Origin of the sequence: Aeromonas sp. 6P, from assembly GCF_051919525.1 — a bacterium.
GTDB lineage: Bacteria > Pseudomonadota > Gammaproteobacteria > Enterobacterales > Aeromonadaceae > Aeromonas > Aeromonas veronii.
The window spans coordinates 2,658,723-2,716,393 of sequence record NZ_JBQBEO010000002.1 but is presented as its reverse complement, the minus strand read 5'-3'; the positions used below and the strand labels follow the sequence as shown (position 1 = coordinate 2,716,393).

The window sequence follows — 57,671 nt, the reverse complement described above, 5'->3', positions numbered from 1 at the left end:
AGGCGGGGTAGCCGGGAAAGTGAGGGGAGAACTCCAGCACGCTAAAGCGCGTCACCCCGTGGGCAAAATTGAGGGCATCGTCGGAATCGAGGGACACCGGGAAGGCTAGCAGCCAGCTTAGCCAAGCTAGTTGCAGCAGGGCAAGCAGCCAAATGGTGATTGAGCAGGGGGAAGTCCAACGCCGATACGTTGCCTTCCCCCTCATCCCCAGCCCTTCTCCCGCCAGGGGCGAAGGGGGCAAACCGGCGTCCGGGTGCATTTATCGGCAGGCCGTGCGTAGGGTGGGTAGGGCGCAGCGAAACCCACCGTTTGTCACAGCGAGGTGGCGCAATGATTGGCAGGTTGCCATCAAAGCGGCGCCAGCACGGCCATCAGCGCTTTTTCCGCTGCGGCAAAGGCGGCGGCGTCGGCGGGCTTGGCGCCCACCCCGAATACCCCCGGGTTGCCGATGGCATCCAGCACCTTGGCCAGCGCCTGTTCGGCCGCCTTGCGATCCCCCTCGCTAAGGGATGGGAGGATCAGATCGAGGAAGCGCTTGCTCTTGACCACCAGCACCTTGGCGGTCTGGTAGTCGCCAAGATTCTGGCTGGCCCCTTCGAGGCGGCGCTCAATCTCCGCCTTGTAGGCACGGTTGAGCAGGGCGGCGGTGGCTGCGGCATCTTTGGCCTTGATGGCGGCGGCCAGCGGCCCTTGCAGCTCCACCTTGTGGTGCTGTTCCAGATAGGTCAGTTCGTCGGCAATCTCGCTCAAGGTGGCGCTGGCATCCTTGCCGCCAGTGGCGGCGCCAAGCAGCGCTTCGCGGGCGTCGATCAGCGGCTCCTTGCCGGCGGCGGCGTAGGAGTAAGCCTGCGCCTGCCCGCTCAGGGCCAGCAGCAGGGTGAGGGCGAGTAAACCCGGGCGGATGGTCATCCTGTTCTCCTTACTTATGCCAATGGCGCGGCCATCAGGCCACGCTCTGGGTTTCAATCACGGTGTTTTCGTTGCGATGGTTAAAGGTGTTGCGGCGTCTGTCTACCTGTTGGACACCGACAAGCCTCACGCCACGCTCTGGGTTTCGATCACTGTGTTTTCGTTGCGATGGTTAAAGATGGCGTGGCGTCTGTCCACCCCGTCGATCACCATGTCAGCGGCCATCATCCCCATCTCCATGGCGGTGTCGGTGAAGATGTAGCGGAATGTCCCCTGACGGCCGGTCATGATGAGGTTGCCTATCGGCATCAGCGCCTTGATGGCTTCGTTGCGGCGTGCCTGATAGCCGAGATCCATCAGCGGATAGGCGTATTCGCTACGCGCTTCAAAAGTTTCATCGCCAAGCTTGGCGGTATCGACACCGAGACTCGCGAGATCGGCGGTAACCCGACCGCGCAGATCAGAGAGCGGCGCCTGCCAGGTGGCATCCCCCGGATTGCAGGGGATCTCCAGCATCACCGAGGTCTGGCCCTGGGGTGCCATAAAGGGGCTACGGCGGCGCGGCTCCTGCAGGCGGGTCGCCAGAATATGGGGGTCGGAGAGGTACTGCCAGGTGTTGTCCGACAGGTTCTCCTGTTTGAGCGGCATATTGACGAAGCGAAGCGAGCGGTAATGCAGATCGCACGGCAAGCCCAGATGCTGGCAGGTGAGCGGCAGCGGCAGGGTAGAGATCACCTGATCAAAGTTCTCGCTCTGCTCAACGTTATCTTGTCTCCAATACACCCGTTCGATGCGGCCATCAGCCTGCTCAAGGCGGGTGATGGTGGCGCCGGTTTTGAGCTCAACGCCCTCGGCAACCAGCCGCTCCCCCAGAGTGGTGAAGATCTGGCCGAAGCCATATTTGGGGTAGCGATATTTGCGGGCATAGGTGCGCACCGAGATACTGCCGTTGCGTCTTGGCAGCAGGCGGCGCGCCACGTCTTTGAGATCGATGAGGCTGATGCGCTGACCGGCCCAGTCGGCGGAGAGCTTGTCCGGGTTGATGCCCCACAGCTTGCCGGTGTAGCCCTCGAAAAACTGACGGTAGAGGGTGCGGCCAAAGTGACTCTGGATCCACTCGGCAAAGCTCGCCTTGGCAAAATCATCCGGCTTCTTGCTAAAGGGCAACAGCAGCAAGTCTTTTACCGCACCGGCCATCAGGGCCAGCGGCGCCGTCTTGAGCAGGTTGGGCAGGTTCAAGGGGTAGTCATAGGTGCGTCCGCCAAAGCGGATCACGCTCTTGCGCTCGGCGTGGAGCAGGTCATCCCCCATCAGCTCGTCGATAAAGGCGAGCAGCTCGGGGTTTTTGGTGATAAAGCGGTGACCGCCGTAGTCAAAGCGATACTCTCCATCGCGCCCCTTGAAGGTCTGGGTGGCGCACATGCCGCCGACCACCGGCTCCTGCTCGAACAGGGTGACTGCAAAACCGGCGCGGCGCAGGCGCCAGGCAGCCATTAAACCGGCGGGGCCGGCGCCCAGCACCGCAATGCTTTTCTTGTTGTTATCGCTCATGACCTATTCCGAAACTGCTTGATAGATAAGGGAACCGCGCCAAGGCGCGGCTCCCGAATAGTGTTGTTACCCCGTGGCCTTGTTGCCACAGGGCGAGTTGGCTCAGCCCTTGCCAGTCGCGACGTTCACCTTAGGGCGATAGCTGCGCTGCCAGAGGGTAACGAAGATCGCCAGATAGAGGGCCCAGGTCAGCAGCTGCAAGCCAGCGGGTGAGGCATTGTAGCCAAACAGGGCGCGCAGGAAGGTACCAAATACCCCCTGATCGTCGAGAATGTGGCTGATGTCGAACACCGGCGTGGTCCAGAAGGTGATGATGTCTGCCGCTTGCAACATGTTGACGGCGGACGAGAGCAAGCCTGCGGCGATGATGATGATGAGCAGGCCGGTCCAGCGGAAGAAGGGGGCCAGCGCCACCTTGCGGGTGGAGCGCAGCAGCCCCCACACCAGCGCGATGGAGACCAGCAGCCCCGCCAGCGCGCCCATCAGGCCGGATTGCAGATCCACCCCTTGACCGGAGTAGAGCAGGGCGGAGAAGAAGAGCACGGTTTCAAACCCTTCGCGCATCACCGCCAGAAAGGCGAGCAGCACCAGACCAAACAGGTTGCCGCCATCGATGGCCGCATCGATGCGTGCCGTCATGGCTCCCACCTGAGATTTGGCCTGTTTTTGCATCCAGATCGCCATATAGGTGAGCACCAGAGTGGCAAACATCAGGATCCCCGCCATCAAGAGGTGGTTGTAACGCTCACTCTCGAACTGGCTCACCACCACCTGGAACAGGAAGGCGACGACAAGAGAGGCGATAAGGCCGAGCCCCACCCCCAGATAGATGAACTTGTTGTAGCGGCTCGCCCCCAGCTTGGCGAGGTAGGAGAGGCAGATGCCGACCAGCAGGAAGGCTTCCAGCCCCTCGCGCAGGGTAATGAGAAAACTTGCAAACATCAGGATTGAGGCTCCGTAGCGGGCGTGACGGGGAGAGGCTGCAGGGTAAGTTGCAACCGATTTAGCTGCACTATGGGTGGCTCCGGCAAGCTTGGCTCGGCGGTGCGCACCGCATCATTGACCCACTTGGGGTAGGTGCGGAAATTGAGTTTGATATCGGCCTTGAAGGGCCCTTGGGCTTCTGCGGGCAGCGACCAGACTTCATCGCGCCAGCCATCGGCCGGAATGCGGGTATCTTCCAGCAGTTTGGCGTAGCGCCAGAACTTGAGCCCCACCGGCTTGCCCTCGGCATCGCCGAATACTTTGCGAAACAGTCGCGCATCCTCAGGGACGGCACCATCCACCGGCTGGCCACTGGCAAGCACCACCTTGCCGCTGGCGTCTGTGACGGTCAGCTCCAGCCAGAGTTCACGAAAATCGGCTACCCCGGTGGGCAGGGCATGGCCTGCGCCGGTATTGGCGACCCGCACCACCAACTGCTGGCTATCGGCAGCCTGTTCGATACGGGCGGAGAGGGTAGCGCTGGAGCGCAGCAGGGCCAGACTCTCCTGTTCAAGTGCAGGATTGCGCAGCCCCACCAGCTGGTGCTGGCCGCCGGTAAAGTTGTGGCGATAGAGCCGCGCTTTCATGGTGCCGTTTTCGGTGGACTTGCCCGCCACCGGTGCGCCGCCGTTACCCGGCTCCGGGTTCATATGGCAGTCGATGCAGGTGCGCCGCTTGGCGGGATCCTTGGCCTTGGCGAAGCTGGATTTTTCCCACTCGTCCCAGGTGTTGACGATATTGGCGCCGGTGCCCGGGGCAAACTCGTTGTGGCACGACTTGCACAGGGCCGCGTCGCGGTAGAAATCCTTCTGATAGGAGGCTTTGTGGGCCGCCGGACGGGCGTTGATCTGCCGCTCGGCCAGCCAGTGCTTAAGGCTGCCACCGGCGGCATCCTCGAACACATAGCTCTCGCGGTCTTTCAAATTCACGGTAAAGGCGCTGTTGCCGCCCGCGTCTTCCACTTTGGTGATGCGATGGCAGAGCACGCAGCCGGTCCCTTCCTCAACCACAGGTTCGCCCGCCTTATGGGCGGCAATCAGCGAGGCGCCACCCTGCTCGAACATATGGGAGCCCTTGGGCAGATCCAGCTGGCCGGTCATCACCTGCTGGGGCATATGGCAGCCCTGACACCACTGGCCAAACGCTTCCCCTTCGGTTTCGCGGGCCAGCGCCTGCACCACCTTGTAGTAGGGGTGGGAGTTGCCCATCAGTCGGTGGTTGCTCTCGCTCCAATCCTTGAACGCTTGGCTGTGGCAGTTCTGGCAGGAGGCGGAGTTGAGCCACTCCTTGGGATGAGTGGTCGGCGCCTTGGCGGGATCCGTGCGCGGGGCATCGAGTCGCAGCCAGTTGGCGAGATAGGGGAGGTTGCCATCGGCGGTGACGAAGGCGTGCAGATCTTCCATCATCGCCTTCACCTCGGGCTGGGGCTTGGCGGGGTCAACTGCCTCGGCCCCATCGCGGGTGTCATGGCCCATGCCGCCCTGGGTCTGCTGGGTCATGCGCAGGTATTCGCCGACAAAATCCCCCGCCACCATGTTGGTGAGGTTGGCGTGGCCGTTGATGGCGTTGTCGCCGCTCTGCTGGCGATGGGCCGCCATCAGATAGCGGTTGGTGAAGTTGAACCCGTCCAGATGGCAGGAGTTGCAGCTCATCCAGTTGTCTCCCGCCATGGGGAAGCGTGAGTTGGCGCCGTTGTTGCCAAGCGTGTTACCAAGATGGAACAGCCGCTCGCCGCGCTGAAGCGGCTCGGGGCGCGGATCTGTCTCTACCAGCTTGGCGAAGTGGGGCACATCGACCGTGACTCGGGAAAACGGGCCGCTGCCGCCGCTATTGAGGCGGGTGAGATCCTGCCCCATGGCGTTGTGCACCAGAATATGGTCACCGTCGATCAGCAGATCCCGCGGATTCTGGCCCGGCAGGTGACGCAAGAGCTGGGTCGCCTTGGCGCCCCCCTGAAACTTCTTGCGGCGGTGACGGTTGTTGTTGGACTTGCCGCTGCGGGAGAGGTCAAACACCAGCAGATCTTCCGAGCCAGCCAGGGTCAGATAGACCCGCTTGCCGTCGGTGGCGAAGCGTGCTGCGAACGGGTTGGAGACGATCTGGCTGCGGTTGCCGACGCTTGGCAGGTTGATCTGCAAAAAGAGCTGTTTTCTTTCATCGACCCGCTCTTTCTCCTCATCCAGATCGATGATGGAGACCGCCGGAAAGACGGTGCTCTGAAACTGGAAGGGGTGGTCGAAACTCCACAGCACATGGGGCAGCCAGGCCTCGCTGCCATCGGGGGAGAGGGCGATGCCGTCGAGCAGGCGCGGCAAGCCCTGGGAGTCGCTCGGCGTGTCGCTATGGGTCTCGGCCAAGGTAATGAGTTTGGGCTTGGGAAGCGAAGATCCCTTGGCGCCGTGGCTAAGCTTGGCGAGATCATAGATGGCGAGCTGGCCTGTCATGGCGTGGGTGAGCAGCAGGCGATCATCGTCGGTCAGGGCCAGCCCGCGCGGGGTCTCGGCGGTTTCTGCATCCAGCTGGAGGTTGCCCGCGGTGTCGTAGGCTTGCAGGCGAGCGGATTCGAACAGCGTGACCCAGAACCACTGCCGCTTGGCATCGAAGATGACCCCATAGGGGCGGTGGCCGGTGGGGATCGTCTTTTCCAGATCGAGATCATCATCCAGCAGCAGCAGGCGATCGCCGCTGTAGTCGGTGACCAGCAGGGTGCCATCATCGGCGCGGGCCAGCTGGCGCAGATCGCCCCCCAGCTGCACCTCTTTGAGCCGCTTGCCGCTATCGCGCTCAAGCAGGGTGACGGAACCTGCGCTCAGGTTGGCGGTGACGAGGCGCGGGGCGCTTCCCTCCTCATAGGCAAGCATCCCTGAACCCATCTGTTGGGCCAACGCAAAGGGGCTGGCCAGCAGCAGGAGGAGGGCCAGCAGGGGTGACAAATATGCAGAGAACGATGACTTCAACATGGGATCAGGAGCGCCATTTCAAGATGGTCCAGCGCCAGGCGTGGCGCAGCACCAGAGGAGTTAACGCCAATGCGCTCAGCCAGTGGGCCCAGCTGGCGAGGTTGCCCGTGGCATCGCCCGGAGTGCCGTGCAGCACCAGCAGCAGGCCGCTGGCCAGACAGATCAGCAGCAGGGCTTCGATAATCCGCCCCGTGGTGCGCAAAAAAGGTTTGTTGCTGCGGTTCAACAAGCTGCGATGGGAGAGCCAGAAGGCGCCAAACAGCAGCGGGAACAGGGTGAGCGAGAGCATCACATGGAAAAACAGATTCCAGCGTGCCAGCGACCAGAGCGGAGTCAGCGGCTCCCACAGCAGCAGGCCGGAGAAGAACATCAGATAGAGGGTGCCCTCGGCGGCCTGATGGTGGTAGGCCAGCCATTGCCAGAATTGTCGGGGTGAGAGAGAAAGGCTTGTCATAAAGGCTCCAGCACCCGGGCGGGGCAGCCCGGAGGGAGCAAGTTTATAACGCAGTAAGAGTAATGAAAAGTGTTATCAATTGTATTGCTGGTGAATCAAGGCTGAACAAGCACAGTGATCAAACTCGACTATTTATGCTCCGCCATCCGCTCGGTCACCGCATAGATGAGCGCGGCCAGCGAGAAGGCGAGAAACACCACCACGGACCACTTCATATCGACTTCATTGATGATGCCATCTTCGAGAAACGCCTTGAGCACCTCTACTCCGGCAATAGTCACCAGCGAGTTGATGACGATGAGCTTGAGGGAGGCAAAGTTGATCTTGCTAAGCCAGTTGCTGCTAAGGGAGGCGCGCTGCTCTTCCGTCTGGATAAATTGCACATAGCCACAGATGGCGACCAGGATCAGCATCTGGGCCACCAGTATAAAGTCCACCAGAGTCAGCACGCCGGTAATGAGATCCAGATAGGGGATCTCGAAAATGTTTACAGAAAGCTGATAGAGCTGCATGGCAAACTTCACCATCAGCAATACCACGCAGATGAGAATGCCAATGTAGAAGGGGAACATCATCAATCTGCTGCCATTGAGCATGAAATTGAATCGACGCATGAGAACTCCGATGTTGGGAAAGTGAGTATGGCGCGAGCAGCCCGCAGCGTTGCAAGGCTGTGGGGGCTCATTATGCCGGGTCGCCCCCTGCTTGCGCTTATAAAAAAATAAAAAGCCATCATAAAAAATAAAACCGCATCCAGCTGTCTTATTTGTGATTTTTCCCTGCCGTAACATGCCGCTTCTCAATTCAGGGGGGCGACTGCCTCCCTCCTATTTATCAGGCTCGGCCCACTCTTGTGGCCGCTTGCCAGGAGTGTTGCGATGCGTATTGGTCTGCTGTTGAGTATGGGGATGCTGGTTGCAAGCGGGGTTCAGGGACAAGAGCTGGGGGCAATTCCCGGGGAGTCTGGTTTTTCCGGCAGTGTGCTGGCGGGGGCCAGCGTTGGCGAGACCAAGTCCAATTTTGCCACGGGGAGTGCAGGTAGCGAGCGTATTGACGCTTTGGGTGCTGCGGCGCAGCAGCGCCACCTTGATCCGGTGATCAACGGGGATCTGCGCTACACCTTTGCCTCCACCGGTAGCCAGCTGTTTCTGGGCAACCTCATTCAGGATGCCATTCGTGGCGACGGTACCCAGCAGTTCGGGCTGCGCCAGCAACTGGGGGACAAGGGGATCGTGACCGGTTCGCTGGTGTTCAATGCCACCCCGGCCAAGGTGTGGCGCGATCCCTTTGCGGTGGGGGTGGAACGCGAGCAGAGTGACGTGCGCTCCCACGGCGCCCGTCTGGCGTGGGACAACATCTGGGGCAGCGCGTTCAGTGGCAGTGTCACCAGCCGCGACGTCAAGGTGGATGGGGAGTCCAGCGGCGAGCAATATGGTCGCGCTGTGATGGGGATGCTGGATCGTAATGGCCGGGTCAACTTCGCCGAGCTCTCCTACCAGTTCCGGCTGGCAGACGATCAGTTCCTCGAGCCAGCAGTGCGCTATGAGAAGGCTGATCTGGCGGGCAGTGCCGAGTCTTATGTGAGCAAGGGGTTGCAGCTCACGTACGCCAAAACCTCGCCCCGCTGGTCATTTGTCAGCAACCTCTATCTGGGCAAGCGCGACTATGACGAGGCCAACCCGCTGTTTGGCCAGCGTGCCGACAGCCGCGACATGGCCATCGATGCCACCCTCTTCTGGCACCAGCTGTTTGGCATTGCGCCGCTCTCTGCACTCCTGAGCGCCAGCTACGCCACGGCAAACTCCGGGATCGACTTTTACGATATTCGCGCCACCAGCATCACCACGGGCCTGCTCTACCGCTTCTGATCCCGGCATCCGGCAGCGAGATGAGGTGCACACAAAGGGGCTGGTCAATCCAGCTCTTTGTTTATGGGATGGCGCTCAATAGACAATTCAAGCTGTATGCAGGTTGGTCATCACATGCAGACAAGAGACATTATGACAGAGGGCATATGAAGGGCGCGCGTGACAGGGAAGGAGGCGAACAGCAGATACGAAAAAGCCCAGCCAAAAGGCTGGGCTTTAGAATTTGGCTCCCTCGACAGGACTTGAACCTGTGACATACGGATTAACAGTCCGCCGTTCTACCGACTGAACTACGAGGGAAAAGTGGCTCCTCCTACTGGACTTGAACCAGTGACATACGGATTAACAGTCCGCCGTTCTACCGACTGAACTAAGGAGGAATTGCCTGTCTCGTTAAGACGGGGCGAATATTAATGACCAGGGCGGCGGGTGTCAACCCGCGAATTTCCTGAAAACCGGATTTTCGGACTGTTTGCCCAAAAGTTGCGCTTTGCGGTTTATTTTCAGCACAATCAGTCCCTTGCCATCGCTCCCCCAACCGGCCCAGGGGTTATTGGCTCGGTTCGCATCAACCTGATGATGCCAGTATGATGTCGCGAACGTGCTGGTAACACGGTGGGGCTTAAATGGTGATCTTTGTGGCTAAAAGGGGGAGAGCTGGAGTCAAGATCGGCGATTTGGCGGCAAATAAGCCAAATAATGGGTAAGGGCGAGTTTCATTGATCCTGCCCATCGAAAAAATGGCCCGTCTGGAGTAAGGTTACGCAGGATACCATCGCCGCGTCGACAGCCCTGCCGGCCCTTGATGATGATCGGGCGCCGGATCTCTCCGGCCTTTATCTCCCTCTTCTGGTATTACGATATACATGCACAAGCAAGCCTCTTTAAATAGCGTGAAGCTCGCCATAGCCTTACGCCAGTCCTGTATTGATGAACCCTATAGCATGGCCCGCTTCGGCCGTGATCTTATCGCCGGTGTGACGGTGGGCATCATCGCCATCCCGCTCGCCATGGCGCTGGCCATTGCCAGCGGTGTACCGCCGCAACACGGTCTCTATACCGCCATCATCGCCGGTATCGTGATCGCCGTGACCGGTGGTTCCCGTTACTCCATCTCCGGCCCGACCGCTGCCTTTGTAGTGATCCTCTATCCGGTCGCCCAGCAGTTCGGGGTCGGTGGGCTGTTGATGGCAACGCTCATCTCCGGCCTCTTTCTGGTGGCGATGGGGATGGCCCGTCTTGGCCGCCTTATCGAGTACATTCCCCCGTCAGTGACGCTGGGCTTTACCGGTGGTATCGCCATCGTGATCGCCACCTTGCAGATCAAGGACTTCTTCGGCCTGAGCGTGCCCGAGATGCCGGAAACCTATCTGGGCAAGGTCGAAGCGCTGGCCGCCGCCCTGCCAAGCTGGCAGTGGGGCGATACCCTGGTGGGGGTCGCAACACTGGCCGTGCTGCTGCTCTGGCCGCGCCTGCGTCTGCCTGTGCCCGGCCACTTGCCCGCGGTGCTGGTCGGGGTGGGTCTGGGTTTTGGCCTCCATTACTTTGGGGTGGATGTGGCCACCATCGGCAGCAAGTTCAGCTATACCCTGGCCGATGGCACTCAAGGGATGGGGATCCCGCCCATCGCGCCGACCCTGGTGATGCCCTGGGCCTTGCCCGGACCGGATGGCTTGCCAGTTGAATGGAACCTGGCGGCTGTTGAGCGGCTGCTGCCTGCCGCCTTCTCCATGGCGATGCTGGGGGCGATCGAATCGCTGCTCTGCGCCGTGGTGCTCGATGGCATGACCGGTCGCAAGCACAGCTCCAACGCCGAGCTGGTGGGGCAGGGGCTTGGCAATATCTTCGCCCCCTTCTTTGGCGGTATTACCGCTACCGCCGCCATCGCCCGCTCTGCCGCCAACGTGCGCGCCGGTGCTACGTCCCCCATCTCGGGGATCGTTCATGCGCTGGTGGTGCTGGCCGCCATTCTGGTGCTGGCCCCCTGGCTCTCCTGGTTGCCGCTCTCGGCCATGGCTGCCTTGCTGCTCATCGTGGCCTGGAACATGAGTGAAGCGCACAAGGTGGTGGAGCTGATCCGTCGCGCCCCCAAATCCGATGTGCTGGTGCTGCTGGTCTGCCTGTCGCTCACCGTCATTTTTGACATGGTCATCGCCATCACTTTCGGGGTGATCCTGGCTTCCCTGCTCTTTATGCGCGAAATCGCCAAGATGACCAAACTGCACGATTTGGCCGAGCACAAGCGCTATGCCCATGAGGTGCCGGACAACGGCCTGCTCTACAAGATCAACGGCCCGCTCTTCTTCGCAGCGGCCGAACGGGTCTTTGCCGAGCTGGAATCACAAGTGAAAGGACACAAGGTGCTGGTGTTGCAGATGGAGGCGGTTTCCATCCTCGATGCGGGCGGCCTGTCTGCCTTCCTCCACTTTGGCAAGCAGATGGCTAAAGCCGGTGTCGAGTTGCGGGTGGCCGAGTTGCAGTTCCAACCGCTCAAGACCCTGGCCCGTGCCAAGGTGCGGCCGCAGCCCGGCAAGCTGGAATTTTACGGCTCGCTGGAAGAGGCGCTCAAAGGTGAACATTTGCACGAAGCGGCAGTAAATTGATTGAAAGGGATACGAAACGGCATATTTTTGGTCACTTGGTTCGGATATTGAGCAAACGAACGCAAAAAGTAAAAAATTGCATTGACCAAAAGCCATCGTATCCCTTACATTACGCCCCGTCGCCGCGGCATGGTCCGCCAGCGAATGTGCAGCTCAAGCACATAAAGCAGTGAGCAAAAATTTGGTGAGGTGTCCGAGTGGCTGAAGGAGCACGCCTGGAAAGTGTGTATACGGCAACGTATCGAGGGTTCGAATCCCTCCCTCACCGCCAAATTGAGTGTGAATCAACCCCATGAATTTCATGGGGTTTTTTCGTTTCTGGAGGAGCGAAAAGGCCAGTGTCACTATGAGGTGTCACGATCATGCCGAGCTACCTGCTGAAAAACCGAAACGGAAACTACTATACCCGCATTCCGTTTCCCCAATCCCTCCGCCTGTTAGGCTGCCCCCTAGAGATCAGAGTCTCCCTGCTTACCAAGGATCGCAGTGAAGCCACGCTACGCAATCTGGTTGCAGCACATGGCATCAAGATAATGATGGGCAGATTACCCGCTCTCTTGAGGACTGACAGCCATCAGCCGACGACCCGTTTTCGAGACCTTATCGCGCCGGATCTGGCTCGCTTACGCCAACAACTGCTTTCCTCTGCTAACGGGCTTATTCAGTCGTCCCCACTTCCTTATAGTCAGCCCGATGACGTGTCAGCAGCATCCTGCTGCGACTCTCCAATGAGGGCATCGCAGTTACAGCCGTCTCTTGAGCCGATGCAGCACCTTGATCCGGTTACAGTGCCCAAGGCAATGGGCCAGTTGCAGGCTGAGTTTCTGGAGCGCAAATCGAATGAAAAAATCTCATCACGTTCGCTCCAGCAGCTCCAGACTCGTACAACAGCACTTATCAACGCTGTGGGTGGTGGCTTCTTCGTACAGGCTTTGAAATTCAGGCATGTAGATCAGTTTGTTCAGGAGCTGGCGACCAGTAAGGGACTGAAGACTGTGCGTGAATACAAGGCGGCCTGTACCCAGATGCTGAATTTTGCTGTGCAGATGGAATATACGGCCAAAAATCCATTTGATCAGGTCAAAATAAAATGTGCGCAGCCTACCCCACGACAGCGCTGGGAGCCCACCCAGCTCAGGGCATTGTTCAGCTCGGTAAACTTCACCCAGCACGCTTACAGCAACGTCGATGACTATTGGATACCCCTGGTACTACTACACACTGGCGCACGGCCTGCGGAGATCTGTCAGCTACGTGTCAGTGATGTGATGACCCAGGATAATATCGCTTGCCTCAACATTACCGACGAGGGAGAGGCGCAGTCGATCAAAAACGGCAACAGCAGGCGACTCGTACCCATCCACAGCAGGTTGATTGCGCTGGGATTCCTGCATTATGTCGAATTACGACGTAGGCAGGGCCATGTGCAGCTATTCAGTTGTACGGCTACAGGGGAGTTTGGCGAATGGACCAAAAATTTCGAGTGTCGCTTCTCCCGCTACCTGGGGAAACTGGGATTTGTGGCGGGGCAACGACCTACCGCCTATGGGTTCCGTCACACCGTTATTGATGAGCTGCAACAGCGTGATACACCCGAACATGCGGTCGCAGACCTGGCAGGACATAGCAAAATTGGTTTTACCTATCGCCATTATGGAAAAAAATCCACAGTGCAGCGTTTGCAGGCTGTAGTAGAACAATTAGATTTTTCTGATGCGCTTAAATTTGTTCTCCCTCACCGTCCAGAATAAGATTATCAAATAATATAAATAATTTCATCTGGACTATTTATATTGTTTTTTCTGGTGATGAATGACGCACATTAGGAATATCTAATAACCTGTCTTAAATTCCACTGAAATATTAGTAAAAATGGATATTGACAAGCCTGAAAAAATGTGATTTTGCATGTTGACATGTCGTTTTGATGCGGTTAGTCTCACCGCAAATGACATGAGGATGGAGTTAATGGCGTATAGAAAAAACAGGATGGCAATGACGATTGAAGTGGCACTAAAAAATAATGTTCTTATTATGAAGCCGGCATATGCGCCAGCTACATTTAAGGCTTTTCGTCGCAAATCTGAACAGCTGAATAAATGGATTGGTAGGCAGATTATCTCTGATGTGACCGCAACCGACATGGGCCTCTTTTTGGCTAGGTTGCATCAGGAATATAGTAACAAAACTGTAAATCACTATCTCTCAATCTTGCGGCAGATATTCACTCGGGCTGTGGACGATAGGCTGATTGCCATGAGTCCGATACAAAATATAAAAACGTGTAAAACATCTTCCAACGATCCCGATCCATTTTTACAGCATGAGATCCAGGCTCTGAGGAGTTGCGAGGAGCATTATCCGATTGAGGTGGCATTAATCACCCTGGGAATCGGTACTGGGCTGCGAATTAGCGAACTCATGGCTCTTACTGTCGAGTCAATTGATCTGAATAAGCAGCAGCTGTTTATCGATTTAGCGCTGGTGGATAAGGAATTTAAAATCCCAAAAACCAGGGAGTCAAAACGGGTCATTGAACTGTGTGGCTGGACTCTGAGCGCAGCCAAAACACTGGTTGAGTATGCCCATCAAAGACAACCTCAGTTAATTACTGTATTACAAGCGGACAATAAAAAATCTTTACAGATGTATAGAACCTTATTGGCGTATTCGCAGGAAGAAGATCGGCCCTATGTCTCTGTTGACGATTTTCGGGGGGCATTTTTTAGGCCCTATTGTGAACGAGTAGCTGTACGCTATCGAGGGCCTAGCCAATTCCGCCACACCTATGCGAGTCAGATGCTCACTGCGGGCGTCTCTGTAGAGCGGATTGCCCGTAAAATGGGGCTAACCAGTACCGCCATGATATATAGGCACTACGGGAAATGGATTGTAGAGGATGCACCTGATTATGATGCCGTTGAGGATACTGTGCTGGACCGCTGTTTTAATGGTTTTACGAAACTGGAACCAGCTACGATAGCTAAATCCGACGAGTCTCATCAGTGTTATGGTTCAGACACTGCGTCTATAGACGATAGTGATTCGAGAATACACGATATTTCCGTTAATAGCTCATCTACATTACATATGGATGATAGGCGGATGGCAGCTATACATAAATTGAGCCAGCGATGGGGAGTAGACAAAAACAATATATTCTTATAGGTCAAGTGGTTTTATTTAACTAACAACAAATCCACGATATAATACTGTATGCAATAATTCAATTATTGTAGTGATACCGTTCACTATCATTTTACGATAAACGTTACGTGAGGTGTTATCCTATATGGCTGGCGCTCATAACTGTTGCGTTAAGATAATAGATTTAAATAGGGGCCGAAAAGAGCCCTAGGAGATATATGACTACCAAAAAGACTGAGTTTGAGTATACGAAGCTGGCTGAATTTTTTTACCAACGCCTTGAAAATAGGGCGATACCACTCACGGCAAAAAATATTTCTAATGAATTGCTAGCCTGTGCACCAGATTACCGACCAGGGTATTGGCGGAGACTGCGATGTGCTCTGGCATATCACCAGAATATGCTGGGCTATGTTGATGCTGCCGAGCGTATTCGGAGGGCGAAAAACCCTGTGACTGCACATGGTAGTAATTTATCAAAAAAATCCAGACAGCCCCGCGCGAGGGCGATCAATCAGGCAGATGAGGATGCTCTGAAATCATATTTTAACCAGCGTGGTGACATTAGTATGGTTTCTGCCATCCTCATTTTTAAAAACGCAGGTATTAGACCCGCAGAGCTTTCAGGTCTGAGAGTGGATGGAAATCGGCTTATTGTGACGGGCGCTAAAAAAAGCCATAGCGGACAACGGGGGGCAGACCGCACTTTACTGTTGGATGGCATCGATTCTGGCCTGCTCAGATATTGTGTCATGCAGGCGAAACGAGTAGACATTGGTGTGATGCAGGACAGGCTGCGGGCTGCTGGTAAAAAACTATGGCCTAGGCGTAGGGCTCTACCCACATTTTATAGCTGGCGTCACCAGCTCGGCTCTGAGCTCAAAGGTTCCGGAATGGACCGCCAACGTATTGCATATTTGATGGGCCATCAGGCCACTGGCTCTGTTGACCGTTATGGCAATAGGAAATTGGCTAGAGGTGGGCGACTGCCTAAATAGCTGTTCCGAATAGTAGATCTCTGGAGGAAGGGAACTCAGTCCAGTTTGTGCGATCTCATTAGTCGCCAAACAAAACAAGCCACACCCAAAGGACTGAGTTGATGCCTATCCTACCACCCCTGCCACGACCACAACGGCGCCGCATTCACAAAATCATCCATGCCACGCGTGATAAAGGGCATGCTCGTCGCTTGATGGCCATCTTGCTGTTACATGAAGGCCGCACGATCACTGATGTTCATCACCTTACCGGCGCTGCTCGTTCGACCATCGGCCGTTGGCTTCGGTGGTATCGGGATGAAGGTGTGGGGGCGCTAGAAGCCTTACCGGCTGGCCGTGCCCCGGTCTTACCTGTCGCCAAGATTGTCACCTTACTGGTGCTGCTCATGCAGTTTTCTCCGCAAGATTTTGGTTATCAGCGCAGCCGCTGGTGTACCGAACTATTGGCTATCAAAATCAATCGGTTAACAGGCCTCAATATGGCAGCCTCCACACTCCGCCGATGGTTACCTCGTATGGGTATTGTCTGGCGAAGACCCGTGCCGACCTTGCGGATAAAAGACCCAGCCTATCAGGAGAAAATGGCGGATATCGACGCGGCGCTGGCCCGCTGTGATGCCGATCATCCGGTGTTTTATGAGGATGAAGTTGATATAGACCTCAATCCCAAATTAGGGGCCGACTGGATGTTCAGAGCGCAGCAAAAGCGGGTTGTCACACCGGGACAGAACGCGAAACATTACCTGGCAGGTGTTCTCCATGCAGGCAACGGAAGAGTGCTTTACGTCAGCGGGATAAAGAAAAACTCATCCCTGTTTATCGCCATGCTGGAAAAGCTGCGTCGCCACTACCGACGAGCCAAAACCATCACGTTGATCCTCGATAACTACATCATTCACAAAAGCAAACAGACCGAGCGATGGTTGAAGAAGAATCCCAAGTTCTGCCTGGTATTCCAGCCAGTTTACAGTCCTTGGGTTAATCACATCGAACGGCTGTGGCACAAGTTACATGAAACCATCACACGCAATCATCAATGCAGAGGAATGGCCAACCTGCTGGCTCGAGTGAAACACTTCATGGATACCGTGTCTCCTTTCCCCGGGAATAGCTATGGCACAGCGAAGGTGTAGCACTATTGGGATCAGTTATTTAGCTGCCCTGCTGATGCCGATTTAAGCGGAATTCGTATGACTCACAGTCAGCTATCAGCGGATAATACACATTATATCAAGCCTGAGTCTCCAGTAATAAATCAGGTCAATAATAATTCTGTGGGGAATAGAGGATTGGCCGCATTCATACGCAGAGGGAAAAATGAATCCAGTGGGAATGATTTATCATAGTCAAAAAACTCAGGGCGAATTATCTAAATGCAATCATTTTAAAATGGGAGGAAGTTGACAATACACAACATGGTAATGCCGACTGCCACACACGTAAGTACGAGGCGTGATACCACGTAAGAACGCGTTTTAAAACCATACTTACGCGCACAAAAGTGCGTAAGTATGTGGATGGGTCGAGGCACGAGACCGGAACCCCGTAGAGAGCTTGCGAACGGAGTGGGTGGAGAATCCATTTTTATGGATGGCATGAAGCGGGAAATATGGAATGACATCGGAACCATATGTGTGCCAAGGTGACATCTGACGAAGTATGAGGAAGATCAACCTTGACACATATATTGGTGACGGTCATCCATATTTATAGCGCAATGCCATTCATAAAAACTTTTTAGATTTAATTGAATTGGCTGGCTAATGTATTAGCGGCTCATGAAATTAATAAGTAGAAAATAATAAGGGTTCATATATAACAACAATCAGGCGATAACGCCCAGGATAACAAAAAATGAAAAACAATAAAAATACAACAGTTGAGCATGATATTCCGTCATATGACGGTCAGAACGATGGTGTTGCCACAGAGCAGGTTCAGCAGGCTGTTAGGTCAGTGATGCAGGGTGAACTGCTGACTCTGCCGGACATGGGCCCTACTGGCCGCCCTATCAAGACCAGTGCAAATCTGTGCGCCCTGATTCGATTTCAGGCATGGTTGCCGCGCTACAACCTGATGACGGGTGAGCCGGAACTGGCGGGGGCTGATGGTGAGCGCCTGGGGGGCTCTGAGGCGGGCCAGCGATCTGCGCTGGTTGATGCCTGCCAGCTGGCAGGTGTGCCGGATGCCGCAATTGATGAGCACCTGATCGCGATTTGTGAGCGCCACAGTTATCACCCTGTGCGTCACTGGCTCGAACGTGGAGCCCCGTGGGACGGGATACCGCGCATCGATGCGGTGATTGCTACCCTCAATGCTGCAAATCCTGCCTATGCGAGTGCGGTGCTACATGCATGGCTGGTTGGGTGTGTTGCTGCGCTCTATCAACCACGTTGGAATTCAAAACTGGTGCCCGTGCTGGCGGGGGCACAGTCCTATCGAAAAAGCGCCTGGGTGAGTCGTTTGGCTGCCGTGGTGCCAGGTTCGACCCTCGATTGCTCCATTAATCCAGACAAGCCGGATGACGTGCGCCGTGCGGTGTCAGCGTGGATTGTGGAACTGGCTGAGTTGGAAAGTACGACGAAGCATGAGTCTGGCTCGCTCAAAGCGTTCCTAACCAGGGAGAGCGACTGTTTCCGCCTGCCCTATGCCCGTAGCATGACAATCAAAAAGCGCCAGACGTCATTCATTGCCACGGTTAATGGATCAGATTTCCTCAGAGACCCAACAGGGAGCGCCCGATTTGCGGTTATCGAACTGGCCGCAGCGGCTGATGTTGATCGCTTGAATGCGATCTTGGGTTGGAGCTGGAATGCGGGCCGCCTTTCCCAGACTGATCCTGAGCAACTGCGCCAGTTCTGGCTAGAGGTGCTAGCTCTTTATGAGTCTGGCGTGTCGTGGTTCCTAGATGATGCGACCGCTGCACAGGCCGCATCGGCAAACGATGCTCACACCGACAAGGGCCCATTGTATGAATTGATAGCTCATCACTACCTGTCGAGCGAGCATTCCAATTTTGAATGGCTCATCGCAAGCGAACTGTGTACCAGGCACGGTGAGAAATTGAGCGCAGCTGGGGCCTGGGGTAAAGCTCTCAGGCAGCATGCGAATGATGGAAACATCGAGAGCAGGAAAGGGCGCTCAAACCAAACTCAGTACCGTTTGCCCATTGTTAACCCAAAAATGATGGGCAAAATCGACAAGAAATGACGTTCAAGCCCTGCCGATAAGGTGGGGCTTTTTTCTGCCCGCCTGTTGGATGCTGATGATTAAGTGGTTAAGCGCCGGTTAAGTGGGTTTTCGCGCTTCTTAACCAGCCTCAAACCTTCGCCATTACTGGCATTCGGTGAATTTTGGTTAATTGATTAAGTAATTTTTATATAAAAAGTCATTGAGTAAATATGCATGGGCTCCTCAAATGCTCACAACGCTTTGCGGCAACGGTGCTTAACCACCTAACCATCATTGCATCAAACGCTGTCATAGCAAGGCTCAGGGGTTGATTAAGAGGGGTTTGACTGGCTTAACCAGTGCCTAATCACAACAACCTATCACACACCATAAAGATTTCCGATCACCATTATACCGAGAGCCCAGCAGGCATATTGGGAATTGACGCTGCACAACCTAATGGTCGTCGGTGCTGATTTTCTTATTGCCGTTGAATACTCAACGGCAGATTAGCCACATTGGCACCCAGTATCCTTGTTTGGGTGTATCAGACCGCTCGATCCATTCCAGACAGCAGAGTCATACATTGACAATATTCGTTTGAGTAGTGATATGGCTCATGTTCATGGTGATAACACCATGGTAATATTGAAAAAATCATGAAGCAGCGCCCAAATGACTACGGCGATACTCATCCCCTGATAGTGCTGTCAGTTGGGTGCGGTAGCCATCCCAATGTGGAGCAGAGCTACAACAAGCCGGACGGGAGGGTTGTGACTCAAATGAGTTACAATTTGAACTCATTGGGGCAGATCTAACGTGGTTTGACGCCGGTATAGCTTTACTAGCATGAGTGCAATAGGAAACCCGGCAAGAGCCAGCCTGTTGCCTTGCCGCGCCCAGGGCCGTACATGCGGAATACGCTGAATGTGAATCTTTCCAAGATTACCTGAGTAAGAGGAATAATGATGAAAGTTTTGAATGAAATTTTGGCAATTATAAAGGAACATCCGCAGACCAAATCCAGCGGGGTGCTGGCTGCCGCGCTGGCATCCGCTTGCAACGCAGGCTACGCAGTATCACTGCTAGATGTGTCTGCTAGCCTTGACGATAACGGTAAAAGATTGGTTGACCGGCTTGCTCGAATTACTCAGGAGCCTGATTACTCGAACGGTGCGCAGGATGAGGCTCTCTACCAACTACGTGCGCTCGGGTTCATCCACGGATCGAGTAAAGAATGAAATCATACATGAACATAGCATGGCATGGCATTGTTGAGCAAAAACATCCTTTACTGATGTCGAGTACCTGTATCCCCCCGGATGAACATCAAGTGCGTGACTTTATGAGGGGTGATCAAAGCATGATCATTATTGGTAATAGTAGACGCGACAACAGGACACTCTTGGCAACCTCAGAGCATCAGTCTAATGCCATCAGCCTAGCCAGTGAAAATCAATAATACAAGGAGTTTATATTATGCCATTACCATTTATCTTAGGAGCAGCTGCAATCGCAGCAGCAGGATTTGGTGCAAAAAAGGGTTATGATGGATATCAGGATAAATCATTAGCGAATGATATACTCGAGGAAGCTCGTTCAAAATATGAAAAAGCAAAAGGCTCGTTCGATACCATCAATAATGAAACAACTACTGGTCTTGAGCAGCTCGGTTCTCTACAATTAAAAATAGGCTCTGATTTTAAAGAGTTTCGCAAACTATCAAAAGAAATTCTTGCCAAAATCAATTCCGCAAATAATAAAGACGTAGAGTTTACGTTACCAAAACATAAATTGGTGAAAATAGATGAGCTAGCCATGTCAACAACCGCATATCTAGGTAAGATTGCTGGTGCTGGTGTTGGCGGTGCAGCTGCGGCATATGCCGTATATGGTGGAGTAATGGCATTGGCGGCCGCTTCTACCGGTACTCCGATTGCAGCTCTCTCAGGTGCGGCTGCTTATAATGCTGCCATGGCAGCAATAGGTGGAGGTTCACTAGCTGCCGGTGGTTTTGGTATGGCGGGGGGCGCAATGGTATTAGGGTCTGTGGTCGCAGCCCCCATCATAGCTATTGCTGGTTGGGCTTATGCCGCCCACGCTGAAGAAGCGTTAAAGGATGCTCGTTCTACTCGTGATGAAGCAAATGCTGCCGTGGACAAACTCGAGCGAGCCAAAATACAGCTTAAAAAAACCTCTATTTATGTGGATAAAATCCATCGCCATACTAATAACCTCTATCAACAGTTTACGCCATATTTTGATATGCTTAAGTATATTAACAATCAAATTATAACCCGAGGGGCTATAGGTGATCTGAAAGAAGAGGCCTTGCAAATCATTGAAAATGGTATGCAGTTAGCCTCTATCCTGACTGATATTATTACTACTCCACTGTTCAAGCCGAAAATGGATAATAAAGGCAAGATTATCATGGACAAAAATAATATCCCTCAATTTGATACGGATGCCAATGGCATGCAGATATTGAATGAAGATGCAATAAATTCAGCATTAACTTTAAAATAGTTAAAAATAGCAGCGATGCTATCGTTACATCGCTGCTTTTTTCTATAGGTAAGACTATGAATAATGCACAAAGTATAGAGTTTGACTTTACCTCTGAGCTTCACACGCAAGTTGTAAAAAGCTTAGTCACATCCTTTGGTTTGGATTTTTTGCTGCTGGAAGATAAGAAAGGCGGTAACATCGATACCATCCATAATGTCAGACAACGGCAGCGTGGGGAGACCGATATCCATGTCTCAGATGATTTTAAAATATCATATGAGAACAAAGGTGAATATCGGCCAATAAAAAAGAATGAGCACGGCGACACCATTTTTTCTAAAAATAGCAAAGCTAAAAGAGAGGATATTTATCGCTCTGATGACAACTACAGAGCTCGTGGTGCTCAGGATAAAATTTTGCATAAAGATGGTCAACTCTATGATATATATAGAGGCGACACTATGCGACAGAATGAAGATCGCCAATTGGATCATGTTATCTCTGCCCATGAGGTACATCACGATGCAGGGAGAGTTCTAGCAGGGGTGGATGGCGTCGCGCTAGCCAATCAAGATTCTAATCTCATTTCTACACACTATTACATCAATAATATCAAACGAGAGCACTCGGTAGAAAAATTCGTCAATGAAATTGTCCCACAAAAGATAGAATCAACCAAAGACAATATTCATAAAATTAAAGCACGGTTAGATAAGATCCCTATTGATAGTCCAGAGAATCGACATAAGAGACGAGAGCTAGAGGCTGAAATTAACAGTGCTGAGCAAAAAATTGCTACGCTGGAGAGCATTGATACACAAAAAATGCTGGCAGCAGATAAGGTTGCACGCAAAAATTATGATCACCACATAAATATAGCATACTATACCAGTAGCAAATTCCTTACTAATACTGCGTGCGCATCAATAAACACCGGTGTGCGTATGGGTATGAGAGAAACGCTTGGTATCGTGCTGGCCGAAGTATGGTTCGAGTTAAAAGAGCAGTTTCCTGTTATTTTTCATAAGAATAAACATAACTTCACGTTAAGATCGTTCATGACAGATATTGGTAATATACTGAAAAATATCTGGCAGCGGGTAACCGATAAATTTAAAGACTTGCTGATCACCTTTAAAGACAGTGCCGTGGGTGGCATCCTTTCCAGCATAACAAATACACTTATAAATATTTTCACTACCACAGGTAAGACTCTTGGTAAATTTATTCGTGAAATGTGGGGCACTATGGTAAATGTTGCCAAATTGGTGTTTTTCAATCCACAAAATCTTGAGTTGGGAGATCTGACGCGTGAAGTGCTGCGCTTAATCTCCATGGGAGTTTCACTGTCGCTCGGTGTAGTATTAAATCAACATCTGATCACGGTGATGACATTTCCATTCGGCACGGAAATAGCTGCTTTCTTGAGCGCCATGGCAACAGGGATCATGACCGTTGGTATGACCTACTTCCTCGATCACAGTGAATTGATGAAAAAGGTTTGGAGTTTCTTAAATCAATTTAAGAGCCACTACAAGCGAACTCTGGAGCAATTCCAAACAATCAATTACAAATTGGACATGTATCTCGCCGAGTTGGCAAGACTAGACTTCAATATGGATGTTAACGAGTTACAAGCGTTCACAGATGCACTGTCTGTCACCAATAGCGAATATGAGCGTGGTCTTATTCTTCATGCAGAGATTATCAAACGAAATATTGATCTGCCATTTGAGCCTGGCAATTCCGAAAGTACCCGTAGTTGGCTAAAGAGCTTATGCTAAAATCGTTGAAATCTTTCCCATGTAATCAATGTGGCCTGTGTTGCCGCAATGTTGGCATGAGTGAAGTTACCGCCTATCTGGATGCGGGAAATGGGGTGTGTCGTCATTTTGATGACACTACCCATCTTTGTACCATTTATCATGTTCGGCCATTGATATGTAGGGTTGAAGATTATTATCATGCGAATTTGTCTCATCAGATAACATGGGCGGATTTTGTTGTTATAAATGAAGAAATCTGTAAAAACTTACAAGAACATGGTGTTCCATGGGGGAAGTAGTGAGTTTATTCTTATCAACGTGATGAGTTGCTGAATAAAGAATTCTTCCACTGACTGGTTGCAAATTTAGCTCTCGCCAGATGCTTGAAGGGGGTATTCCTTTGTCTTCACCTTTCTGTGTAACGACCGAATTAGCTGATGTAGATAAAAATTCGATCATATGTATCGTTTAAACACTACATTCAGAATTATAAACTCTAGTTTTTAAACGCACTATACGTTTGTAGCGTGACAAATCAGGGTGAGAGCGTGAGTTGCTGAAATGTTCACTTAACCATGTATCTTCTGAGTTGCAAGGGTAATTTATGTGCATATTTCATACAGGCTAATAGTGAGTATGCGATGTCAAATTTTCCGATAATTTGTAAAATTACCTATATAGACATGAAAATAAACAAAGATATTCTCATGATCTCGCCTTGTGTGATCCTGCGTGCTCAAGGTCTGTTTTCACTAAAGCTTCGCTGATAATAAAGCCATAAGGTTTTATTATCTAACGATCACAGTAATTGAATCCCCCCCTGATGATGAAAGAGGCAATAGGGAAATATTATACTTCGGCAGTATCAATCCAATAGCCTTATTGCACTCAGTTCCTGCATCCACCGCACTTAAGCTCCGCCCCTTATGTGACTGGCCGTACCAACTCTGCTTCATACATCAACGGCATGAATATTGCTTGGACTGCGCCACGAACGATGAATCTATGCCTGTCACTGCGTGACTTCATGCTGTGGATTGTAAGCTCTGTTTGAAAGTGATCTTGACTGGCTAGGTCTGTAACTGTCTTGGATCCGGTATCTGTCATGCTCAGTGATGGCCAGAAGAAGGAGACCTTTATTGGAGTGAATCGAAATATTAAATATAATTGATGTTGTCACAAAATCGTGGCACGATATTACTTGCTTTTAACTATAACTGGTTGATTCACAACGATTTAGTGAGTGATTTCGAGGGTTCGAATCCCTCCCTCACCGCCAAATTGCAAAGCCCTGATGGAAACATCAGGGCTTTTGTTTTATGGCGCAATCCCGAGCGGTTGTCAGCATAGGACTGCAAATCCTCATTGTTGATCGCCCAGCATCTGGCTGAACCTCTTGGGCAATCGTAGTGAAAAGCCTCGGTTACTTTGACGCCACGGCCAACCCATTGGTCGATCCTTTTAAAGTTTCCACCCGATTCAGTAAAAGGGCCTCTCGCAAGAGAGGCCCTTTTCATTGTTCGCTGATTTGCCCTGCTCGGTACTTGAAAGGCATTCCGTGGTGATACGGGTTAATGCTCAACAGTCAGTGGATCCGGGGGCAGGTTCAGATGCTTGGTGATGGCCTGATAGAGCTGGGGGTAGTTATCGTCAAAATGGTGTCCTCCCGGCAGGGTGATGCTGGTGACGTTGGGTTGGTTGAGACGGGGGCAGAGGCGGTCGTCGTCATCATCATCGGCACCTTGCAGGCAGACCATCGGCAGATCCCGGATGGTTTTCACCTGCGGTTCGGTCGGATAGCTGCGCGCCTTGTGGGTCAGCATGTCGCTGACGTGGATCTCGAAGTCCGAGCTGGTGGAGGGGGAGAGCATCACGGCCCCGACCAGCCCCTGACGATAGTGCTCCGGCAACCGGTTGATGACGAAGGGGACAATCTCGGCACCAAACGAGAAGCCGACCAGCAGCCAGCGGGGACGCTGCCAGCGAGTCTGGTAATCATCGAGGATCCGTTCCAGATCGGCGGTCACCTGCTCCGGGGTTTTCTTCTTCCAGTAATAGGTGAGGGAGCTCCAGCCCACGACCGGCATGTCGTGCAGCTGAAACTGGGCGCTCAGCCCCTTGTCGAGAGCCGCCCAGCCACCATCGCCGCTGAGAAAGATCACCATGGGGGCGTCGGATGGCTGCTTGACCGGCAGCTCAATCAGGCTCAGGTCATCCTTGACCGGGGCGGCGTGCGCCGCAAAAGATGCAACGGGCAGTACGAGACTGAGTAACAGCAATATCAGGGCTCTCATTGGCCATGCTCCTATTTCTTGATCAGCCCCAGCGGGCCGCGATTAATCAGGGTGATCAGGTGAGTCAGGGTTCTGGGCAGTACCAGCTTGCTGCTGCAGAGCAGGTAGCGGGGTTCCCAGCGGGGCGAAAATTTCTCCTTGTAGCGTCTGAGCCCCCGAAAGTTGTAAAAACGGCTGCCACGCACAAACAGGGTATTGCCAAGGCGGGCCCAGTAGCTGTTGAGCGGGTGATCGTTGAAGCCGGACATGGGGGCCATCCCCAGATTGAAGCTGGCGTACCCTTGCACCTTGCCCCACAGCAGCAGTTCGACAAAGAGAAAATCCATGATGGGGGCGGTGCCGGTATCCAGGCTGTAGCGCATCAGATCGATGGAGAGCATCTCCTTGTTATCGCTCACCCAGAGATTGGCAAAGCCGACGATCTGTCCCTCGTGCCACACCAGCGCAGCTGGGCTCAAGGTCAGGTAGTCAGGCTCGAAACGGCCGACCGAGAAGCCCTTTTCCTTGCCCATCTTGCTCTGCAGCCAGGTGTCGGAGACGGTCTGCAATCTGGGCAGCAGGGGGGCCACGGCACTTGCCTCGAACACCTCGAAGGTCAATCCTTCCCGTTTGCCCTTGGCGTGGCTCTGGCGCAGGTTGCGCAGCCGGCTGCCCGCCAGATCGAAGGTGGCCAGATCGACCATCGCCTCTTCACCAAGCTTGAAGGGGATCAGCCCCAGCTCCAGATAGAGCGGCAGATAGCGGGCCGAGACCTGATAAAAGACCGGATTGGCGTCGTGCTCGTCGCACCGCTCGCGAAATTGCCAGAGCAGCTCTTCGATCTGCTCGGGGCGACCGACCGGATCCCCCATCACAATCCAGCTGCTGCCCTCGATGCCATACATCAGGAAGGCGTCGCCTGCGGGGTGGAACAGTAGGGACTTGTCCTGCAACTGGGCCAGATAGCCTTGGATCCCCCCTTCACGCACCACCAGTTCGTGGGCGCGAGCAAGCGCCTCCTTGTCCGGCTTTTCACCGACTACGCGCAGCGGTGCAAGCAACTGGGCAACCCCGGCCAAGGCCAGCACGGCCACCACGCTCCCCATGGCGCGCAGGCCGCGGGCCGCCCCGCTATGGGGCGAGAAGTGGAACCAGAGGGCGTGGTCATACTCCACCTGACGGTAGGAGAAGAGCAGCAGCCACAGCGCCCCCAGCAGCACGGCGCCGACCGAAATGAGCCAGCCCGGGGTGTACTGGGGATAGAGCAGCGACCCCTTGCGATAGAAGAGGGAGCGGCAGGGGGTCATGATCAGCAGTAAGCTGCCGAGCAGCAGGGCTGACTCCCAGTCCCCCCCCTTGAGCAGGGAGAAGGCGATCCCCAGAGCCAGCAGCAGCTGGGTGATGCGAAACGCGGCGTCGTGACGGCGATAGAGGCTGCGAGCCAGCAGGATCAGGAGGATACCGCTCACGCTGCCGAGCACGTGGGAGAGCTCGAGCAGATGGAGCGGTAACACCTGCAGCCACACTTCGATGTGGCTGCGCATAGTCGGGATCATCCCCGAGCAGAGCAGCAGGCTGCCGGCGGCGAAGGTGCCCATGCTGATAAGGGCAGGCAGAAATTCGCGCACTGCGCTCATCAGCCCCTGTAGCCGCTGCCAGCGCGCTTTTTGTTGCAACATCTCCTGGCTGGTAAAAAGCAGCAGGGCGCAGAGGAAAGGCAGTAGGTAATAGATGCAGCGGTAGAGCAGCAGCGAGGCGAGCAGCTTGTCGGCTGGCAGGTAGTGAGCCAGCAACAGGCTCATGCTCGCTTCGAACACCCCAATCCCGCCCGGCACGTGGGCCAGCACCCCGAGGAAGCTGGCCAGCACGAAGGCACTGAGCAGCACGGGGTAGGGGACGCTATCTGCAGGCAACAGCACAAACAGCACTGCGGCGGCGGCCATCCAGTCGGCCAGCGCGACCAACAGTTGCAACAGACGTATCCGAAAGCCCGGCAGGGTCAGGGTGTGTTTCCGCCAGGAGAGACGGTGTGTAGGCCAGCAGAGGTAGCTGGCCACCAACAGCAGAGCCATCATGCCCGCCAGCCTGAGCAGGGTATCTGCCCACTGCGGCCAGTTAGGCAGCAGCTGTGATACATCGCAGGTCAGTAGGGCGCCACCTCCCCACGCCAGCAGGCCGAGGAAAAAGGTGATGGAGCAGAACAGCACCACTCGGGCTACCTCACCGGTCGCCAGACCGAGAGCTGAGTAGAGCCGATAGCGTACCGAGGTGCCGGTCAGCAGGGCAAATCCCAGGGTGTTGGAGAAGGTGTAGGCGATAAAGGAGGTGATGCTGACCTGTTGCCAGGGAAGGCGCTTGCCCAGCGCATGGAGCGCCAGCATGTCATAGCTGCAGAGGCAACCATAACTGAGCAGGGTCAGCAACAGGGCGCCCGCCAGTCGCAGCAGGGGTTGGGACCAGATGGTCACACGAATATCGTGCCAGTGCCATGCCTGAGTCAGGTGATACAGCACGGTCAGTGCGGTGCCGAGCAGCAGCAAGCTGCACAAGGGGCCTAGCCATTTAAGCAGATGACGCCACATGCCATGTTCCTGTGGTCATTGACCGTTTCCCGCAAAGGGGGAGCCGGGTCGTGGATCCGGTTTGGACGAGGGAGGCTCTCGTCAGGAAAATTTCGGGAAGAGATGGAAAGGGAGGCGTCAGCCTCCCTCTGTGTTATCCAGTGACCGGTTGGATCACTTGGTTTTCGGCGCGACTTTGACGGCAGGAGTCTTGGCGTGGGTGGTTTTATGGTGTTTTTTCACCACCTTGGTCTGGGTCGCCTGCGGTGCGGCTGTCTTGGTCGGGGTGGCCGCCATGGTGAAACCGGAAGTGAGGGCGAAGACGGCTGCCAGGGTCAGAGGAATGATCTTTTTCATGTTCAATTTCCTTATTCGGGTTGATGTTATGGAGCGTTCTCCATGACAGTCATCCTATGACGGTTGCGGCGGCCCTTCAGTGAGCGGTTGGTGACGGTTTGTATCCAAATGTACAGGCAGGGTGAGGCAGAAGCGGGCGCCGTGGTCACTGGCCAGCAGCGCCACATCGCCCCCGTGATGACGGGCAATGCTGCGCACGATGGCCAGTCCCAACCCGGTGCCGCCGGTGCGACGATCCCGACTCTGATCAAGACGCACGAACGGCTCAAAGATCTGGGGCGCCAGCGCCGGATCGATCCCCGGTCCATCGTCGCTCACCTCTAGCAGATAGTTCTCCTGTAGCCGCGAGATGGAGAGGGTAACCTCGCTCTCGGCGTAGCGCAGAGCATTGCCGATGAGGTTCTCCACCGCGCGCGTCAGCAGACGCTGATCGCCGCACCAGGGCATATGACGTGGTGGCAGATCGAGGGTGAGCTTCTTTTCGGGGGCCAGCGCTTGCCAGTCGCCGAGATGCGCTTGTGCCCAGTGGCTGAGCTCCAGCTCGTCGCGCTGCAACGGCAGCTCCGGCCTGTCCAGCTTGGCGTAGGTGAGCATCTCTTCGATCAGAGCGTCCAGCGCTCCCAGATCTCGCTCCAGCGCCTGCTGCTCCTGCTCGGCAGGGGCAGGATCGAGCATGGCAAGCCGATAGCGCAACCGGACCAGCGGGGTGCGCAACTCGTGGGCGATGGCATCGGTCAGTTGCTTGCGGCTGGCAATCATGGCCTGCAATTGGGTCGCCATTTGATCGAAGGTGCGTCCCACCCGGGCCAGGCTGCTGCCCGGTGGCAGATTGGTTCGGCAGGAGAGATCCCCATCGCCCACGCGACGTGCGGTTTGCTCCAACTGCTGCAATCCCTGCCAGTGGGGGCGCAACCAGAGCAGAATGGGCAGGCCGAGGGATAGGCCGATCACCAGCAGCAGCCCCACATCGACCCAGTGCAGCTCGTGCAGGTAGGAGAGGTAGGGTACAGGGCCGACAATCAGCACCTGGTCGGTCTCGGGGATGCGCTGCAGGAAGGTGTCATCCTCCTCGACGATGACAATGTTGCCGGCAGCCAGAAAGGCCTGATCCTCGCTGGCCAGCGGCTGGTGCACCAGCTCGCCGATCTTGAGGGGGAGGGTAAACTGGCTGCTCTGCTCGGCCAGCCGATCGGTCCAGCGCTCTGGCGGGGTTCTTGCCAACTCGCCGGTCAACAGGCCAAGAGAGCCCTGCATCATGCGTTCGAGATAGCGATCACCCGCCCGTTCGGCGGTCACCTGATAGACCACGCCCACCAGCAGGATGGCCAGGGTGAAGCAGCTGATCAGCAACAGATAGAACTGGATAAAGAGACGGCGCATGGCGGTGCTCCCGAAAGAGGGTTATTCCCAGGCGTGGGGGACGAAGAGGTAGCCTTTCTGGCGCACCGTCTTGATCCGGGTCGGGTTGTCAGGGTTATCACTCAGTTTGCGGCGCAGGCGGGAGATGGCCACATCCATGCTGCGATCCTGACCGTCGTACTCCCGGCCGCGCAAGCTGCGAAAGAGGGCTTCCCGACTCAAGATTTGGCCCGCGTGGCAGGCGAGCTCCCACAGCAGATCAAAGTCGGCGGTCGAGAGAGCAATGCTCTCGCCGTCGAGCCGCACATCTCGCCCCGGGCCATCCACCCGCAGCCGACCAAATTGCAGCTGCTGGGGAACGCAGCTGGTGGCGGCCGGTTGGGTTGATGCTTGCTGGTGCTGGCGAAACTGCACCCTCAGTCTGGCCAGTAGCACGGGGGGCGGGGTGGTTTTAAGGATGTAGTCGTTGGCGCCCAGCTCCAGACTCAGGATCTGGTTCATGTCGCTATCCAGCGAGGTGAGCATTACGATGGGGCCGTCGAAGCGCGGCCGCAGATCCCGACAGAGGGACATGCCATCCTGCCCCGGCAACATGATATCGAGCAGCACCAGATCGGGCTGTTCGGCCTCGACCCGAGCCAGCGCCATATCCCCTCTGGGCTCGAGGATCACGTCCATATCGTGGCGACCGAGCCAACTGCTGATGAGTTGGCCAATCTCGGGATCATCTTCGACAAAAAGAATGCGTTGCATAGAAAAGCTCCAACGGAAAGCAGGAGAGAAGAAGAGCGATCAGCATATCAATGGCGCTTGGGAAATACAGAAAAAGAACCGGGCAGGCTGATGTGTGGGGGAGAGTGGCTGTGTGTATCGATGAGGAGTCGCGAATCGTGACAAATGGGCGGAGCCGCGTTTATCGATCTGGAGGATGATGGCCTTGCAGACAAGGCATGGCACAGTCGAGCGCAAAACAAAAAACCGGCCAAGGCCGGTTTTTCGCGGAGCAGACCAGAAGGTCACTGCACCAAGTAGATGGACATCACCTTACGGCGATTATCGACAGAATAATGGGGTGGCTGATGGGGCTCGAACCCACGACAACCGGAATCACAATCCGGGACTCTACCAACTGAGCTACAGCCACCACTGAAATTTTCATCAACGCTCGCCAATCCAGAAGGATTGGGGAACATCAATGGCGCGCCCTGCAGGATTCGAACCTGCGACCCACGGCTTAGAAGGCCGTTGCTCTATCCAACTGAGCTAAGGGCGCTTTGTATCAACACGTCTTAAGGACGAGTCGATGAACATGGTCGGTGATAAAGGATTCGAACCTTTGACCCTCTGGTCCCAAACCAGATGCGCTACCGGACTGCGCTAATCACCGAAAATCCCTGACCAGCATATCGACATGAGTCGTACTGGGCAACGGGCGGGCATCATAGCCAAGCGTAAGGGCCAGCGTCAACGACTTTTTCCCCCAGTAAATTCAAGTGCCTACTTATTGCCCGCTACAGGTCTGGCGTGCGTCTGCCGCTAACATCCCGGCTAAAAAAATGCGACAATGCGCGGCAGTTGAACACATGGTGAGTGGAGAACGATGTCTGCCAAAATCATAGATGGAAAACAGGTTGCGCAAACGATTCGCAGCCAGGTCGCGGCGCAAGTCCAACAGCGGTTGGCGGCAGGGAAACGGGCTCCTGGGCTGGCAGTCATTCTGGTGGGGGCGGATCCAGCCTCTCAGGTCTATGTCGGCAGCAAACGTCGGGCGTGCGAGGAGGTGGGTTTTCTCTCCCGCTCCTATGATCTGAGTGCAACCGCCAGTCAGGAAGAGCTGCTGGCGCTGATCGACCAGTTGAATGCGGATAGCCACGTAGATGGCATTCTGGTTCAGCTGCCGTTGCCGGATCACTTTGATACCACTCAGGTGCTGGAGCGGATCCAGCCTGACAAGGATGTAGATGGATTTCACCCGTATAACGTCGGTCGTCTGGCCCAACGTATTCCGGCGCTGCGCCCCTGCACTCCGAAAGGGATCATGACACTGATCGAGACCACCGGCGTGAAGACACATGGTCTGCATGCGGTCGTGGTGGGAGCGTCCAACATAGTGGGGCGTCCCATGACTCTCGAATTGCTGCTGGCAGGCTGCACAACTACGACCTGTCACCGCTTTACCCGGGATCTGGAAGATCAGGTACGCCGTGCCGATCTGCTGGTTGTTGCGGTCGGCAAGCCCAACTTCATACTTGGCGAGTGGATCAAACCGGGAGCACTGGTAATTGATGTGGGTATCAATCGCCTGGCTGATGGCTCGCTGGTTGGGGATGTGGAGTTTGAGACGGCGCGCAGCCATGCCTCTTTCATTACTCCGGTACCCGGTGGCGTGGGCCCGATGACGGTCGCCAGCCTGATGGAAAATACCCTGATCGCCTGTAGTGAATATCACGACTGATCATGGCTGTTGATAACCCTGTGATCCCGTGAGGAGGCAGGGTTCTCCAGAAATCTGACAATAAAAAACCGGTTGCTCAGAGAGGAACCGGTTTTTTATTTATCCAACGGGTGTTATTTACATATTTTGTGCTTCGTTTGGCACAATCACAGAGGCGTGATTTCCTTTTGGCCCCTGTTGCAGTTCAAAATTGACAGCCTGACCCGCTTTCAGGGTCTTGTAGCCCTCCATTTGAATCGTGGAGTAGTGAGCGAATATATCCTCACCGCCCCCTTCCGGACAGATAAACCCAAATCCTTTTGCGTTGTTAAACCACTTAACTGTGCCGGTTGCCATACTTCTACATCCTTTTATTGATTACCCAGAAGTCGTTGAGTAACCTGCGCCAGCCCTTTATAACTAGGGACATGGGCCCATAGCAGACGGGCACAGATTAGCAAGTAACCAATCTAGTCTAACTTTTGAGCGAGTCAAGAAGTTGTTAACAGCTGATGTGATCTGGTTAACAAGTCTATTGACAACCTTGTGTTAGACGGTAGTAATCTAGAGGTACCAAAGCGCGATTATGAGCAAGCAGAAAGAACTCTTTGCTAATGAAGAGATTGCAGAAGCAGAGAAAACAAAGCTGCAGCCGCCACCCATGTATAAAGTTGTGTTGAACAACGATGACTACACCCCGATGGAGTTCGTGGTGGAGGTGCTGCAAAAGTTCTTTGGTATGGATTTGGACAAGGCGACTCAGGTCATGCTGAGTGTGCATTATAGTGGTAAGGGTGTCTGCGGCATGTTTACCGCAGAGATCGCCGAAACCAAGGTTGTCCAGGTCAACACCTATGCACGTAACAACGAACATCCACTGCTCTGTACTATGGAAAAGGCTTGAATCTGATGACTTGATGGCGAGTGTGACACCACATTGTAGCTGTACTAGGGGAGGTGCCTATGTTGAATAAAGATCTAGAAAAGACGCTGAACGAGGCTTTCAAACTGGCCCGTGACGAGCGCCACGAATTCATGACCGTCGAGCACCTGTTGTTAGCCCTTCTGGATAACAGTTCAGCCCATGAGGCGCTGAGCTCCTGTGGTGCCGATGTCGAGCAGATGCGCAAGGAGATCCGCGCATTTATCACCCAAACTACTCCGCTCATACCGCGCGATGATGAAGATCGTGAAACCCAGCCGACACTGGGCTTCCAGCGCGTGTTGCAGCGTGCCGTCTTCCATGTGCAATCCTCTGGCAATACCGAAGTAAGCGGCGCCAACGTGCTGGTCGCTATCTTCAGTGAGCAGGAGTCACAAGCTGCCTATTTCCTGAAAAAAGCCGAGATCAGCCGTCTCGACGTCGTCAATTTCCTCTCCCACGGGGTGCGCAAGGACAGCAAGCCGGATCTCGGCAGCAATAACAATCCCGAGTCTGATGATGATGTTTCGGCCGCACAGATCGAGAGCTTTGCCACCAACCTGAACCAGCTGGTGCTGGAAGGGCGCATCGATCCGCTGATTGGCCGTGATCAGGAGCTCAATCGTACCATTCAGGTGCTCTGCCGCCGTCGCAAGAACAACCCGCTGCTGGTGGGTGAAGCCGGCGTGGGGAAAACCGCCATTGCCGAAGGGTTGGCCTATCGCATCGTCAAGGGGGATGTGCCCGAGGTGATTGCGGGCAGTACCATCTATTCGCTGGATATGGGTTCTCTTCTGGCGGGCACTAAATACCGTGGTGATTTCGAGAAGCGCCTCAAGGTACTGCTCAAGCAGATTGAGCGTCAGGAAGGGGCCATCCTCTTTATCGACGAGATCCATACCATCATTGGTGCCGGTGCGGCATCCGGTGGTCAGCTGGATGCGGCCAACCTGATCAAACCGCTGCTCTCCAATGGTTTGCTCCGTTGTGTGGGATCCACCACTTATCAGGAGTACGCCCAGATCTTCGAGAAAGACCGTGCGCTGGCCCGTCGCTTCCAGAAGATCGATATTGTCGAGCCGACTATCGATGACACCACTCGCATCCTGATGGGGCTCAAGAGTCGCTATGAAGCTCACCACGGCGTGCGCTATACCGCCAAGGCGATCCGTGCAGCTGCCGAGCTCTCTGCCAAGTACATCAATGATCGTCACTTGCCCGACAAGGCGATCGACGTGATCGACGAAGCGGGTGCCGGTCAGCGGTTGCTGCCGGCGAGCAAGCGCAAGAAAGTGATCAATGTGCAGGAAATTGAGTCCATCGTAGCCAAGATAGCCCGTATTCCGGAGAAATCAGTTTCTTCCTCGGATAAAGAGGTGCTGAAGAACTTGGAGCGCAATCTGAAGATGGTGGTCTTTGGTCAGGATAAAGCCATCGAGGTGCTGACCGATGCGATTCGCCTCTCTCGTTCAGGACTTGGCAACGAGCGTCGTCCGGTTGGTTGCTTCCTGTTTGCCGGTCCTACCGGTGTTGGTAAAACAGAGGTGACCCAGCAGTTGGGCAAGGCATTGGGTGTCGAGATGCTGCGCTTTGATATGTCCGAGTACATGGAACGTCACACCGTCTCACGTCTGATTGGTGCGCCTCCCGGCTATGTTGGTTTTGAGCAGGGGGGGCTGCTGACCGATGCGGTGATCAAGCATCCTCATTCCGTCGTGTTGCTTGACGAAATTGAGAAAGCTCACCCGGACGTATTCAATCTGCTGTTGCAGGTGATGGACAACGGCACCTTGACCGATAACAACGGGCGCAAGGCGGATTTCCGTAACGTCATTTTGGTGATGACTACCAACGCTGGTGTGCAGGAGACCCAGCGCAAGTCGATTGGCTTCCAGCAGCAGGATCTGAGCCACGATGCTATGGCGGTGATCAACAAGACCTTCAGTCCGGAGTTCCGTAACCGGCTTGATCACACCATCTGGTTCAACCATCTCGATATGACGGTGATCCATCAGGTGGTCGACAAGTTCATTGTCGAATTGCAGGTTCAACTGGATGCGAAGGGCGTTTCTCTCGAGGTGTCCGAGCGTGCCCGCCACTGGTTGGCGGAGAAGGGGTATGACAGAGCCATGGGTGCCAGACCGATGGGTCGGGTAATCCAGGAGCACCTCAAGAAGCCCCTGGCCAACGAGATCCTGTTCGGTTCACTGGTTGACGGGGGGATAGTGAAGGTTGAGTTGGTAAATGACAGCCTCAGCTTTGATTTTCAGGTCAATGTTGAAGCTGTTTCCCACTAAGCGTCAGTGATCAGAAAACGACAAAAAACCCCAACCGAAAGGTTGGGGTTTTTTGCTGAATTCCTGGCTTAGCGAGAGCGGAAAACAATACGTCCCTTGGAGAGATCGTAGGGAGTCAGTGCTACCGTTACTTTGTCTCCAGTCAGGATACGAATGTAGTTTTTGCGCATCTTGCCTGAAATATGAGCGATAACCACGTGACCATTCTCCAGTTCCACACGGAACATGGTATTGGGCAGGGTTTCGAGAATAGTGCCCTGCATCTCAATACTGTCTTCTTTAGCCATTGAATCCTCTTGATAAGCCACAACAAAAAACCGCTGGATCATGCCGGATTTAAGGCTATGTGTAAAGTTTACTCGGGCTTGGTGTCGATATTTTTCCATTCCCCCTGAATTAACAGCTCATGAGGGAGGTAATTGCGCTTGTAATTCATCTTGCGACACGCCTCTACCAGATAGCCAAGATAGAGCCAGCTTCGCCCTGTTCGCTTGGCCAGATCGAGCTGGCAGAGGATGGCAAAGGTGCCCAGGGAGCGATCGGCATAATCCGGATCGAAGAAGGTGTACATAGCGCTCAAGGAGTGGGGTAGCAGGTCTGTGGTGGCCACGCCGATAAGACGGCCCTCCTTGCGCATTTCCAAATAGAGTGGCGGCATCCAGTCACAATGGAGAAACCCGCGATACTGGCTGCGGTTGGGGGGATACATGCTGCCATCGTGATGGCGTTCGCGGATATAGCGTTCGTAGAGCAGGTAATACTCGGGTTTGTCATCATAGCTCAGGACGATTTCGATATCCCTGTTGAGCTGGCGGATCCGTTTCTGGCCACGGCTGGGACGAAAGCGTTCGCTGTGAATACGAAGGGACTGGCAGGCATGGCACGCCGGGCAGTGGGGGCGATAGATGTCGTTGCCACTGCGGCGAAAACCGGCAGTCAACAATCGCTCGTAACCGTTGGCGTTGAGCAGATTGTGATCCATCAGCACCAGCAACTGCTCCTGTTCATGGTCCAGATAACTGCAGGGATGCTTGGGAGTCAGCCCTACTTTAAGGATCACTTCTTCTGTCATAGGCTGATCTCCCCCTCTTGCCAGCAGGAAGCCAACAGTGGTTGATGGCCAAGGCGCGCCAGCTCGGCCAGAAAACGGGCCCTTGGCCATTCCTCGATACCCAGGGTCGCCAGAAACGGGTTCTGCATCTGGCAATCGATGAGGGCGCCGCGATGGCGTGCGAAGTGGCGACAGAGTGCCACCATGGCAAGTTTGGCGCCGTTATCAATCCGGCTGAACATGGATTCACCGCAAAACAGTCGGCCGATAGATAGGCCATACAGTCCCGCTTGCAGCTCTCCCTCCTGCCAGATCTCGATAGAGTGGGCATGACCCAGTTGGTGCAACTGCTGGTAGGCCTCGATCATGGGTTGGCTGATCCAGGTGCCATCGGCAGTGCGACGAGGGGCGGCGCAGGCGGTAATGACTTCATTAAAGGCGCGATTGACGGAAATATCGAATGGGGTACGGCGGATAATCTTCTGCAGTGTCCGCCCCACATGGAGTTGGTCGGGACGGATCACTCCGCGGGGATCCGGTGACCACCACAGGGTCGGCTGGTGGGGTTCATTCCACGGGAAGATCCCCTTGTGATAAGCTGCCAGCAATCTGGCCGGGGAGAGATCCCCGCCGATCGCCAGCAAGCCGTTGGGCTCTTCCAGCGCATGGCTGGGGTTGGGAAACCAGCAAAGCTCATCATCCAGTTGGGTAAGATAGCGAGACATAAGGCAACGAGGTTCATAGATGAAGGCCATTATCCTGATAGTATCCAGCTTGCTCTGCTTTGTCACGGCGCCCGCCGGGGCGGAGGTCTACCAGCGCAATACCGCGCGGCCGGTCAATCAGGTGGTGTTTGGTCAGGTCGAAACGGTGCGCAATATTACCCAGCGCCAGATCCTGGAGTCCGAGCACTCTGGCTGGAAGACGCTGGGTGGTGCCGTGTTGGGCGGCCTGCTGGGGAACCAGTTTGGCGGCGGTCATGGCCGTGAAATCGCCACCGCCGTCGGCGCGCTCGCGGGGGCTGCAGCTGCCCAGCAATACCAGTCCGGGGGAACCGTGGTGGAAAACAAGCTGGTGGAGCTGCTGATCCGCAACGAGCAAAATGCCCTTATCAACGTGATCCAGGATTATGATCCCGCCATGGTCTTTACCAATGGGGATAAGGTGCGCATTCTCTACTTCGATGATGGGGTGCGGGTCGACAAGACTTACTGACTTTCGATAGTCATTGTGATGGGGAGACTGTGGCAGGAAAGGAACCCGCAGACTCTCCTGCCGGAAAGTCTGTCGGGCGGTAATACACGGGACTGATGCCCTGAGGATTCAGATAGCTGTCTCTTGAGAGACTATCTTGTCGCGACCGGTGTTCTTTGCCTGATAGAGCAGCCGATCCGCTACGCTCAGCGCCTCGTCCATGGATATCCGCCTGACGCTGATCACGCCGTAACTGGCGCGAACAAAGAGCGGGGTTTCCGGTGACAAGGGTTGCTGGCGCAGCTGCTGACGCAGCCCTTCAAGACGCTTGATCAACACAGGGACGGTACAGTGAGGCACCATCATGGCAAACTCCTCTCCGCCAAACCGGGCGATCATGGCATCGGGGAAGAACTGGGTCAGTAGCCGGGTCAGATGACAGAGCAGTTGATCGCCGATGGCATGGCCCCAGTGATCGTTGACCTGCTTGAAGTGATCCACATCGAGCACACATAGTGCAAGAGGCGTCTGCTGGCGCTGATGTTCTTCAAACCATTTTTGCCCTTCGTTGAACCAGTAGCGCCGGTTGTAGAGACCGGTCAGGTAGTCACGATTGGCTGACTCCTGAATGCTGTTGAACTGCTCGAGCGCTTCCAGATTGTGGCTGACCCGACACTGCAGCTCTTCCGGTTCGAACGGCTGGTTGAGAAAGTCGTTGGCGCCCTGCTTGAGATAGCGAGCAGAGAGACCGCGCTTGTCCGAGACCGAGATCCCGATAATCGCGAGCTGCTGCTTGCTGTAACGCTCTCTCAGCATCCGCACCAGACTGATGCCATCGATATCCGGCATATAGTAGTCGACCAGTGCCAGCCGGATGCCCGGGTGTTGCTCCAGCATCGCCATCGCTTCACGGGCATGACTGGCCTCATGCACCTGCAACAACTGCTTGCGCAACTGGGCCATGGTGCGGTGACGGGAGGTGCGTGAGTCATCGACCACTAGCACTTCGATGGACTGGTTGAGATAGAGGCGGTGCACCAGACTGACGGCATATTGCAGCGAGTGGCGCGAATCCTTCATCACATAGTCCAGCACGCCGGTTTCCAGCCAGGCGGCACGTTTATCCTCGCTGATGTCGGCAGTGAGGATCACCACCGGCAAACCTCGAGCCAGCAGCTCGTTGACCGCTTCGCCACGGGGCGCATCCGGCAAGGTCAAGTCCACCAGCGCGACCACATACTCCTCGCCCCGACAGTGACGGGCACCTTCGAGGGTATCGAAGGCGTCAATCTCGAGGCCAGTTTGCTGGGCAATAGCCTGAGTCAGCATACGGCGGATGGTCAGGCTATCTTCGACAATCAATATCTTCTGTTTCATTAGACTCCTTTAAATAAAAAAGGCATACCGACTGGTATGCCTTATATCTCAACTGCGCTTGTTTATTGCGCGTCGAGGTAGCGTTCGGCATCGAGGGCTGCCATGCAGCCGGTACCGGCAGAGGTGATCGCCTGACGGTAGTTGTGGTCGGCCACATCGCCGGCAGCGAAGACACCTTCAATGCTGGTCTGGGTGGCAAAACCGTCGAGGCCGCCACGTACCTTCAGATAGCCGTTTTGCATCTCCAGCTGGCCATCGAAGATCTGGGTATTGGGCTGGTGGCCGATGGCGATGAAGACGCCCATCAGCGGCAGCTCGCTGGTGCTGTGGTTCTGAGTGTTGCGCAGGCGCACACCGGTGACCCCCATCTGATCGCCCAGCACTTCGTCCAGGGTCTGGTGGGTGTGCAGCACGATGTTGCCGCTCGCAACCTTGTCGTGCAGACGCTTGATCAGGATCTTCTCGGCACGGAACTCGTCGCGGCGGTGGATCAGATGCACCTTCTTGGCGATGTTGGCCAGATACAAAGCCTCTTCAACAGCGGTGTTGCCGCCGCCGATCACCGCCACTTCCTGATTGCGGTAGAAGAAACCGTCACAGGTGGCACAGGCAGAGACGCCGCGACCCTTGAAGGCCTCTTCGGAGGGCAGGCCCAGATACTTGGCGGAGGCGCCGGTCGCGATGATCAGGGCATCGCAGGTGTATTCGCCGTTGTCGCCCTTGAGACGGAACGGGCGCTGAGTCAGTTCGACACTGTTGATGTGATCAAACAGGATGCGGGTATCGAACTTCTCTGCATGCTCTTTCATGCGCTCCATCAGGGCAGGGCCGGTCAGGCCTTCCGGATCACCTGGCCAGTTTTCTACTTCGGTGGTGGTGGTCAGCTGACCCCCTTGCTGCATGCCGGTGATGAGCAGGGGATTGAGGTTGGCGCGGGCGGCGTAGACGGCCGCGGTGTAACCGGCCGGGCCTGACCCTAAGATCAGCAATTTGCTGTGAGTGACTTGGCTCATGATGTCATTTCCGGGATGTGATGAGTTTGCGCGATTGTAGGTAATTCGTGATCCGGGGTCAAAGGCTGGTGAGTCGATTGCACTAATCGTGTTCACAAGGGGTGACATGCAAAATAAAGGAATAAAAAAACCGCCCATCGCGGGCGGATTTTCACTCATCTCCAACTGGCGCAGGCCAGAGCAGATCAGTTCAGCAGGGTCAGGGGATCCGTGTAGGCAAGGCCATGTGCCACGGCCACTTCCTTGCAGGTGAGCTTGCCCTCCATCACGTTGAGCCCGTGCAGCAGGTTGGGATCGCTCAGCAGTGCCTGACGATACCCTTGCTGGGCCAGCTTGATGATAAAGGGGAGGGTGGCATTGTTGAGCGCCACGGTCGAGGTGCGGGCCACCGCCCCCGGCATGTTGGCGACACAGTAGTGCACCACCTCATCGACAATATAGGTCGGATCCTGGTGGGTGGTGGCGTGGGAGGTTTCCACACAGCCGCCCTGATCGATGGCCACATCGACGATGGCAGAACCCGGCTTCATGCGCGCAATGTGGTCACGGCGGACAAGTTTTGGCGCAGTGGCACCCGGTACCAGCACGCCGCCGATGACCAGATCGGCCGCCAGCAGATGGCGCTCCAGCGTCTCGCTGTTGGAGTAGACCACCTTGGCTGCTCCCTGGAACTCGTTATCAAGACGACGCAAGGTATCGATGTTGTTGTCGAGGATGGTCACATCCGCGCGCAGGCCAATGGCCATGCGGGCTGCATTGGAGCCGACCACGCCGCCGCCGATGATCACCACCTTGGCCGGTTCGACACCGGGTACGCCGCCGAGCAGCACACCGCTACCACCGCGCGATTTTTCCAGCGCCTGGGCACCCGCCTGAATAGACATGCGTCCGGCCACTTCCGACATGGGGGCCAGCAGGGGCAGGCCGCCACGGCCGTCGGTGACGGTTTCATAGGCGATACAGATGGCGCCGCTTTTCAGCAGGGCTTCGGTCTGGGGCAAGTCTGGCGCCAGATGCAGATAGGTGAACAGGGTCTGACCCGGACGCAGCATGGCACATTCGACAGGCTGAGGTTCCTTGACCTTGACGATCATCTCGGCTTTGGCGAAAACCTCTGCTGCAGAGGCCAAAATTTCGGCTCCAACAGCGATATAATCTGCATCGCTGAAGCCAATGCCGTTTCCGGCACCGCTTTGGACGAAAACAGTATGGTTTCGTGCTGTCAGTTCACGTACACTGGCCGGAACCATGCCTACGCGGTATTCATGGTTTTTTATCTCTTTAGGTACACCGATAATCATGCTATCCCTCGTCTATCGATTGGTGTTTCATGTTGCCAAAATGTTAACCAACATTTGCGCCTAGTATATTCAGGTATTGACAGGATTTGTGACCATAATTATAAAATGACTGGTGATTCTTACCAAAAAATAGCCAAAGGATGGAATAAAATGATGGAAGCTAAGAGTCGGCTAAAGGATTTGGACAGGATTGACCGCAACATTCTTAATGAACTGCAAAAGGATGGCAGGATTTCGAATGTTGAGTTGTCCAAGCGAGTTGGCCTGAGTCCTACACCGTGTCTGGAACGGGTTCGTCGCCTCGAGCGACAAGGTTATATCGAAGGATATGCCGCTATTCTGAACCCTCATTATCTGGACGCATCTCTGCTGGTGTTTGTAGAGATAACCCTCAATCGCGGGGCGCCTGATGTGTTTGAACAGTTCAACAAGGCTGTTCAGGTGCTCGAAGAGATCCAAGAGTGTCATCTGGTTTCCGGTGACTTCGACTATCTGCTCAAGACCCGAGTCAGCGACATGTCGGCTTACCGCCGTCTGTTGGGGGAAACCCTGCTGCGTCTGCCCGGTGTCAATGACACCCGTACCTACGTGGTGATGGAAGAGGTCAAGCAGAGCAGTCGTCTGGTGATCAGCACCCGATAAAGCAGGTTATGCCGCGGTATCTTTTCCATATGAGACACCATGACAGTCAGAAACGAGCGGCCGGTCCGCTCGTTTCTTCTTTTAAAGATAATTGCAAATATGGCCCCGTCCCATCAGGCTCTGGCTGACAATCGATGGGCTTTTCGGGGATACTAGGCCCCCTTATTTCCTGCATTACATGTTTTCAGAAAGGAGCCGGAGTTTGGCCGATAAAAAGCTGTTTACTCCTTTATCAGGTACACAACGGATCTTCGAAGCCGTCTTGATCGCCATCACCCTGATGGCTGCTTATCTTCTGCTTGCCCTGTTGTCCTATCATCCCGCTGATCCCGGCTGGTCCCAGACCTCCTGGCAAGGGGAGGTGAAAAACCTCGCCGGTAGTGCCGGTGCCTGGCTCGCCGACATCACCATGTTTACCTTTGGTGCCTTCTCCTATCTGGTGCCGCCGCTGGTGGTGCTGCTGGGCTGGAGTCTGTTCTGGCGCCCGAGCCGTCTGCTCGATGTGGATTACCTCACCCTGGGGGTGCGGATCATCGGCTTTATCCTGACCGTGCTCGGCATGTCGGCCATTGCCAGCATGAACTTCAACGATATGCAGAACTTCTCCGCCGGTGGTCTGGTGGGGGATGTGATCGCCTCCGCGGTGGTGCCGCTGTTTGGCGGCGTCGGGGCCAATCTGATGCTGCTCTGCTTCGTGGCAACCGGCATCACCCTGTTTACCGGCTGGTCCTGGCTCACCATCGTCGAGCAGATCGGCGCGGCCTGCACCGGTTCGGTCAGCGCTGTTTACCACTTCCCGACCACCCTCGGCCGCTGGCTGACCGGTGGCTGGCGTCAACCCCGCAACGAGGGGCCGGATCCCTTGCTGGAAGGCGGGGTAGGGGCCATCGCGTTTGATGACGAGGAAGATGAGCCGCATACAAGTTGGACTCGCAAGCCCAAGGCCAAGAACCAGAAGGCTGCCTCCGAAGAGTGGCTGCCGGAACTCGACGACGATACCTTCGAGTTCGATCCCCAGTTTGATGATGAAGATGATCAGCCGGCTCCGGCTGCCAAGCCGAAACGTGCGGTGGCGGCTGCCAATGGGCGCCGTCAGCCGGTACTGGCTGTGGCCGACGACGATGATGATGACGATCTGGATCTGCCGTGGGCCGAAGGGGACGACGAGGTCGCCGCGCCGGTAGCCGTCGCACCGACCAAGCCCAAGCGTCGTCCGCAATCTACGCTGCCGCCGTTGCCGAGTATCGAACTGCTCGACCGTCCACCCGCCAAGACCCAGATGATGAGCAAGGATGAGCTGGATCGCATGGGTCGTCTGGTGGAGGCCAAGCTTGCCGACTACAACGTGCAGGCCAAGGTGGTGGGTGTCTATCCGGGTCCGGTTATTACCCGTTTCGAGCTGGATCTGGCGCCGGGCATGAAGGCGAGCAAGATCACCAACCTCTCACGCGATCTGGCCCGCTCCTTGTCTGCCAGCAGCGTGCGGGTGGTTGAGGTGATCCCGGGTAAAACCTATGTCGGTATCGAGCTGCCCAACCGGGTGCGTCAGACCGTTTACCTGCGCGAAACCCTCGACTGCGATGCTTTCCGCGATAGCCGCAACCCGCTCACCATGGGCCTGGGTCAGGACATCGCAGGAGAGCCGGTGGTGGTGAACCTGGCCAAGATGCCGCACCTGCTGGTGGCCGGTACCACAGGTTCCGGTAAGTCGGTGGGGGTGAACACCATGATCATCTCGATGCTCTACAAGTCATCCCCCGATGATCTGCGTTTCATCATGATCGACCCCAAGATGCTGGAACTCTCGGTCTACGAAGGGATCCCGCACCTGCTGACCGAGGTGGTGACCGACATGAAGGATGCCGCCAACGCCCTGCGCTGGTGTGTGGGCGAGATGGAACGCCGTTACAAGCTGATGTCGGCAGTCGGGGTGCGCAACCTCAAGGGCTACAACGACAAGGTGCTGGCTGCCATCGAGGAGGGGGAACCTCTGCTGGATCCGTTGTGGCGCCCGGGTGACTCCATGGATCAGATGCCGCCAGAGTTGGAGAAACTGCCTCACATCGTGGTGGTGGTGGACGAATTTGCCGACATGATGATGATCGTCGGCAAGAAGGTGGAAGAGCTGATCGCCCGTATCGCCCAGAAGGCGCGGGCCGCCGGTATTCACCTTATTCTGGCGACCCAGCGTCCGTCGGTGGATGTCATTACCGGTCTTATCAAGGCCAACATCCCGACCCGGATCTCGTTCCAGGTGTCGAGCAAGATCGACTCGCGCACCATCATCGATCAGGGTGGTGCCGAATCTCTGCTCGGTATGGGCGACATGCTCTACATGCCGGCCGGTACCTCCAACCCGACCCGGGTACACGGTGCGTTCGTCGATGATCACGAAGTGCACAAGGTGGTGGCGGACTGGAAACTGCGCGGCGAGCCGAACTACATCGAGGAGATCCTCTCCGGTGAGTCGGGTGGTGAAGGTGGCAGCGGCGAATATGGCGGTGGTGGCGATGAAGAGCTGGACCCCCTGTTCGACGAAGCGGTCGCTTTTGTGGTGGAGTCCCGCCGTGGCTCGACCTCCAGCGTCCAGCGCAAGTTCAAGATTGGTTACAACCGGGCAGCCCGTCTCATCGAGCAGATGGAGAATCAGGGCATCGTCAGCTCACCGGGTGGCAATGGTCAGCGCGACGTCCTGGCACCGCCGCCGGTGCGGGACTAAGCCTCATCGTTTCATACTATCCTTGGCCATGCCCTCCGCGGGCGTGGCCTTTTATCGAGAGCGTCTTTATGAAGAGCGTGATGAAAAAACAACTGTTGATGGGTACCGTGCTGCTGATGGCCAGCAGCCAGGTGTGGGCCGATGCGGCCAGCGATCTCAAACAGAAGCTGGCGGGTGTCAGCCTCTTCTCCGCCAAATTTGCCCAGACCGTCTATGACAGCAAGGGCAAGGAGCTGCAAAAGGCCAGCGGCGATCTGCTGGTGCAGCGGCCAAACCGTTTCAACTGGCACACCACCTCGCCGGACGAGAGCCTGATCGTGGCCGATGGTCAGGATGTCTGGGTCTATGATCCCTTCGTCGAGCAGGTGACCGCCCTCAAGCTGAAAGATGCGGTGCTCAACACCCCCTTTATTCTGATCGCTGGCAATGACGACAAGTTCTGGAAGAACTATGACGTGACCCAGCAGGGGGATGTCTACACCGTCACCAGCCGCAACAAGGATGAGCTGATCGCCTCCTTCCGTGTCACCTTCGACAGACAAGACAACATCAGTCGTTTCGATGTGAAAGAGGCACAAGGGCAGTGGAGTGAATTCACCCTGAGCAGCTTCAATCGCAAGCCGGTGCTCAAGGGCAACGAATTTGTTTTCAAGATCCCGAAGGGGGTCGAACTGGACGACCAGCGCTAATGAGCAAGCGGTCGTTGGATTGCTCGCCACTGCGCCAGTCAAAGGCGAGTGGTGTGACGCTGGGTGGTCAATACAGATGAGCAACTTGTCGTTGGATTTCTCATCGGACTTTCGTCCGCTGGCGGCCCGGATGCGGCCGCAAAACCTCGACCAGTATATCGGTCAGCAACATATCCTGGGGGCTGACAAGCCCCTGCGCAAAGCGATCCTGGCGGGTCACTGCCACTCGATGATCCTGTGGGGGCCGCCCGGTACCGGCAAGACCACGCTGGCGGAGTTGATGGCTCACTACTGCCAGGCGGAAGTGGAGCGACTCTCGGCGGTCACCTCCGGTATCAAGGAGATCCGCGCCGCCATCGACAAGGCGAAGGAGAACAGCTGGCGCGGAGTGCGCACCATCCTGTTTGTGGATGAGGTGCACCGCTTCAACAAGAGCCAGCAGGATGTGTTCCTGCCTCACATTGAAGATGGCACCATCACCTTTATCGGTGCCACCACCGAAAACCCCTCGTTCGAACTCAACAACGCACTGCTCTCCAGGGCCCGAGTCTATCTGCTCAAGCGACTGGAGGAGAGCGATATTCTCGCCATGCTCGATCAGGCGATGACCGATCCCCGTGGTCTCAATGATCCGGCACTCACCTTCGCCCCCGGTGTCAAAGAGGCGCTGGCCAAGACGGTGGATGGGGACGGGCGTAAATCCCTCAACTATCTGGAGCTGTTGGCCGACATGGCCGAAACCGACAGCACTGGAGTGCGGGTGATCGACAGTGCCCTGCTCGCCGCCGTGGTGGGGGAACATGTGGCCCGCTTCGACAAGGGGGGCGATCACTTCTACGACCTCATCTCCGCGGTGCACAAATCCATTCGCGGCTCGGCGCCGGATGCAGCGCTCTACTGGTATGCCCGCATGGTGAGCGCCGGTTGCGATCCGCTCTATATCGCCCGCCGCTTGCTGGCGATTGCCTCGGAAGATGTGGGCAATGCCGATCCCCGTGCCATGCAGGTCGCCCTGTCGGCCTGGGATTGCTTCCATCGGATCGGTCCGGCGGAAGGGGAGCGGGCTATCGCCCAGGCGATCGTCTATCTCGCCTGTGCCCCGAAAAGCAATGCGGTCTACACCGCTTGGAAGGCGGCGCTTAATGATGCCAAAAACCTCCCTGACTTCGAGGTGCCGGTACACCTGCGCAATGCGCCGACCAAGCTGATGAGCGATCTGGGCTATGGCGCCGAGTATCGCTATGCCCATGACGAGCCGGGCGCCTATGCGGCGGGCGAGCAGTATTTCCCGCCCGAGCTGGCGGGCAAGCAGTACTACCAGCCCACCGATCGCGGCCTTGAAAAGCAGATTGGCCAGAAGCTCGATTACCTCCATGAACTGGACAGGCAAAGTCCGCAGCAACGGGGCAAATAGCCCCTTTGTTACCTCGCATGGCTGAAAATTGGTCAGGCGTTTGAATATGCAGGACGGTTTGCGTGCCAAAGTCGGTAAAAACGACACAAATAGTCCCTGTTCGGGCGGGGGGGCGGTCTGCTACACTGCCCGTCTGACCCCGCTTGTCTTGGCCTTGTGCCATCTTCTTGATCTCGAAGGCCTGTGATAGTTAAGGCCCGATTCTGAAGACGATTGGGGTGCGCCAACCGATGTTAACTTCCGGATCTGTTTCCCAGCCCGTCATGACGACTCAGGCCCAGATCCCATTTTAAAAAAGTAGGTAAACCATGCTGGATCCCAAATATCTGCGCAGCGATATCGAAGAGGCTGCCGCTCGTCTGGCGACACGTGGCTACGTTCTGGACGTAGCGGCTGTCAACGCTCTGGAAGAGAAACGCAAGGATCTGCAGTCCCGTACCCAGGAGCTGCAGGCCGAGCGCAACGCCCGCTCCAAATCCATCGGTGAAGCTGCCCGTCGTGGTGAAGATGTTGCCCCGCTCAAGGCCGAAGTGACCAAGATCAACGACGAGCTGGAAACCAGCAAGGTCGAGCTGGATGCCCTGCTGGCCCAGCTGAAAGCCATTGCCGACGCCATCCCCAACCTGCCGAGCGAGACCACTCCGGTGGGTCGTGACGAGAACGACAACGTGGAAGTGCGTCGCTGGGGGACCCCGCGGGAGTTCAGCTTCCCGGTACGCGATCACATCGATCTGGGCGAAGCGGCCAAGGGCGTTGATTTCAAGAACGGCGTCAAACTCTCCGGTACCCGTTTCGTGGTGATGAAGGGGCAGATTGCCCGTCTGCACCGTGCCCTGGCTCAGTTCATGCTGGATCTGCACACCCAGCAGCACGGTTACACCGAGTGCTACGTGCCCTATCTGGTGAACCCGGACAGCCTCTATGGCACCGGCCAGTTGCCGAAATTTGCTCAGGACCTGTTCAATACCGGTATCGAAGGTGAAGGGGAAGAAGAGGGCAAGGTGCGCAAGTTCTCCCTGATCCCGACCTCCGAAGTGCCGCTCACCAACATGGCCCGTGACGAGATCTTTGACGCGCAAGAGCTGCCGATCAAGATGACCGCCCACAGCCCCTGCTTCCGCTCTGAAGCCGGTTCCTACGGTCGTGATACCCGCGGCCTCATCCGTATGCACCAGTTCGACAAGGTTGAAATGGTTCAGCTGGTTCATCCGGAGAAATCCTGGGATGCACTGGAAGAGATGGTCGGTCACGCCGAGAAGGTGCTGCAACTGCTGGAGCTGCCGTATCGCGTGATGGCGCTCTCTACCGGTGACATGGGCTTCTGCGCTTCCAAGACCTACGATCTGGAAGTGTGGCTGCCGGCCCAGAACACTTACCGCGAGATCTCCTCTGTCTCCAACTGCACCGACTTCCAGGCGCGCCGCATGCAAGCTCGCGTGCGCATCGACGGCAAGCCGCAACTGCTGCACACCCTGAACGGCTCCGGTCTGGCAGTGGGTCGTACCCTGGTTGCCGTGATGGAGAACTACCAGCAGGAAGATGGCCGCATCGCCATCCCGGCTGCGCTGCAATCCTACATGGGTGGCCTGACCCACATCGGGTAGGTTCATGCCGCAGACCACAACGCCATGGCATTGCCATGGCGTTGTGCATTCTGGCGCCGATCAACCGTTTTAGTGCTGAAAAAATGCGGCTTTTCGGCGTCGCTTTGAACAGTTAACACATTTTTATCAAGCAATGCGCAATCGTTTTTGTTAGACTGCGCCGCAATTTCGCAGGACATCTTTTTCTATGGTCTGGATTGATTACGCCATCATCGGCATCGTCGGTTTCTCTGCTCTCATCAGCCTGGTGCGCGGCTTCGTCAAGGAGGCCATGTCTCTTGTCACCTGGTTCGTCGCCTTCTTTATTGCCAGCCATTTCTATCCTGATCTCGCCGTCTATTTCACCTCCTTCTCCGACGCGCTGGTTCGCAACGGTCTGGCCATCGCGGCGCTGTTTGTGGCGACTCTGATCCTCGGCAGCGTGGTCAACTATGTGGTGGGCCTGTTGGTGGACAAGACGGGTCTCTCCGGTACCGATCGGGTGCTGGGGGTCTGCTTCGGTGCAATTCGCGGGGTGCTGATCGTCAGTGCCCTGCTTTTTTTCATGGATACCTTCACCAGCCTCTCCCAGAGCGACTGGTGGGTGGCATCCAAGCTGGTGCCGGAGTTCAAGCCGGTGATCCAGTGGTTTTTCGGGTTCATGTTGAACTCATCCAGTTTTCTTAAACAGGTATAGTGACTTCGAGGTAGCAAAGACATGTGTGGTATTGTCGGTATAGTTGGCACCACCCCCGTCAATCAGGCCCTCTACGACGCCTTGACGGTGTTGCAGCACAGGGGACAGGATGCCGCCGGGATCGTGACCATTGATAGTGGAAACTTCCGGCAACGCAAGGCCAATGGCCTAGTGAAGGACGTGTTTGAAGTGCGCCACATGCAGCGTCTGCAAGGGAACATCGGCATAGGTCATGTCAGATACCCCACCGCAGGCAGCTCAAGTGCCGCTGAAGCCCAACCTTTTTATGTGAACTCGCCCTACGGCATGGTGCTGGCCCATAACGGCAACCTCACCAACGCCAAGGAGCTCAAGGAGCAGCAGTTCAAGGTCGCCCGCCGTCACATCAACACCACCTCCGACTCGGAAGTGTTGCTGAACGTGTTGGCCCACGAGCTGGATCGCTGTGACAAGATGGCCCTGCGTCCCGAAGATATCTTCGCCGCGGTGCGCAGAACCCATCAGCAGATCCGCGGCGCTTATGCGGTGGTCTCGCTGGTGATTGGTCATGGTCTCATCGGTTTTCGCGATCCCAACGGCATTCGCCCGCTGATCCTCGGTCGTCGTCAGGACGAGCAGGGCCAGGTGGAGTATATGCTCGCCTCCGAGAGCGTGGCACTCGACGCCATCGGTTTCGAGACGGTGCGGGATATTGCGCCGGGTGAAGCCATTTACATCACCGAGCAGGGCCAGCTCTTCTCCGAGCAGTGTGCGGAGAACCCGCAAATGAGCTCCTGTATCTTCGAATATGTCTATTTCGCCCGTCCCGATTCGTGCATCGACAAGGTCTCGGTCTACGCCGCCCGCCTCAACATGGGTCGCAAGCTGGGTCAGAAGATTGCCCGCGAGTGGGAAGATCTCGACGTCGATGTGGTTATCCCCATCCCCGAGACCTCCTGTGACGTGGCGCTGGAGATCGCTCACACCCTGGATCTGCCATACCGTCAGGGCTTCGTGAAGAACCGCTACATCGGCCGTACCTTCATCATGCCGGGTCAGACCCAGCGCAAGAAGTCGGTGCGTCGCAAGCTCAACGCCATCAGCTCCGAATTCAAGGGCAAGAAGGTGTTGCTGGTAGATGATTCCATCGTGCGTGGTACCACGTCCGAGCAGATCATCCAGATGGCCCGTGAAGCGGGGGCAGCCAAGGTCTACTTCGCCTCGGCGGCGCCGGAAATTCGCTTCCCCAACGTCTATGGCATCGACATGCCCACCGCCAACGAGCTGATCGCCCACGGTCGCGAAGTGGAAGAAGTGTGCAAGCTGATTGGCGCTGACGGTCTGATTTTCCAGGATCTGGAAGATCTGGAAGCCGCCGTGCGGGAGATCAACCCGGATCTGCGTCACTTCGAGACCTCGGTGTTCAATGGTCACTACGTCACCTCCGATGTGGACCAGTCCTATCTGGATCACCTCAATGCCCTGCGCAACGATGACACCAAAGCGGTGCGTGAGTGGCAGGAAGGCACCAGCAATCTGGAAATTTTTAACGAAGGAAGTTAAACGTTTGCGGTTTTGCCGGATGGGATAGCGAGATGGGGGCCTGTGGCCCCCATTGTCGTTTCTACCTAACACGGCAGAAGGGGGAGGAGATATCTGTTTGAAAAATATCCGCTTATCTTGCCGGATATGGGCATGGCCAGCAGGATCCGCTAGCATAGGCGGCAACATATATGATCGATACGCTTTTAAGAGACGAGAGTTCAGATGGATGATCTGCTAGCCCCAGTGCGCCAGTTTTTGCAGTGCGAGACCCCGGATGAGTGGGTAGAGATGGCGCGGGATCCGGCCCGTTTACCGACCCTGCTCATCGATCACGCCAACTGCGAGACCAAGGCCGCACTCACTGCACACAGTCTGGTGCGCCGCTACTGCCTGCCCAAGGGCAAGCGCCATCTGCTGCCCAAGCTGGAGTTTTATCGCGAGCTGGATGCCATTCCGGAGAAGGCCGAGATCTTGGGCAAACGCAGCATGGGGGAGTCTGATCGCACCGTCTTTGCCGAGCTGGAACGCAATCCGCTGCTGTTTCCCATGGTGCGACTCATTCAGGAGGAGCTGCACCACTTCGAGCAGGTGCTGGAGATCATGCAGGCCCGCGGCATCGAATACGGGCCGGTGACGGCCTCCCGCTATGCCCGCCAGTTGATGCAGCATGTGCGCACCCATGAACCGGCCACCATTGTCGACAAGATGATCATCGGTGCCTATATCGAGGCCCGCTCCTGCGAGCGCTTTGCCAAGCTGGCGCCCCATCTGGACGAGGAGCTGAGCCGCTTCTATGTCTCTTTGCTGCGCTCCGAAGCGCGCCACTATCAGGATTACCTGAGCCTGGCCGAACAGTACGCAGGGGAGGATATCAGCGAACGGGTGGCCTTCTTTGGCAAGCTGGAAGCCGAGCTAATCTGCTCGCCGGATCCGCAGTTCCGGTTCCATAGCGGCCTGCCTGTCACATCTGACAGTTGTTGACGCACAGGGGGCAAACTACTATTGCCCTGTTCCTACTACGAGCGACAAGTAGTTACTTTTGAGCGCAATTCCCGGCCCTGAGCCGGGATCTTTTTTTCTGTCGTACCTCCTTCCTGCTTTTGGCGCTCTATGCTGAATCCCTGGCTATTTTTGCGTCTTCCCATTGCGATGAAATCCTGTTCGATCAGCCGGTTATTGTGGTGATAAAGTGCTCATTCAGGTGGCTCACCCTTGTAGAAACGGGCGAAACCGTGTACTTTTTTGCCTTCGCAAGATTTGAATAACCAATCAATAGGAGCGTGTATGCGCATTGTTCTGTTGGGGGCTCCGGGCGCCGGCAAAGGTACCCAGGCTCAGTTCATCATGGAAAAACACGGTATTCCCCAGATCTCCACCGGCGACATGCTGCGTGCGGCGATCAAGGCGGGCACCGAGCTCGGTCTGAAAGCCAAAGCTGTGATGGACGCAGGTCAGCTGGTCTCTGACGACATCATCATCGGTCTGGTCAAAGAGCGCATCGCTCAGCCGGATTGCGCCAAAGGCTTCCTGTTGGACGGTTTCCCGCGCACCATTCCCCAGGCGCAAGCCATGAAGGACGCCGGTGTCGTGGTTGATTTCGTACTGGAGTTCGATGTGCCGGACGAAGAGATCGTCAAGCGCATGAGCGGCCGTCGCGTTCACTCCGGCTCCGGCCGTACCTACCACGTGGTGTTCAACCCGCCGAAAGTGGAAGGCAAGGATGACGTGACCGGTGAAGATCTGGTGATCCGCGCCGACGACGAAGAGACCACAGTACGCAAGCGTCTGGATGTATATCATCAGCAGACCGCGCCGCTGATCGGTTTCTACGGCAAAGAGGCGGAAGCGGGCCACACCCGTTACGTCAAGATCGACGGCACCCAGCCGGTTGATCTGGTCAGCAAGCAGCTTGCCACCATTCTGGGCTGATCTTTGCTGCCGGCACTGTTTCCCGTGCCATCAGATAAATAAAGAGAAGGGCCCTGTCGGGCCCTTTTTGCATAATGACAGATAGACAGGAAGCCAACGTGACCACGAAAACCGGAATATTGCTGGTCAATCTGGGTACCCCAGCCGCACCGACCACCGCTGCCGTCAAAGCGTTCCTCAGCCAGTTCCTGCACGATCCCCGTGTGGTGGACCTGCCCCGTTACCTCTGGTGCCCGCTGCTCCACTTCATCATCTTGCCGACGCGCTCGCCCAAAGTGGCCAAGCTCTATCAGCAGGTGTGGACCGAGCAGGGCTCGCCGCTGATGGTGATAAGCAAGCAGCAGCGCGCCGCACTGGAGCAGGAGCTCAAGCGGGAGGGGGTCGATGTGCCGGTGGAGCTGGCGATGACCTATGGTTCCCCGTCAGTGAATGATGGCTGGCAGGCGCTCAAGGCCAAAGGGGTCAACCGGGTGATCCTGTTGCCGCTCTATCCGCAATATTCGGTCAGTACCACCGCCTCGGTCTTCGATGCCTGGAGCAAGGCGATGAAGAGAGAACGCAATCTGCCGGTGGTACGGCTCATTCGTGATTATCACGCCCATCCCGAATACATTCAGGCGCTGGCCATGAGCGTACGCCGTCACTGGGAGCAGCACGGTCAGGGTGGTCACCTGCTGATGTCGTTCCACGGTATTCCCGAGCGCTATGAGAACGAAGGGGACCCCTATGGTCACCAGTGTCGCCATACCGCCAGCTTGCTGGCCGAGGCGCTCGGGCTGGAGGCCGGGCAGTGGACGGCCAGCTTCCAATCCCGCTTTGGCAAGGAGGAGTGGCTCAAGCCTTACACCGACGTGACCATCGCCGGTATGCCTGCAGCGGGTATCAAGCGGCTCGATGTAATTTGTCCTGCCTTTGCCGCCGACTGCCTCGAAACCCTCGAGGAAATTCAGGTACAGAACCGGGATATCTTCATGGAGGCCGGTGGCGAGCGGTTTGAATATATTCCGGCCCTCAATAGCGATCAGGCCCACATCAGGATGATGGTCTCGCTCATCTGCCGCGAATTGGCATGAGTGACCGGCAGTCAGTCAAACAAGGAGTCGAGTCATGGTACATATCACGCTGATCTACGCAGGCCTGCTTGGACTGCTGTTTCTGGGGCTCTCCTTCTGGGTGGTCAGACGCCGCGCCCAGTTCGGGGTGATGATAGGGCAGGGGGAAGCCCCCGAGCTGCTGGCGGCGATCCGGGCTCACGGTAATTTTGCCGAGTATGTGCCGCTGACCCTGCTGCTGATGGCGCTGTGCGAGTTCTCCGGTGCCGGTGCGCTCTGGCTGCATGCCGGTGGCGCCATGCTGTTGGTCGGCCGCATCCTGCATGCCATCGGCATCCAGATCCCCAAAGCCCCCAATGTGCCCCGTTTTCTGGGCACCTTGCTGTTCTGGCTCGCCCTCGGCCTCTTCTCGCTGCTGGCACTGTTGCAGGGGATGGCGGCCGCCTGAAAACAGGCGCTTTTGTATGCTATGGAACCACCCCGGGCAGGGTGGTTTTTTTATGGTGAAAAGGCAAACGTTTTTCCTTGCAAGCCTTGTCTATACTGACTCCATTATTTAAACAGGGCGACTTTTCGGGGCGGCGGATTGTGTTAAAATCCCGCCCCTCTTTCCCCCAGAGCACAGAACATTGCCATGAAATTTCCCGGTCAGCGCAAGTCCAAACACTACTTCCCTGTCGACAGACGCGATCCCCTGGTTCCGCAAAATCCCCTGTTAACCGAGCTGGGCAAAGCCTACGTGGTCGGGATTGATCAGACCCTGGTTGATATCGAAGCCCATGTGGATGAAGACTTTCTGACCCGTTATGGTCTGAGCAAGGGACACTCCGTCGTCATCAATGACGACGTGGCCGAACGGATTTATGACGAGCTCAAGGCCAATAACATGGTGGTGAGCGAGTTTGCCGGTGGCACCATTGGCAACACGGTACACAACTACTCGGTACTGGCCGATTCCCACTCCATCCTGCTGGGTGTGATAAGTCAGGACATTCGCATCGGCTGCTACGCCTACCGTTATCTGTGCAACACCTCTTCCCGCGTCAATCTGGACTATCTGCAGCCGGTTGATGGCCCCATCGGCCGTTGCTTCACCTTCATTACCGAGTGCGGCGAGCGCAGCTTCGGCATCAACGCCGGCAAGATGAACCAGCTGGATGTGCAGCACATTCCGGAGGATGTGATTAAGGGGGCGTCAGCCCTGGTGATCACCGCCTATCTGGTGCGTGGTGACGATGGTGACCCGATGAAAGAGGCGGCCATGACAGCGGTGCGTTATGCCCGCGAGGCCGGTATTCCCGTGGTGCTGACCCTGGGCACCCGTTTCGTCATCGACGAAAACCCCCAGTGGTGGCGCGATTTCATTGCCGAGAACGTCACTGTGCTGGCGATGAACGAAGACGAAGGTGAAGCCCTGACCGGCATCGCAGATCCGCTGGGTGCTGCCGACAAGGCGCTCGACTGGGCCGACATGGTGCTCTGTACTGCTGGCCCCATCGGCCTTTACATGGCGAGTTATACCGATGAGGACTACAAGCGCGAGACCACCCATACCCTGTTGCCCGGCGTTATCCCCGAGTTCAACATGTATGAGTTCAGCCGCCCGATGGCCCGGGCCAAGTGCCGCAAACCGGCCCGTATCTACTCCCACATCTCCCCGTATATGGGTGGCCCGGAGAAGATCAAGAACACCAACGGGGCAGGGGATGGCGCCCTTTCCGCCGTGCTGCACGACATGGTGGCCAACTCCTATCACCGGATGAATGTGCCTAACTCCGCCAAGCACATCTCCGAGTTCCTGACCTACTCCTCACTGGCCCAGGTGTGCAAATACGCCAACCGCGTCAGCTACGAGGTGTTGGCCCAGAGCAGCCCCCGTCTCTCCCGCGGTTTGCCGGAGAAAGAGGACAGCCTGGAAGAGGTTTACTGGGAGCGTTGATCTCCTGAATCTGCAAGACGCCTCCATCGGGAGGCGTTTTTGCAGGCAAATATGAGTTATCCCGGCTTTTTTCCCGGAATAACCCCAATATGCTTGAGTCCATGTCACTTTTACGACACCATTTGGCCATCGTATTGTCGCCCGACAATGCCGCAGCACCCGAAAGAAAGAGAGAACCCCATGAGCATGCTTAACGACAACCTTGACGCCAATTTCCAACTGTTTATCGAACAAGTCCGCGAGTCGGGTCAGGTGTGGGGTCTGCGCTATGGGGAAGACTGGGTCGTCTGTCGCTCCGCCGAATTTGAAGATGCCGACGTGATGCCGCTCTGGTCTGCCGAAGAGGACGCCCGTCTGCACTGCGTCGACGAGTGGGCCGATTACGAGCCGGAAGTGATCGATCTGGAAGAGTTTCTCGATATCTGGATCAACGATCTGGATGAAGACGATGTACTGGTCGGCCCGAACTGGAACGCCGATCTGGAAGGTCAGGAGCTCGAACCCATCGAGCTGGCCAAGGCACTGATTGAACTGGACGCCTGAAAGCGCCTCCATTGATGGCCTGAACGCACAGGCTATCGGGACAAAGACCGGCATCCGTGAGGGTGCCGGTCTTTTTTATGGTCGAATGGCCCGATTGATGAGTTAAAAGCCGATTTGCCTTTGCACCTGTCAGGGGGATGGTCCATCATCAACCTTTTGCCAAGGGAGGAGCGCCATGTTTGTATTCGACGTAACGGGAGCTGCGGGTGAGAAGGCCAGCATTCGGGTGCAGGCGCTGGATTGGGCGCAAGCCGGACCTGTGACCTTCCAATGCGATGATGATCAGCTGGCGGTCGTGCTCCTGAGCGGTTGTCGTTGCGATGCGGTGGGCTTTTTCAATCTGTTGGCGGGGTGCAAACCCCTCTATATCGAGCAGTGGCTCAGCTATCTGCAGGAGAGTGGTCGCATTGGCAAGTGGAGCCATCAGACCGAGAGTCCCGCCGATGGGGACTATCTGGCCAGAGCCGGTCTGGAGCACGATGAACTCAATACCCTGCTTGGCCAGGTCTATCAGGTGGCGGGGTTCAATCGCCTGCAAATCAACCGTTACCTCAAGAACCGCCACAACCCCACCACGCTGGCGACCCGTTACGATCAGAAAGAGCTGGAGCGCTATCGCCAGCTCAATGACATCATTCTGACCCTTTTGAAGCTGAAGCATCCTCAGTAAAGAGCCCCAGCTGGCTTATATCCGGTCGCAGCGGTTGCGGCCGGGCGATCAGATAGCCCTGCAAGCCATCCACGTACATCCCCTGCAGCAGCTGTTTCTGACCAAGCTGTTCTACCCCCTCTGCAATCACCTGACACCCCATCCGATGTGATACATCGACGATCATCCGCACGAACTGCTGGTTGGTCTGATCCTGCTCCAGCCCGGTGATCAGGGCAGGGTCCAGCTTGATATAGTCGGGCTTGAGCTCGCGAAACAGGGTAAAGGAGCCGATCCCCTTGCCGAAATTGGCGATGGCCGAGCGGCTGCCGTTGCGGCGCAGCAATTCAAACACCCGCTTGGCGCCTGTCAGGTTGCGTTCCAGATGCTCTTCATCCAGTTCGAACACCAGATTGGCGCTGGTATTGGGATCTTTGAGCAGCTGGCGGTCAAGCCAGATCAGGAAGGCGCTGTTTTGCAGCAGGTTAGGGGAGAGGTTGATCCCCCAGCGACTCTGGTTGGCACCAAAGGCCCGGTACTGGCGCATGATATGGGTAATGACCAGCTGCTCCAGCCGCATCACCATATCGAGCCGCTGTGCCATGGCAAACAGGGTGTCGGTGGGCAGGGCAGTGCCGTCATTGCCGCTGAAGCGGGTGTAGATCTCGTTGTAAGCCAGCATGCTGCGGTGCAGGGGCTGGATTGGCTGATAGGTAAAGCTGAGGCGCTCCTGCGCCAGCACTTCGGTCAGCACGTCGCGCCAGTGGTGTTGCCCCTGTAGCTCGGAGGCGCTGTCATCCTGCTGGATGGCCCAGCCGTTGATGGTTTCAGTCTGGGCGCGAGCCAGCGCCAGATCCGCTCTGGCCAGCACGGCTTCAATTTTCTGGCCGCTGCTGAGCTTGGTCAGCCCCGAGTAACCGGTGCTCTCCAGCTCGTGCTGATCCTGATAGTGATCGAAGGCCACCTTCAAATCCTGCCCCAGCAGATGGGGGGGAATATTGGCCACCGGTTGCACCAGCACGGCGAAATCGGCCCCCGAAATGCGGTAGACCTGATTGCCCGGGAAGCGGCTTACCACCCGCTTGATGAGGGCGGCCATGTCCTTGATGTAGGCATCACCAGACTGGAAGCCGCGCTGGGCGTTGATTTTGCCAAGCTCGGTGGCACGGATCAGCACCAGGGTGGCGGTCTGGGTGTCCTGATCCCGCTGCAGCAACTCGGTCATGTCGC

General features: G+C 55.9%; 50 protein-coding genes and 6 tRNA genes (2 of these 56 cut by a window edge). 30 read left to right on the top strand and 26 right to left on the bottom strand.

The window, feature by feature from the left end:
- The 7 genes from ACTG2J_RS12620 to ACTG2J_RS12590 form a co-directional block, all read right to left on the bottom strand.
- Positions 1-148, bottom strand: partial view of a hypothetical protein gene (locus tag ACTG2J_RS12620; RefSeq protein WP_439997914.1) — the 5' portion only. Its footprint begins 1,181 nt before the window's first position; only the first 148 of its 1,329 coding nucleotides appear in the window; it begins with the start codon at positions 146-148; its stop codon lies beyond the left edge, outside the window.
- A gap of 200 nt (positions 149-348) precedes the next feature.
- Positions 349-909, bottom strand: coding sequence for a hypothetical protein (locus tag ACTG2J_RS12615; RefSeq protein ID WP_439997539.1), 561 nt, complete (start codon positions 907-909; stop codon positions 349-351).
- 126 nt (positions 910-1,035) lie between these two features.
- Positions 1,036-2,460, bottom strand: a complete 1,425-nt coding sequence (locus tag ACTG2J_RS12610; RefSeq protein WP_439997538.1) for an NAD(P)/FAD-dependent oxidoreductase — start codon at positions 2,458-2,460, stop codon at positions 1,036-1,038.
- Positions 2,461-2,562: 102 nt separating this feature from the next.
- Complete coding sequence (locus ACTG2J_RS12605; protein ID WP_149152722.1) at positions 2,563-3,402, bottom strand: FTR1 family protein; 840 nt, start codon at positions 3,400-3,402, stop codon at positions 2,563-2,565.
- Positions 3,402-6,404 (bottom strand): YncE family protein, encoded by a 3,003-nt coding sequence (locus tag ACTG2J_RS12600; RefSeq protein WP_439997537.1) that lies wholly within the window; start codon positions 6,402-6,404, stop codon positions 3,402-3,404. The genes ACTG2J_RS12605 and ACTG2J_RS12600 overlap by 1 nt, the downstream gene beginning before the upstream one ends.
- A gap of 4 nt (positions 6,405-6,408) precedes the next feature.
- Entirely contained in the window at positions 6,409-6,858 is a 450-nt protein-coding gene (locus ACTG2J_RS12595) for a hypothetical protein (RefSeq protein ID WP_100653541.1), read from the bottom strand.
- Positions 6,859-6,986: 128 nt separating this feature from the next.
- Positions 6,987-7,472, bottom strand: coding sequence for a YqhA family protein (locus ACTG2J_RS12590; RefSeq protein WP_005333692.1), 486 nt, complete (start codon positions 7,470-7,472; stop codon positions 6,987-6,989).
- A gap of 264 nt (positions 7,473-7,736) precedes the next feature.
- On the opposite strand from ACTG2J_RS12590, the gene ACTG2J_RS12585 reads away from it, so the two are divergent.
- Positions 7,737-8,726 carry a DUF2860 family protein gene (locus ACTG2J_RS12585; RefSeq protein ID WP_113739339.1) on the top strand — a complete coding sequence of 330 codons (990 nt, stop codon included), beginning with the start codon at positions 7,737-7,739 and terminating at the stop codon, positions 8,724-8,726.
- Between the two features lie 224 nt (positions 8,727-8,950).
- Here ACTG2J_RS12585 and ACTG2J_RS12580 read toward each other — a convergent pair.
- Positions 8,951-9,026, bottom strand: a tRNA-Asn gene (locus ACTG2J_RS12580).
- A gap of 4 nt (positions 9,027-9,030) precedes the next feature.
- Positions 9,031-9,106, bottom strand: a tRNA-Asn gene (locus ACTG2J_RS12575).
- A 486-nt stretch (positions 9,107-9,592) separates the two neighbouring features.
- Here ACTG2J_RS12575 and dauA point away from each other — a divergent pair.
- The 11 genes from dauA (at position 9,593) to ACTG2J_RS12520 (ending at position 23,221) form a co-directional block, all read left to right on the top strand.
- Positions 9,593-11,329, top strand: a complete 1,737-nt coding sequence (gene dauA / locus ACTG2J_RS12570) for a C4-dicarboxylic acid transporter DauA (protein WP_113740740.1) — start codon at positions 9,593-9,595, stop codon at positions 11,327-11,329.
- Positions 11,330-11,512: 183 nt separating this feature from the next.
- Positions 11,513-11,600, top strand: a tRNA-Ser gene (locus ACTG2J_RS12565).
- A 91-nt stretch (positions 11,601-11,691) separates the two neighbouring features.
- Complete coding sequence (locus ACTG2J_RS12560) at positions 11,692-13,080, top strand: site-specific integrase (RefSeq protein ID WP_102948322.1); 1,389 nt, start codon at positions 11,692-11,694, stop codon at positions 13,078-13,080.
- Positions 13,081-13,324: 244 nt separating this feature from the next.
- Positions 13,325-14,497 (top strand): tyrosine-type recombinase/integrase, encoded by a 1,173-nt coding sequence (locus ACTG2J_RS12555; protein ID WP_227656665.1) that lies wholly within the window; start codon positions 13,325-13,327, stop codon positions 14,495-14,497.
- A 197-nt stretch (positions 14,498-14,694) separates the two neighbouring features.
- Entirely contained in the window at positions 14,695-15,474 is a 780-nt protein-coding gene (locus ACTG2J_RS12550; protein ID WP_439997536.1) for a site-specific integrase, read from the top strand.
- A 101-nt stretch (positions 15,475-15,575) separates the two neighbouring features.
- A complete protein-coding gene (locus ACTG2J_RS12545) occupies positions 15,576-16,607 on the top strand; it encodes an IS630 family transposase (RefSeq protein ID WP_439997233.1) in 1,032 nt (343 codons plus the stop codon).
- 721 nt (positions 16,608-17,328) lie between these two features.
- Positions 17,329-18,684: a VapE domain-containing protein gene (locus tag ACTG2J_RS12540; protein ID WP_102948324.1), complete on the top strand. Its 1,356-nt coding sequence runs from the start codon at positions 17,329-17,331 to the stop codon at positions 18,682-18,684.
- Between the two features lie 926 nt (positions 18,685-19,610).
- Positions 19,611-19,886, top strand: a complete 276-nt coding sequence (locus ACTG2J_RS12535) for a hypothetical protein (RefSeq protein WP_234923751.1) — start codon at positions 19,611-19,613, stop codon at positions 19,884-19,886.
- A gap of 238 nt (positions 19,887-20,124) precedes the next feature.
- Positions 20,125-21,174 (top strand): chemotaxis protein, encoded by a 1,050-nt coding sequence (locus tag ACTG2J_RS12530; RefSeq protein WP_149153952.1) that lies wholly within the window; start codon positions 20,125-20,127, stop codon positions 21,172-21,174.
- Between the two features lie 56 nt (positions 21,175-21,230).
- Positions 21,231-22,940, top strand: coding sequence for a hypothetical protein (locus ACTG2J_RS12525; protein ID WP_201975651.1), 1,710 nt, complete (start codon positions 21,231-21,233; stop codon positions 22,938-22,940).
- Positions 22,934-23,221: a YkgJ family cysteine cluster protein gene (locus ACTG2J_RS12520; RefSeq protein ID WP_149153902.1), complete on the top strand. Its 288-nt coding sequence runs from the start codon at positions 22,934-22,936 to the stop codon at positions 23,219-23,221. The genes ACTG2J_RS12525 and ACTG2J_RS12520 overlap by 7 nt, the downstream gene beginning before the upstream one ends.
- A gap of 1,272 nt (positions 23,222-24,493) precedes the next feature.
- Here ACTG2J_RS12520 and ACTG2J_RS12515 read toward each other — a convergent pair.
- From ACTG2J_RS12515 to ACTG2J_RS12480, 8 genes are all read right to left on the bottom strand, one after another.
- Positions 24,494-25,216, bottom strand: a complete 723-nt coding sequence (locus ACTG2J_RS12515; RefSeq protein ID WP_439988550.1) for an AcvB/VirJ family lysyl-phosphatidylglycerol hydrolase — start codon at positions 25,214-25,216, stop codon at positions 24,494-24,496.
- 11 nt (positions 25,217-25,227) lie between these two features.
- Positions 25,228-27,777: a bifunctional lysylphosphatidylglycerol flippase/synthetase MprF gene (gene mprF / locus ACTG2J_RS12510; protein WP_439988551.1), complete on the bottom strand. Its 2,550-nt coding sequence runs from the start codon at positions 27,775-27,777 to the stop codon at positions 25,228-25,230.
- A 153-nt stretch (positions 27,778-27,930) separates the two neighbouring features.
- Positions 27,931-28,113, bottom strand: a complete 183-nt coding sequence (locus ACTG2J_RS12505; RefSeq protein WP_439830913.1) for a hypothetical protein — start codon at positions 28,111-28,113, stop codon at positions 27,931-27,933.
- A 54-nt stretch (positions 28,114-28,167) separates the two neighbouring features.
- Positions 28,168-29,493 carry a two-component system sensor histidine kinase RstB gene (gene rstB / locus ACTG2J_RS12500; protein WP_439988552.1) on the bottom strand — a complete coding sequence of 442 codons (1,326 nt, stop codon included), beginning with the start codon at positions 29,491-29,493 and terminating at the stop codon, positions 28,168-28,170.
- 21 nt (positions 29,494-29,514) lie between these two features.
- Positions 29,515-30,225 (bottom strand): two-component system response regulator RstA, encoded by a 711-nt coding sequence (gene rstA, locus ACTG2J_RS12495; RefSeq protein ID WP_439988553.1) that lies wholly within the window; start codon positions 30,223-30,225, stop codon positions 29,515-29,517.
- Between the two features lie 315 nt (positions 30,226-30,540).
- Positions 30,541-30,616, bottom strand: a tRNA-His gene (locus ACTG2J_RS12490).
- Between the two features lie 52 nt (positions 30,617-30,668).
- A tRNA-Arg gene (locus ACTG2J_RS12485) sits at positions 30,669-30,745 on the bottom strand.
- Between the two features lie 37 nt (positions 30,746-30,782).
- Positions 30,783-30,859, bottom strand: a tRNA-Pro gene (locus tag ACTG2J_RS12480).
- 213 nt (positions 30,860-31,072) lie between these two features.
- Between ACTG2J_RS12480 and folD the strand changes: the two genes are divergently transcribed.
- Complete coding sequence (gene folD / locus ACTG2J_RS12475) at positions 31,073-31,927, top strand: bifunctional methylenetetrahydrofolate dehydrogenase/methenyltetrahydrofolate cyclohydrolase FolD (RefSeq protein WP_439988554.1); 855 nt, start codon at positions 31,073-31,075, stop codon at positions 31,925-31,927.
- A gap of 117 nt (positions 31,928-32,044) precedes the next feature.
- Here the strand turns inward: folD and cspD are convergent, their stop codons facing one another.
- Entirely contained in the window at positions 32,045-32,263 is a 219-nt protein-coding gene (cspD, locus tag ACTG2J_RS12470; RefSeq protein ID WP_005300025.1) for a cold shock-like protein CspD, read from the bottom strand.
- 229 nt (positions 32,264-32,492) lie between these two features.
- Here cspD and clpS point away from each other — a divergent pair, with 229 nt between their 5' ends.
- Complete coding sequence (clpS, locus tag ACTG2J_RS12465; protein ID WP_005337111.1) at positions 32,493-32,810, top strand: ATP-dependent Clp protease adapter ClpS; 318 nt, start codon at positions 32,493-32,495, stop codon at positions 32,808-32,810.
- 59 nt (positions 32,811-32,869) lie between these two features.
- Positions 32,870-35,125, top strand: a complete 2,256-nt coding sequence (gene clpA, locus ACTG2J_RS12460) for an ATP-dependent Clp protease ATP-binding subunit ClpA (RefSeq protein WP_005337110.1) — start codon at positions 32,870-32,872, stop codon at positions 35,123-35,125.
- A 68-nt stretch (positions 35,126-35,193) separates the two neighbouring features.
- On the opposite strand, the gene infA is transcribed toward clpA, so the two are convergent.
- The 3 genes from infA to aat form a co-directional block, all read right to left on the bottom strand.
- A complete protein-coding gene (gene infA / locus ACTG2J_RS12455) occupies positions 35,194-35,412 on the bottom strand; it encodes a translation initiation factor IF-1 (protein WP_005300033.1) in 219 nt (72 codons plus the stop codon).
- Positions 35,413-35,480: 68 nt separating this feature from the next.
- The gene (locus tag ACTG2J_RS12450; protein WP_005337108.1) at positions 35,481-36,197 is read right to left on the bottom strand and encodes an arginyltransferase; all 717 of its coding nucleotides are present in this window, start codon (positions 36,195-36,197) and stop codon (positions 35,481-35,483) included.
- On the bottom strand, positions 36,194-36,901 hold the full coding sequence (gene aat, locus ACTG2J_RS12445; RefSeq protein ID WP_439988555.1) for a leucyl/phenylalanyl-tRNA--protein transferase: 708 nt from the start codon (positions 36,899-36,901) through the stop codon (positions 36,194-36,196). The genes ACTG2J_RS12450 and aat overlap by 4 nt, the downstream gene beginning before the upstream one ends.
- A gap of 19 nt (positions 36,902-36,920) precedes the next feature.
- Here aat and ACTG2J_RS12440 point away from each other — a divergent pair, with 19 nt between their 5' ends.
- On the top strand, positions 36,921-37,391 hold the full coding sequence (locus tag ACTG2J_RS12440; RefSeq protein WP_058059142.1) for a glycine zipper 2TM domain-containing protein: 471 nt from the start codon (positions 36,921-36,923) through the stop codon (positions 37,389-37,391).
- 108 nt (positions 37,392-37,499) lie between these two features.
- Here ACTG2J_RS12440 and ACTG2J_RS12435 read toward each other — a convergent pair whose 3' ends face one another.
- The 3 genes from ACTG2J_RS12435 to ald all read right to left on the bottom strand — a co-directional run bounded on the left by ACTG2J_RS12435 (position 37,500) and on the right by ald (position 41,061).
- Complete coding sequence (locus ACTG2J_RS12435; protein ID WP_439988556.1) at positions 37,500-38,747, bottom strand: diguanylate cyclase; 1,248 nt, start codon at positions 38,745-38,747, stop codon at positions 37,500-37,502.
- Between the two features lie 62 nt (positions 38,748-38,809).
- Positions 38,810-39,760 (bottom strand): thioredoxin-disulfide reductase, encoded by a 951-nt coding sequence (trxB, locus tag ACTG2J_RS12430; protein ID WP_439988557.1) that lies wholly within the window; start codon positions 39,758-39,760, stop codon positions 38,810-38,812.
- A 185-nt stretch (positions 39,761-39,945) separates the two neighbouring features.
- Complete coding sequence (gene ald, locus ACTG2J_RS12425; protein ID WP_076494667.1) at positions 39,946-41,061, bottom strand: alanine dehydrogenase; 1,116 nt, start codon at positions 41,059-41,061, stop codon at positions 39,946-39,948.
- Between the two features lie 150 nt (positions 41,062-41,211).
- Here ald and lrp point away from each other — a divergent pair, with 150 nt between their 5' ends.
- The 5 genes from lrp to serS all read left to right on the top strand — a co-directional run bounded on the left by lrp (position 41,212) and on the right by serS (position 48,129).
- Positions 41,212-41,703, top strand: a complete 492-nt coding sequence (gene lrp, locus ACTG2J_RS12420) for a leucine-responsive transcriptional regulator Lrp (RefSeq protein WP_005300047.1) — start codon at positions 41,212-41,214, stop codon at positions 41,701-41,703.
- 202 nt (positions 41,704-41,905) lie between these two features.
- Positions 41,906-44,422: a DNA translocase FtsK 4TM domain-containing protein gene (locus ACTG2J_RS12415; protein WP_439997535.1), complete on the top strand. Its 2,517-nt coding sequence runs from the start codon at positions 41,906-41,908 to the stop codon at positions 44,420-44,422.
- Between the two features lie 80 nt (positions 44,423-44,502).
- On the top strand, positions 44,503-45,111 hold the full coding sequence (gene lolA / locus ACTG2J_RS12410) for an outer membrane lipoprotein chaperone LolA (RefSeq protein WP_041202312.1): 609 nt from the start codon (positions 44,503-44,505) through the stop codon (positions 45,109-45,111).
- A gap of 76 nt (positions 45,112-45,187) precedes the next feature.
- Entirely contained in the window at positions 45,188-46,525 is a 1,338-nt protein-coding gene (locus ACTG2J_RS12405; protein ID WP_113739366.1) for a replication-associated recombination protein A, read from the top strand.
- Between the two features lie 308 nt (positions 46,526-46,833).
- Positions 46,834-48,129 carry a serine--tRNA ligase gene (gene serS, locus ACTG2J_RS12400; protein ID WP_005337087.1) on the top strand — a complete coding sequence of 432 codons (1,296 nt, stop codon included), beginning with the start codon at positions 46,834-46,836 and terminating at the stop codon, positions 48,127-48,129.
- A gap of 2 nt (positions 48,130-48,131) precedes the next feature.
- Here serS and ACTG2J_RS12395 read toward each other — a convergent pair whose 3' ends face one another.
- Positions 48,132-48,308, bottom strand: a complete 177-nt coding sequence (locus ACTG2J_RS12395; RefSeq protein WP_155395816.1) for a hypothetical protein — start codon at positions 48,306-48,308, stop codon at positions 48,132-48,134.
- Positions 48,309-48,316: 8 nt separating this feature from the next.
- Between ACTG2J_RS12395 and ACTG2J_RS12390 the strand changes: the two genes are divergently transcribed.
- From ACTG2J_RS12390 to ACTG2J_RS12350, 9 genes are all read left to right on the top strand, one after another.
- Positions 48,317-48,805: a CvpA family protein gene (locus ACTG2J_RS12390; RefSeq protein ID WP_005337086.1), complete on the top strand. Its 489-nt coding sequence runs from the start codon at positions 48,317-48,319 to the stop codon at positions 48,803-48,805.
- A 21-nt stretch (positions 48,806-48,826) separates the two neighbouring features.
- Positions 48,827-50,347, top strand: coding sequence for an amidophosphoribosyltransferase (gene purF / locus ACTG2J_RS12385; protein ID WP_005351229.1), 1,521 nt, complete (start codon positions 48,827-48,829; stop codon positions 50,345-50,347).
- Between the two features lie 204 nt (positions 50,348-50,551).
- Positions 50,552-51,310, top strand: a complete 759-nt coding sequence (gene miaE, locus ACTG2J_RS12380) for a tRNA isopentenyl-2-thiomethyl-A-37 hydroxylase MiaE (protein WP_005346385.1) — start codon at positions 50,552-50,554, stop codon at positions 51,308-51,310.
- 303 nt (positions 51,311-51,613) lie between these two features.
- Positions 51,614-52,258, top strand: coding sequence for an adenylate kinase (gene adk / locus ACTG2J_RS12375; RefSeq protein WP_005337083.1), 645 nt, complete (start codon positions 51,614-51,616; stop codon positions 52,256-52,258).
- A gap of 98 nt (positions 52,259-52,356) precedes the next feature.
- Positions 52,357-53,331: a ferrochelatase gene (gene hemH / locus ACTG2J_RS12370; protein ID WP_439997534.1), complete on the top strand. Its 975-nt coding sequence runs from the start codon at positions 52,357-52,359 to the stop codon at positions 53,329-53,331.
- Between the two features lie 34 nt (positions 53,332-53,365).
- Complete coding sequence (locus tag ACTG2J_RS12365) at positions 53,366-53,758, top strand: MAPEG family protein (protein ID WP_005337081.1); 393 nt, start codon at positions 53,366-53,368, stop codon at positions 53,756-53,758.
- A gap of 186 nt (positions 53,759-53,944) precedes the next feature.
- Positions 53,945-55,249 (top strand): inosine/guanosine kinase, encoded by a 1,305-nt coding sequence (locus ACTG2J_RS12360; protein ID WP_439997533.1) that lies wholly within the window; start codon positions 53,945-53,947, stop codon positions 55,247-55,249.
- A gap of 180 nt (positions 55,250-55,429) precedes the next feature.
- Positions 55,430-55,792 carry a DUF2750 domain-containing protein gene (locus ACTG2J_RS12355; RefSeq protein WP_439988559.1) on the top strand — a complete coding sequence of 121 codons (363 nt, stop codon included), beginning with the start codon at positions 55,430-55,432 and terminating at the stop codon, positions 55,790-55,792.
- Positions 55,793-55,967: 175 nt separating this feature from the next.
- A complete protein-coding gene (locus ACTG2J_RS12350; protein WP_042055706.1) occupies positions 55,968-56,462 on the top strand; it encodes a hypothetical protein in 495 nt (164 codons plus the stop codon).
- On the opposite strand, the gene ACTG2J_RS12345 is transcribed toward ACTG2J_RS12350, so the two are convergent.
- Positions 56,425-57,671, bottom strand: partial view of an EAL domain-containing protein gene (locus tag ACTG2J_RS12345; protein WP_439997532.1) — the 3' portion only. Its footprint extends 394 nt past the window's final position; the window shows 1,247 of its 1,641 coding nt (coding positions 395-1,641); its start codon lies beyond the right edge, outside the window; it ends in the stop codon at positions 56,425-56,427. The two genes, ACTG2J_RS12350 and ACTG2J_RS12345, sit on opposite strands and share 38 nt — an antisense overlap.

Bases quoted from the DNA above. Each gene is read 5' to 3' on its own strand.
- ACTG2J_RS12615 (WP_439997539.1), bottom strand. From the start codon at position 909: ATGACCATCCGCCCGGGTTTACTCGCCCTCACCCTGCTGCTGGCCCTG.
- ACTG2J_RS12610 (WP_439997538.1), bottom strand. From the start codon at position 2,460: ATGAGCGATAACAACAAGAAAAGCATTGCGGTGCTGGGCGCCGGCCCC.
- ACTG2J_RS12605 (WP_149152722.1), bottom strand. From the start codon at position 3,402: ATGTTTGCAAGTTTTCTCATTACCCTGCGCGAGGGGCTGGAAGCCTTC.
- ACTG2J_RS12600 (WP_439997537.1), bottom strand. From the start codon at position 6,404: ATGTTGAAGTCATCGTTCTCTGCATATTTGTCACCCCTGCTGGCCCTC.
- ACTG2J_RS12595 (WP_100653541.1), bottom strand. From the start codon at position 6,858: ATGACAAGCCTTTCTCTCTCACCCCGACAATTCTGGCAATGGCTGGCC.
- ACTG2J_RS12590 (WP_005333692.1), bottom strand. From the start codon at position 7,472: ATGCGTCGATTCAATTTCATGCTCAATGGCAGCAGATTGATGATGTTC.
- ACTG2J_RS12585 (WP_113739339.1), top strand. From the start codon at position 7,737: ATGCGTATTGGTCTGCTGTTGAGTATGGGGATGCTGGTTGCAAGCGGG.
- dauA (WP_113740740.1), top strand. From the start codon at position 9,593: ATGCACAAGCAAGCCTCTTTAAATAGCGTGAAGCTCGCCATAGCCTTA.
- ACTG2J_RS12560 (WP_102948322.1), top strand. From the start codon at position 11,692: ATGCCGAGCTACCTGCTGAAAAACCGAAACGGAAACTACTATACCCGC.
- ACTG2J_RS12555 (WP_227656665.1), top strand. From the start codon at position 13,325: ATGACGATTGAAGTGGCACTAAAAAATAATGTTCTTATTATGAAGCCG.
- ACTG2J_RS12550 (WP_439997536.1), top strand. From the start codon at position 14,695: ATGACTACCAAAAAGACTGAGTTTGAGTATACGAAGCTGGCTGAATTT.
- ACTG2J_RS12545 (WP_439997233.1), top strand. From the start codon at position 15,576: ATGCCTATCCTACCACCCCTGCCACGACCACAACGGCGCCGCATTCAC.
- ACTG2J_RS12540 (WP_102948324.1), top strand. From the start codon at position 17,329: ATGAAAAACAATAAAAATACAACAGTTGAGCATGATATTCCGTCATAT.
- ACTG2J_RS12535 (WP_234923751.1), top strand. From the start codon at position 19,611: ATGATGAAAGTTTTGAATGAAATTTTGGCAATTATAAAGGAACATCCG.
- ACTG2J_RS12530 (WP_149153952.1), top strand. From the start codon at position 20,125: ATGCCATTACCATTTATCTTAGGAGCAGCTGCAATCGCAGCAGCAGGA.
- ACTG2J_RS12525 (WP_201975651.1), top strand. From the start codon at position 21,231: ATGAATAATGCACAAAGTATAGAGTTTGACTTTACCTCTGAGCTTCAC.
- ACTG2J_RS12520 (WP_149153902.1), top strand. From the start codon at position 22,934: ATGCTAAAATCGTTGAAATCTTTCCCATGTAATCAATGTGGCCTGTGT.
- ACTG2J_RS12515 (WP_439988550.1), bottom strand. From the start codon at position 25,216: ATGAGAGCCCTGATATTGCTGTTACTCAGTCTCGTACTGCCCGTTGCA.
- mprF (WP_439988551.1), bottom strand. From the start codon at position 27,777: ATGTGGCGTCATCTGCTTAAATGGCTAGGCCCCTTGTGCAGCTTGCTG.
- ACTG2J_RS12505 (WP_439830913.1), bottom strand. From the start codon at position 28,113: ATGAAAAAGATCATTCCTCTGACCCTGGCAGCCGTCTTCGCCCTCACT.
- rstB (WP_439988552.1), bottom strand. From the start codon at position 29,493: ATGCGCCGTCTCTTTATCCAGTTCTATCTGTTGCTGATCAGCTGCTTC.
- rstA (WP_439988553.1), bottom strand. From the start codon at position 30,225: ATGCAACGCATTCTTTTTGTCGAAGATGATCCCGAGATTGGCCAACTC.
- folD (WP_439988554.1), top strand. From the start codon at position 31,073: ATGTCTGCCAAAATCATAGATGGAAAACAGGTTGCGCAAACGATTCGC.
- cspD (WP_005300025.1), bottom strand. From the start codon at position 32,263: ATGGCAACCGGCACAGTTAAGTGGTTTAACAACGCAAAAGGATTTGGG.
- clpS (WP_005337111.1), top strand. From the start codon at position 32,493: ATGAGCAAGCAGAAAGAACTCTTTGCTAATGAAGAGATTGCAGAAGCA.
- clpA (WP_005337110.1), top strand. From the start codon at position 32,870: ATGTTGAATAAAGATCTAGAAAAGACGCTGAACGAGGCTTTCAAACTG.
- infA (WP_005300033.1), bottom strand. From the start codon at position 35,412: ATGGCTAAAGAAGACAGTATTGAGATGCAGGGCACTATTCTCGAAACC.
- ACTG2J_RS12450 (WP_005337108.1), bottom strand. From the start codon at position 36,197: ATGACAGAAGAAGTGATCCTTAAAGTAGGGCTGACTCCCAAGCATCCC.
- aat (WP_439988555.1), bottom strand. From the start codon at position 36,901: ATGTCTCGCTATCTTACCCAACTGGATGATGAGCTTTGCTGGTTTCCC.
- ACTG2J_RS12440 (WP_058059142.1), top strand. From the start codon at position 36,921: ATGAAGGCCATTATCCTGATAGTATCCAGCTTGCTCTGCTTTGTCACG.
- ACTG2J_RS12435 (WP_439988556.1), bottom strand. From the start codon at position 38,747: ATGAAACAGAAGATATTGATTGTCGAAGATAGCCTGACCATCCGCCGT.
- trxB (WP_439988557.1), bottom strand. From the start codon at position 39,760: ATGAGCCAAGTCACTCACAGCAAATTGCTGATCTTAGGGTCAGGCCCG.
- ald (WP_076494667.1), bottom strand. From the start codon at position 41,061: ATGATTATCGGTGTACCTAAAGAGATAAAAAACCATGAATACCGCGTA.
- lrp (WP_005300047.1), top strand. From the start codon at position 41,212: ATGATGGAAGCTAAGAGTCGGCTAAAGGATTTGGACAGGATTGACCGC.
- lolA (WP_041202312.1), top strand. From the start codon at position 44,503: ATGAAAAAACAACTGTTGATGGGTACCGTGCTGCTGATGGCCAGCAGC.
- ACTG2J_RS12405 (WP_113739366.1), top strand. From the start codon at position 45,188: ATGAGCAACTTGTCGTTGGATTTCTCATCGGACTTTCGTCCGCTGGCG.
- serS (WP_005337087.1), top strand. From the start codon at position 46,834: ATGCTGGATCCCAAATATCTGCGCAGCGATATCGAAGAGGCTGCCGCT.
- ACTG2J_RS12395 (WP_155395816.1), bottom strand. From the start codon at position 48,308: ATGTCCTGCGAAATTGCGGCGCAGTCTAACAAAAACGATTGCGCATTG.
- ACTG2J_RS12390 (WP_005337086.1), top strand. From the start codon at position 48,317: ATGGTCTGGATTGATTACGCCATCATCGGCATCGTCGGTTTCTCTGCT.
- purF (WP_005351229.1), top strand. From the start codon at position 48,827: ATGTGTGGTATTGTCGGTATAGTTGGCACCACCCCCGTCAATCAGGCC.
- miaE (WP_005346385.1), top strand. From the start codon at position 50,552: ATGGATGATCTGCTAGCCCCAGTGCGCCAGTTTTTGCAGTGCGAGACC.
- adk (WP_005337083.1), top strand. From the start codon at position 51,614: ATGCGCATTGTTCTGTTGGGGGCTCCGGGCGCCGGCAAAGGTACCCAG.
- ACTG2J_RS12365 (WP_005337081.1), top strand. From the start codon at position 53,366: ATGGTACATATCACGCTGATCTACGCAGGCCTGCTTGGACTGCTGTTT.
- ACTG2J_RS12360 (WP_439997533.1), top strand. From the start codon at position 53,945: ATGAAATTTCCCGGTCAGCGCAAGTCCAAACACTACTTCCCTGTCGAC.
- ACTG2J_RS12355 (WP_439988559.1), top strand. From the start codon at position 55,430: ATGAGCATGCTTAACGACAACCTTGACGCCAATTTCCAACTGTTTATC.
- ACTG2J_RS12350 (WP_042055706.1), top strand. From the start codon at position 55,968: ATGTTTGTATTCGACGTAACGGGAGCTGCGGGTGAGAAGGCCAGCATT.